The 55,573-nt window shown below is 33.9% G+C and carries 44 protein-coding genes and 1 rRNA gene (1 of these 45 only partly in view); 35 read left to right on the forward strand and 10 right to left on the reverse strand.

What is annotated here, in order from left to right; genetic code table 11:
- The 21 genes from ACWA1F_RS15780 to ACWA1F_RS15880 all read left to right on the forward strand — a co-directional run.
- On the forward strand, positions 1–2,276 hold the 3' portion of the coding sequence (locus ACWA1F_RS15780) for a ribonucleoside-diphosphate reductase subunit alpha (RefSeq protein WP_456894899.1). 118 nt of this gene lie to the left of the window's left edge; 2,276 of the gene's 2,394 nt are visible here — the last part of the coding sequence; its start codon lies off the left edge, out of view; its stop codon occupies positions 2,274–2,276.
- 449 nt (positions 2,277–2,725) lie between these two features.
- Positions 2,726–4,123: a DUF1800 domain-containing protein gene (locus ACWA1F_RS15785; RefSeq protein ID WP_456894901.1), complete on the forward strand. Its 1,398-nt coding sequence runs from the start codon at positions 2,726–2,728 to the stop codon at positions 4,121–4,123.
- A gap of 12 nt (positions 4,124–4,135) precedes the next feature.
- Positions 4,136–5,299: a DUF1501 domain-containing protein gene (locus tag ACWA1F_RS15790; RefSeq protein WP_456894903.1), complete on the forward strand. Its 1,164-nt coding sequence runs from the start codon at positions 4,136–4,138 to the stop codon at positions 5,297–5,299.
- Between the two features lie 190 nt (positions 5,300–5,489).
- A complete protein-coding gene (locus ACWA1F_RS15795; protein WP_456894905.1) occupies positions 5,490–5,696 on the forward strand; it encodes an addiction module protein in 207 nt (68 codons plus the stop codon).
- Entirely contained in the window at positions 5,696–5,998 is a 303-nt protein-coding gene (locus ACWA1F_RS15800; protein ID WP_456894907.1) for a type II toxin-antitoxin system RelE/ParE family toxin, read from the forward strand. The genes ACWA1F_RS15795 and ACWA1F_RS15800 overlap by 1 nt, the downstream gene beginning before the upstream one ends.
- Before the next feature lie 428 nt (positions 5,999–6,426).
- Complete coding sequence (locus ACWA1F_RS15805) at positions 6,427–7,254, forward strand: prephenate dehydratase (RefSeq protein ID WP_456894909.1); 828 nt, start codon at positions 6,427–6,429, stop codon at positions 7,252–7,254.
- An 88-nt stretch (positions 7,255–7,342) separates the two neighbouring features.
- Positions 7,343–8,488 carry a pyridoxal phosphate-dependent aminotransferase gene (locus ACWA1F_RS15810; RefSeq protein ID WP_456894911.1) on the forward strand — a complete coding sequence of 382 codons (1,146 nt, stop codon included), beginning with the start codon at positions 7,343–7,345 and terminating at the stop codon, positions 8,486–8,488.
- 114 nt (positions 8,489–8,602) lie between these two features.
- On the forward strand, positions 8,603–9,460 hold the full coding sequence (locus tag ACWA1F_RS15815) for a prephenate dehydrogenase (RefSeq protein WP_456894913.1): 858 nt from the start codon (positions 8,603–8,605) through the stop codon (positions 9,458–9,460).
- 12 nt (positions 9,461–9,472) lie between these two features.
- Entirely contained in the window at positions 9,473–10,555 is a 1,083-nt protein-coding gene (locus tag ACWA1F_RS15820) for a bifunctional 3-deoxy-7-phosphoheptulonate synthase/chorismate mutase type II (protein ID WP_053472520.1), read from the forward strand.
- A 498-nt stretch (positions 10,556–11,053) separates the two neighbouring features.
- On the forward strand, positions 11,054–12,031 hold the full coding sequence (rsgA, locus tag ACWA1F_RS15825; protein ID WP_456894915.1) for a ribosome small subunit-dependent GTPase A: 978 nt from the start codon (positions 11,054–11,056) through the stop codon (positions 12,029–12,031).
- A 102-nt stretch (positions 12,032–12,133) separates the two neighbouring features.
- Complete coding sequence (dtd, locus tag ACWA1F_RS15830; RefSeq protein ID WP_456894917.1) at positions 12,134–12,586, forward strand: D-aminoacyl-tRNA deacylase; 453 nt, start codon at positions 12,134–12,136, stop codon at positions 12,584–12,586.
- A 64-nt stretch (positions 12,587–12,650) separates the two neighbouring features.
- Complete coding sequence (locus ACWA1F_RS15835) at positions 12,651–14,558, forward strand: DUF3857 domain-containing protein (RefSeq protein WP_456894919.1); 1,908 nt, start codon at positions 12,651–12,653, stop codon at positions 14,556–14,558.
- Positions 14,559–14,592: 34 nt separating this feature from the next.
- Positions 14,593–16,605: a DUF3857 domain-containing protein gene (locus tag ACWA1F_RS15840; RefSeq protein ID WP_456894921.1), complete on the forward strand. Its 2,013-nt coding sequence runs from the start codon at positions 14,593–14,595 to the stop codon at positions 16,603–16,605.
- 4 nt (positions 16,606–16,609) lie between these two features.
- A complete protein-coding gene (locus tag ACWA1F_RS15845) occupies positions 16,610–18,526 on the forward strand; it encodes a DUF3857 domain-containing protein (protein WP_456894923.1) in 1,917 nt (638 codons plus the stop codon).
- Positions 18,527–18,528: 2 nt separating this feature from the next.
- Positions 18,529–20,517, forward strand: coding sequence for a DUF3857 domain-containing protein (locus tag ACWA1F_RS15850; RefSeq protein WP_456894925.1), 1,989 nt, complete (start codon positions 18,529–18,531; stop codon positions 20,515–20,517).
- Positions 20,518–20,521: 4 nt separating this feature from the next.
- A complete protein-coding gene (locus tag ACWA1F_RS15855) occupies positions 20,522–22,492 on the forward strand; it encodes a DUF3857 domain-containing protein (RefSeq protein WP_456894927.1) in 1,971 nt (656 codons plus the stop codon).
- A gap of 3 nt (positions 22,493–22,495) precedes the next feature.
- Positions 22,496–22,822 carry a nucleotide pyrophosphohydrolase gene (locus tag ACWA1F_RS15860; protein WP_012022600.1) on the forward strand — a complete coding sequence of 109 codons (327 nt, stop codon included), beginning with the start codon at positions 22,496–22,498 and terminating at the stop codon, positions 22,820–22,822.
- 134 nt (positions 22,823–22,956) lie between these two features.
- Positions 22,957–24,186, forward strand: coding sequence for a 3-phosphoshikimate 1-carboxyvinyltransferase (gene aroA, locus ACWA1F_RS15865; protein ID WP_456894930.1), 1,230 nt, complete (start codon positions 22,957–22,959; stop codon positions 24,184–24,186).
- Between the two features lie 384 nt (positions 24,187–24,570).
- Positions 24,571–25,620 (forward strand): tRNA preQ1(34) S-adenosylmethionine ribosyltransferase-isomerase QueA, encoded by a 1,050-nt coding sequence (gene queA, locus ACWA1F_RS15870; RefSeq protein ID WP_306153164.1) that lies wholly within the window; start codon positions 24,571–24,573, stop codon positions 25,618–25,620.
- Positions 25,621–25,925: 305 nt separating this feature from the next.
- Complete coding sequence (gene kynU / locus ACWA1F_RS15875) at positions 25,926–27,200, forward strand: kynureninase (protein ID WP_456894933.1); 1,275 nt, start codon at positions 25,926–25,928, stop codon at positions 27,198–27,200.
- 561 nt (positions 27,201–27,761) lie between these two features.
- Complete coding sequence (locus tag ACWA1F_RS15880; protein WP_306153160.1) at positions 27,762–28,208, forward strand: YMGG-like glycine zipper-containing protein; 447 nt, start codon at positions 27,762–27,764, stop codon at positions 28,206–28,208.
- A gap of 56 nt (positions 28,209–28,264) precedes the next feature.
- On the opposite strand, the gene ACWA1F_RS15885 is transcribed toward ACWA1F_RS15880, so the two are convergent.
- Both ACWA1F_RS15885 and ACWA1F_RS15890 read right to left on the reverse strand, forming a co-directional pair.
- Positions 28,265–30,061, reverse strand: coding sequence for a hypothetical protein (locus ACWA1F_RS15885; protein ID WP_456894935.1), 1,797 nt, complete (start codon positions 30,059–30,061; stop codon positions 28,265–28,267).
- A gap of 158 nt (positions 30,062–30,219) precedes the next feature.
- Positions 30,220–31,776, reverse strand: a complete 1,557-nt coding sequence (locus ACWA1F_RS15890) for a hypothetical protein (RefSeq protein WP_456894937.1) — start codon at positions 31,774–31,776, stop codon at positions 30,220–30,222.
- Positions 31,777–31,890: 114 nt separating this feature from the next.
- On the opposite strand from ACWA1F_RS15890, the gene ACWA1F_RS15895 reads away from it, so the two are divergent.
- Entirely contained in the window at positions 31,891–34,281 is a 2,391-nt protein-coding gene (locus tag ACWA1F_RS15895; protein WP_456894939.1) for a penicillin acylase family protein, read from the forward strand.
- Between the two features lie 116 nt (positions 34,282–34,397).
- Here ACWA1F_RS15895 and ACWA1F_RS15900 read toward each other — a convergent pair whose 3' ends face one another.
- The 4 genes from ACWA1F_RS15900 to ACWA1F_RS15915 form a co-directional block, all read right to left on the reverse strand.
- Positions 34,398–34,847, reverse strand: a complete 450-nt coding sequence (locus tag ACWA1F_RS15900; RefSeq protein ID WP_456894941.1) for a hypothetical protein — start codon at positions 34,845–34,847, stop codon at positions 34,398–34,400.
- Between the two features lie 146 nt (positions 34,848–34,993).
- Positions 34,994–36,430 (reverse strand): serine hydrolase, encoded by a 1,437-nt coding sequence (locus tag ACWA1F_RS15905; RefSeq protein ID WP_456894943.1) that lies wholly within the window; start codon positions 36,428–36,430, stop codon positions 34,994–34,996.
- A 353-nt stretch (positions 36,431–36,783) separates the two neighbouring features.
- Positions 36,784–38,322, reverse strand: coding sequence for a serine hydrolase (locus tag ACWA1F_RS15910; protein ID WP_456894945.1), 1,539 nt, complete (start codon positions 38,320–38,322; stop codon positions 36,784–36,786).
- 51 nt (positions 38,323–38,373) lie between these two features.
- Positions 38,374–39,168, reverse strand: a complete 795-nt coding sequence (locus ACWA1F_RS15915; protein WP_456894947.1) for a helix-turn-helix domain-containing protein — start codon at positions 39,166–39,168, stop codon at positions 38,374–38,376.
- Positions 39,169–39,367: 199 nt separating this feature from the next.
- Here ACWA1F_RS15915 and ACWA1F_RS15920 point away from each other — a divergent pair, with 199 nt between their 5' ends.
- Positions 39,368–40,816 carry a DUF1214 domain-containing protein gene (locus tag ACWA1F_RS15920; protein ID WP_456894949.1) on the forward strand — a complete coding sequence of 483 codons (1,449 nt, stop codon included), beginning with the start codon at positions 39,368–39,370 and terminating at the stop codon, positions 40,814–40,816.
- 43 nt (positions 40,817–40,859) lie between these two features.
- Here the strand turns inward: ACWA1F_RS15920 and ACWA1F_RS15925 are convergent, their stop codons facing one another.
- Positions 40,860–41,453: a GNAT family N-acetyltransferase gene (locus tag ACWA1F_RS15925; protein ID WP_456894951.1), complete on the reverse strand. Its 594-nt coding sequence runs from the start codon at positions 41,451–41,453 to the stop codon at positions 40,860–40,862.
- Positions 41,454–41,663: 210 nt separating this feature from the next.
- Between ACWA1F_RS15925 and ACWA1F_RS15930 the strand changes: the two genes are divergently transcribed.
- Positions 41,664–43,007: an FAD-dependent oxidoreductase gene (locus ACWA1F_RS15930; RefSeq protein ID WP_456894953.1), complete on the forward strand. Its 1,344-nt coding sequence runs from the start codon at positions 41,664–41,666 to the stop codon at positions 43,005–43,007.
- A 153-nt stretch (positions 43,008–43,160) separates the two neighbouring features.
- Here ACWA1F_RS15930 and ACWA1F_RS15935 read toward each other — a convergent pair whose 3' ends face one another.
- Positions 43,161–44,678, reverse strand: coding sequence for a helicase HerA-like domain-containing protein (locus tag ACWA1F_RS15935; RefSeq protein WP_456894955.1), 1,518 nt, complete (start codon positions 44,676–44,678; stop codon positions 43,161–43,163).
- Positions 44,679–45,059: 381 nt separating this feature from the next.
- On the opposite strand from ACWA1F_RS15935, the gene ACWA1F_RS15940 reads away from it, so the two are divergent.
- The 8 genes from ACWA1F_RS15940 to ACWA1F_RS15975 all read left to right on the forward strand — a co-directional run bounded on the left by ACWA1F_RS15940 (position 45,060) and on the right by ACWA1F_RS15975 (position 51,531).
- Positions 45,060–45,884: a MotA/TolQ/ExbB proton channel family protein gene (locus tag ACWA1F_RS15940; RefSeq protein ID WP_008464979.1), complete on the forward strand. Its 825-nt coding sequence runs from the start codon at positions 45,060–45,062 to the stop codon at positions 45,882–45,884.
- 45 nt (positions 45,885–45,929) lie between these two features.
- A complete protein-coding gene (locus tag ACWA1F_RS15945) occupies positions 45,930–46,541 on the forward strand; it encodes an ExbD/TolR family protein (RefSeq protein WP_456894957.1) in 612 nt (203 codons plus the stop codon).
- A 19-nt stretch (positions 46,542–46,560) separates the two neighbouring features.
- Complete coding sequence (locus ACWA1F_RS15950) at positions 46,561–47,118, forward strand: ExbD/TolR family protein (RefSeq protein WP_456894959.1); 558 nt, start codon at positions 46,561–46,563, stop codon at positions 47,116–47,118.
- Positions 47,119–47,157: 39 nt separating this feature from the next.
- Positions 47,158–47,958: an energy transducer TonB gene (locus ACWA1F_RS15955; protein WP_456894961.1), complete on the forward strand. Its 801-nt coding sequence runs from the start codon at positions 47,158–47,160 to the stop codon at positions 47,956–47,958.
- On the forward strand, positions 47,958–48,188 hold the full coding sequence (locus ACWA1F_RS15960) for a hypothetical protein (protein ID WP_125717677.1): 231 nt from the start codon (positions 47,958–47,960) through the stop codon (positions 48,186–48,188). The genes ACWA1F_RS15955 and ACWA1F_RS15960 overlap by 1 nt, the downstream gene beginning before the upstream one ends.
- Positions 48,189–48,190: 2 nt before the next feature.
- Entirely contained in the window at positions 48,191–49,114 is a 924-nt protein-coding gene (locus ACWA1F_RS15965) for a PstS family phosphate ABC transporter substrate-binding protein (RefSeq protein ID WP_456894964.1), read from the forward strand.
- Positions 49,115–49,130: 16 nt separating this feature from the next.
- Complete coding sequence (locus ACWA1F_RS15970; RefSeq protein WP_456894966.1) at positions 49,131–50,798, forward strand: tetratricopeptide repeat protein; 1,668 nt, start codon at positions 49,131–49,133, stop codon at positions 50,796–50,798.
- A gap of 100 nt (positions 50,799–50,898) precedes the next feature.
- Positions 50,899–51,531: a 7-carboxy-7-deazaguanine synthase QueE gene (locus tag ACWA1F_RS15975; RefSeq protein ID WP_456894968.1), complete on the forward strand. Its 633-nt coding sequence runs from the start codon at positions 50,899–50,901 to the stop codon at positions 51,529–51,531.
- 76 nt (positions 51,532–51,607) lie between these two features.
- Here ACWA1F_RS15975 and ACWA1F_RS15980 read toward each other — a convergent pair whose 3' ends face one another.
- Both ACWA1F_RS15980 and ACWA1F_RS15985 read right to left on the reverse strand, forming a co-directional pair.
- The gene (locus ACWA1F_RS15980; RefSeq protein ID WP_456894970.1) at positions 51,608–52,153 is read right to left on the reverse strand and encodes a YfiT family bacillithiol transferase; all 546 of its coding nucleotides are present in this window, start codon (positions 52,151–52,153) and stop codon (positions 51,608–51,610) included.
- Between the two features lie 4 nt (positions 52,154–52,157).
- Positions 52,158–52,877 carry a class I SAM-dependent methyltransferase gene (locus tag ACWA1F_RS15985; protein ID WP_456894972.1) on the reverse strand — a complete coding sequence of 240 codons (720 nt, stop codon included), beginning with the start codon at positions 52,875–52,877 and terminating at the stop codon, positions 52,158–52,160.
- A 72-nt stretch (positions 52,878–52,949) separates the two neighbouring features.
- Here ACWA1F_RS15985 and ACWA1F_RS15990 point away from each other — a divergent pair, with 72 nt between their 5' ends.
- The 3 genes from ACWA1F_RS15990 to ACWA1F_RS16000 all read left to right on the forward strand — a co-directional run.
- Positions 52,950–53,444, forward strand: coding sequence for a YkgJ family cysteine cluster protein (locus tag ACWA1F_RS15990; protein WP_125717666.1), 495 nt, complete (start codon positions 52,950–52,952; stop codon positions 53,442–53,444).
- A 100-nt stretch (positions 53,445–53,544) separates the two neighbouring features.
- On the forward strand, positions 53,545–54,780 hold the full coding sequence (locus ACWA1F_RS15995; RefSeq protein WP_456894974.1) for an ABC transporter permease: 1,236 nt from the start codon (positions 53,545–53,547) through the stop codon (positions 54,778–54,780).
- A 706-nt stretch (positions 54,781–55,486) separates the two neighbouring features.
- Positions 55,487–55,573 (forward strand): 16S ribosomal RNA (locus tag ACWA1F_RS16000); the annotation flags it as partial.

Below are 55,573 nucleotides of genomic sequence, written 5' to 3' on the forward strand. Positions count from 1 at the left end.
TGAGGGTTATCGAAGGATTGTATGATGGGGTTTCGACTTCTGAATTGGATAATCTTGCAGCAGAAACGGCGGCTTCTATGACAATTGCGCATCCAGATTATGCTCAATTGGCAGCTCGTGTAGCAATTTCTAACTTGCATTCAAATACCAAAAAATCTTTCTCAGAAACGATGAAAGATATGTATCACTACGTAAATCCAAGAAATGGACAAGATGCACCATTAATTGCTGATGACGTATACAAAGTGATTCAGGAAAATGCTGCTTTTTTAGATTCTCATATTATCTATACAAGAGATTTTAATTACGATTACTTTGGTTTCAAAACCTTAGAGCGTTCTTATCTTCTTAAAATAAACGGAAAAATCGTTGAGCGTCCGCAGCACATGTTAATGCGTGTATCTGTTGGTATTCACTTAGACGATTTAAAATCGGTTATTGAAACTTATGATTTAATGTCTAAAAAGTTCTTTACGCATGCAACGCCAACGTTGTTTAATGCAGGAACTCCAAAACCTCAAATGTCTTCTTGTTTCCTTTTGGCAATGCAAGATGATAGTATTGATGGAATTTACGATACATTAAAACAAACAGCTAAAATTTCGCAGTCAGCGGGAGGAATCGGACTTTCTATTCATAACGTTCGTGCGACTGGATCTTACATTCGCGGTACAAACGGAACTTCAAACGGAATTGTTCCGATGTTGAGAGTTTTTAACGATACGGCGCGTTACGTAGATCAAGGAGGCGGAAAACGTAAAGGAAGTTTTGCGATTTACATCGAAACTTGGCATGCTGATATTTTCGATTTCTTGGATTTAAAGAAAAATACAGGAAAAGAAGAAATGCGTGCAAGAGATTTATTCTTCGCAATGTGGACTTCAGATTTGTTTATGAAACGTGTTCAGGAAGATTCAACTTGGACTTTAATGTGTCCTAACGAATGTCCAGGTCTTTATGATGTTTATGGAGAAGAATTCGAAGCATTATACACAGATTACGAATTCCAAAATAAAGGAAGAAAAACAATCCGTGCTCGTGAATTGTGGGAGAAAATCCTAGAATCTCAGATCGAGACTGGAACGCCATATATGTTGTACAAAGATGCAGCAAACCGTAAATCGAACCATAAGAATTTAGGAACTATTCGTTCTTCTAACTTGTGTACAGAGATTATGGAGTTTACGTCTAAAGACGAAATCGCTGTTTGTAACTTAGCATCGATCTCATTGCCAATGTTTATTGATAATGGAAAATTTGATCACGACGCACTTTACAATGTTACAAAACGTGTAACTCGTAACTTGAATAAAGTAATTGACAGAAACTATTACCCTGTAAAAGAAGCAGAAAACTCAAACATGCGCCACCGTCCAGTTGGATTAGGAGTGCAAGGTTTGGCTGATGCTTTTATTATGTTGCGCATGCCTTTTACAAGTGACGAAGCAAAACAATTGAACCAAGAGATTTTTGAAACATTATACTTCGCGGCTGTAACGGCCTCTATGGAAATGGCAAAAGAAGAAGGTCCATATTCTACATTTGCAGGTTCGCCAATGTCACAAGGAGAATTCCAATACAACATGTGGGGAATGAAAGATGAGGAATTATCAGGACGTTGGGACTGGGCTTCTTTAAGAAAAGAAGTTATGGAACATGGAGTTCGTAACTCATTGTTAGTTGCACCAATGCCAACCGCTTCAACTTCTCAGATTCTTGGAAACAACGAAGCTTTCGAACCGTATACTTCAAACATTTATACACGTCGTGTATTGTCTGGAGAATTCATTGTAGTAAACAAACATTTACTAGAAGACTTGGTAAAACTAGGTTTATGGAACGAGACATTGAAACAGGAAATTATGCGTCATAACGGATCTATTCAAAATATTGATATTATTCCGCAAGACCTAAAAGATCTTTACAAAACAGTTTGGGAAATGTCAATGAAAGATATTATCGATATGTCTCGCCAAAGAGGTTATTTTATTGATCAGTCTCAATCATTGAACTTGTTCATGCAAGATGCTAACTATTCTAAACTTACGTCAATGCACTTCTATGCTTGGCAATCTGGTTTAAAAACAGGAATGTATTACTTAAGAACAAAAGCGGCTGTAGATGCGATTAAATTCACATTAAACAACGATAAAAAAGAGGAAACCGCACCAAGCTTAGTTGCAGAAACAGAAGCTATCTCTGTTGAAGATTATAAAGCAATGTTGTTAAAAGCACAAGCAGCAGATCCTGAGGATTGTGAAATGTGTGGGTCTTAATTTTTTTAGAAGAAAGAAAATAGAATAAAGAAGCAAGATTTATTCTTAAATTTATAAGCAGTTGTCATTTGATAACTGCTTTTTTTTAGGAGCTGTTTCCCGCTTTCCGTTGCAATCTTTTTATTTTTAAAGAAAAAATAAAAAGGATTTCCACTTCAATCGGGGCTAGATTCGTTTTCATAAGACAAATTTTAGAAGATAAATAAGAATATTATTCACAATCTTATCAGTTTCTCGTTCTTCGAGATGACAAATTATAACTTGAAATAAAAAAACTTTCTGTCTTAGTGACTTCGTGACTAAAACAACAATATCTCCAAAAATCCTCCGTTTAAAACTATTACCAAACACATTCAAATCTTAGCACCTTAGAACCTCAATGACTTAGCCTCTTCAAAAAATTAAACCTTTTAAAGAGAATCGAGTCTTATAGTAATAATTTCCAAATTATGAAAAAGAGCAGTCTTTGGTCCTTACGCTTGGGTTTCTCGGGAAAAGAAGCCGAAAAGATAGAAAAACTCGGATTAGAAAAATTTCTAAAGCATTCTTACGACTCAAAATTCGACAAAGAGCTTCCTGCTTTTCTGCAAGATGATCCCAAAACTTTAGCGGAATTAAAAGAACTTCGAGAATCGATAAAAAATGCCGATTCAGAATTCAAAAAGAAAACTTTAAAGAAAGAAGTCTACTCTAATCTTGAACTCAAGAAATGGTGGATTCAAAAAATGCGAACTGATGAATTTCCACTTCGTGAAAATATGGTCTGCTTTTGGCACAATCACTTCGTGTCGACTTCGCAGAAAGTAAAAGTCAATTACTGGATTTATCAGCACAATATGATTTTGCGGGAAAATGCTTTTGGCAATTTTAAAGAATTAACTAAACAGATTCTGAAATCAAACGCGATGGTAAGATATCTCGATAATGGCGATAATAAAAAAGGAAAAGTCAACGAGAATCTAAGTCGCGAATTACTGGAATTATTCACGATTGGAATTGGAAATTATTCCGAAGAAGATATTAAAAATGGCGCAAAAGCTTTAGCAGGTTTAAATGTTGGCGATAATGGTGCCGTTTATAGAAAAAATATCGAAGACAATAGCGATAAAACCTATTTCGGAAAAACTGGAAATTGGAAAGCTGATGATTTAGCCGATATCATTTTCGAACAGAAAAATATTCCGTATCTCATTACCCGTAAAATTCTAAAATGGTTTGTTTATGATAATCCGCCAGAAAAATTGGTAACTTATTATGGCGATTATCTCCGAAAAGTAAAGTTCGAAATTGAGCCTTTATTGACCAAGATTTTTACCGAAGAATATGCGAAAGAAAAGGCTGGAAGTAAAATTAAAAATCCGCTGGTTTATATTCTGCAATTGACAAATGAATTGCAAATGGAAGATTTCGATAATGGAATGGTCCAATACTTCCTGAAACAACAAGGAATGGATTTGTACAATCAAACCAATGTGAAAGGTTGGGACGGAGGAAATTCCTGGCTGACATCACAGATTTATTTGCAGCGAAATAATACTTCAGATCTACTTTGTAAAGGACGAACGATTACAGGGAAATTTCTAAATAAAATGAATGCAGAACCCGAAAAACCTGTTTTGGAAATTAATAAAGTAAAAGTCAAGGTTCAGTTTGATGACAGTGGAAACAATAAAACGATTATTTCTGAATTGTCAGATCGATTGCTTTTTAAAACAAACGAATCGATTCAAAAAGATATGGAAAACCTTTTGAAATATGACTTCGACCCAAAAGAGCCCAATGCAGATGCAGCGGTAATTCGGTTATTCAATTACATTACCAAACTGCCCGAATATCAATTAATTTAAAAGTTTGAAATCATGAACAGAAGAACTTTTTTAACCCTTACAGGAACTTTTACAGGCGGAATGCTCGTACTTCCCGATTTTCTACACGCTTTTGGAACACAGCAAAATGTAATTGTCGGCGAACAATGTGTTGTTTTTGTACAGTTGAATGGGGGAAATGACGGACTCAATACTTTTATTCCGTATGACGATCCGCTATATTATGATTTGCGAACCAAAATTGCTTTAAATAAAGATATTGTTGTTGGAAAGAATAAAGGAATGGCTTTTCATCCGTCGCTAAAAGATTTTGCCCAAATGCAGCAAAACGGAGATTTAACCGTGATTCAAAATGTGGGTTATCCAGAACCTGTTCGTTCGCATTTTAGAAGTCAGGAAATTTGGCAGACGGCTGTGGATTCTAATAAATATGTAAACGAAGGCTGGCTGGGACGATATTTAGATTTGCAATGCAACGGACATCAGCCAACGGCGGGCGTAAATCTAGACTCGATTGATAATTTGGCTTTGAAAGGAATTGAACCGAATTCAATTACGGTAAAAGATCCGAATCGTTTTAAAGTGAAAGGCGAGATGGAAGATTCAAAATTATCTGATAATCCGCAATTGGATTTTGTTCGAAAAATCGCCAATTCGGTTACTGAAGGTTCAGATGAAATTCAGAAAGCATTGTTGAAGTCAAAATCGGAAAGTAGTTATCCAAAAACAGAATTGTCCAAAAACTTAGAATGGATTGCGCGTTTGATAAAAGGAAATTTGAATTCAAAAGTATATTACACTTCTTTAAACGGATTTGATACGCACGACAATCAGTTGGCCATTCACGAAAGAAAATTGACAGATTTAAATGATTCAATATTTAGTTTCTATAAAGATTTAAAACAAGCCAATCTTCTTCAAAATGTAACAATCGTAGTTTTCTCAGAATTTGGACGCCGCGTAAAAGACAACGGCAACGGAACCGATCACGGAACCGCCGCGCCAATGTTCATCATCGGAGGAAATAATAAAGGAACTATTTTAGGCAAAAATCCAAACTTAGCAGACTTAGATAACGGCGATTTAAAATACGAAACAGATTTTAGGAGTGTCTATGCTTCATTATTAAAAGAAAAACTCGATTTTGATTACACGAAGATTGGGATTAAGAATAAAGCGGTTTCGGGATTGTTTTAAAGTTTTTTCGCCACGAATTCACGAATTTTTTTTTTTGAAAATCTAGTCGTTTAATTTGTGCAATTTGTATAAATAGCCACAACGATTTGCGCTAATTCGTGAATTCGTGGCGAAAAAAACTAATCCTAGATCATGATTATTTTTCGTTATTAAATTTGCGTAAATTTGTAATCAATAAATTTTATTAATCATGGAAATTAAAAACTTGTCTCAATACAGTAATGCTGAAAAAATAATTCTGGCCGAACAATTGTGGGATAGTGTGTCTAAAGAAGAATTGAGCATTTCCAGTGAAGTTGAAAAAGAACTTGATATTCGACTAAAAAATTTAGAAGAAGGTAAAACCGAATTGTATACATGGGATGAGATAAAAGCTCATTTGAAAACTATTAGATAGTGCATAAAATTCAGTTTACAAAAGAAGCTTTGTTTGATATCGAGGACATTGTGCTGTGGTACGAAGAGCAAAGAATTGGATTGTCATATGATTTTGAGTTGTGTCTCGAGGCTGGATTAGATACTCTTGTACGAAATCCAGATGCATTTCAAAAAAGATATAAAACAGTAAAAGTTCGTTTCATTTCAAGATTTCCATACGGAATACATTATAAATTTGAAAAGAATGAAATAATAGTAATAGGTGTTTTTCATACTTCCCGTTCACCTAAAAATTGGTCAAAGAGATTAGGTTTAAAATAAACATGAATCTTTTTTAATCTGTTTGAAATTAGAGAAATTGATTATAAAATCACAAAGATTTGCGCTAATTCGTGAATTCGTGGCGAAAAAAAATCTCAGAACCTTAGCAACTTACCATCTCAGTACCTTCAAAAAAAAGCCGATTTTTTTACATTATCATACAAATCATCCTAAATTTGTTAAGAAATCCCTTTTTGTTTCATAAAATGCAATCTTTTTTTTGGTGCACTAAAAATAATTTATACATTCGCAGAGAATTTAAACAATAAGACAAACAAAATGGCAAGTAACCGTTTTTATTTTAGCAACAACTTTTATTTCTTCTTTAGTAGAAGTCAGGATTGTGCTATGGTTATTTGAGATCGAATTTTAAGACAAATAAAACTAATATACAATCCTGATGCAAATCAGGATTTTTTTTTGACTATATGACAACGAAAATTGCAATACAAGGTATTAAAGGATCATTTCATCATCAGGTTGTAAAGGAGTATTTCTCTGAAAATGTGGATATTGATGAATGTTTGTCTTTTGAAGAATTGATCGACAGCCTTATTGCCGGAAAATCTGATCAAGCTGTAATGGCAATTGAAAACTCGATTGCAGGGCCGATTATCCCAAATTATGCTTTGATTGACAAGAATAATTTACACATAATTGGAGAGCATTATTTAAATATTCAGCAGAATTTAATGGCTTTAAAAGGTCAGAAAATTGAAGATATTAGAGAAGTTCATTCGCATCCAATGGCACTTTTACAGTGTATGGATTTCTTGAAACAATATCCAAATATCAAATTGGTTGAGGATAAAGATACAGCAGAAACGGCGAGAAGAATTCAGGAAAAAAAATTAACTGGAATTGCCGCGATTGCAAGTCAGACTGCTGCTGAAATGTACGATCTTGATATTATTGCACCAGCGATTCAAACGATTAAAAATAATATGACTCGTTTTGTAATCATCAAAAAGCAAAATTCATTTTTGCCAGAAAACGAAATTAACAGAGCTTCTGTCAAATTCGAATTGGATCATAAAAGAGGAAGCTTAGCAGCAGTTTTAAATGTAATGAGCGATTGCAAATTGAATTTAACGAAAATTCAGTCGCTTCCAAAAATCGAAACGCCTTGGAAATATTCGTTTTTCGTAGACGTAACATTCGAGAAATACGAAGATTATGCAAAAGCAAAAGCGTTATTAACGATAATGGCAGAATATTTTAAAGTGTTGGGAGAATATAGAAACACAAGGCCATAAAAAAGGAAATTCCAAAATTTAAAAATTCCAAATTCCAATTGTTTGGGATTAAAAAATAAAAAACTCTAAAAGAGAATAAATAAGAATCATGATAACAACAGCAAAACGATTAGACACAGTTGAAGAATACTACTTCTCATCAAAATTAAGAGAAGTGAGACAGCTGATGTCTGAAGGAAAACCGATCATCAATATGGGAATTGGAAGCCCAGATTTGAGTCCATCGAAAGCCGTAATTGAAGCAGTAGCTTCAGCAATTCAGGACGAGAATGGGCATGGTTATCAAAGCTATCAGGGATTGCCAGAAATGAGACAGGCGATGGCGGATTTCTATAAAGATCAGTTTGGTGTTGAAGTGAATCCGAATAATGAGATTTTACCATTGATGGGTTCAAAAGAAGGAATTATGCATATTTCGCTGGCTTTTTTAAATGAAGGCGATCACGTTTTAATTCCGAATCCAGGTTATCCGACTTATACTTCGGTAACCAATTTGGTAGGAGCGGTTCCAGTTTATTATGATTTGAAAGAAGCAAATCAATGGGAACCAGACTTTGAAGCTTTAGAAAAATTAGATCTTTCGAAAGTAAAATTAATGTGGCTGGGTTATCCGCACATGCCAACAGGAGCGAGAGGAAGTTTAGCGTTATTTGAAAAATTGGTTGCTTTTGCTAAAAAACACAACATTTTATTGATTAATGATAATCCATATAGTTTTGTTTTGAATGATAATCCGATGAGTTTATTGCAGGTTGAAGGTGCGAAAGATGTGGCTTTAGAATTAAATTCATTAAGTAAAACATTCAACATGGCAGGCTGGAGAGTCGGAATGGTTTTAGGAAATCCTGAAATTATCGATGCAGTCCTAAAAGTAAAAAGCAACATGGATAGCGGAATGTATTACGGAATTCAAAAAGGTGCAATCGCGGCATTGAAATGTGATAAATCTTGGTTTGAAGATAATAACAAAATTTACAGACGAAGAAGAGAATTAACTGAAAAGCTGGCAGAAAAATTAAACTGCAAAGTATATAAAGAAGGAGTTGGACTGTTCGTTTGGGCAAAACTTCCTGAAGGAATCGAATCAGCAGAAAAGTTCATTGACGAAATATTATATGAGAAACATATTTTCATCACACCGGGAACCATTTTCGGAAGCAACGGTGAAGGATATATTAGATTCTCATTGTGTGTAAAAGAGGAGAAAGTACAGGAAGCGATTGATCGATTTTAGTATTAAGATTTAAGAATCAAGAACCAAGATTTTTATCCAGATTGTCAGGCTGAGCGGAGTCGAAGCCTTTCTAGTTGGAATTTGGAATTTTAAAACTTGGAATTTTAAAGAATTATGAAAGTATACGTAATAGGAATAGGGTTAATAGGCGGTTCAATGGTGCTAGACATCAAAGGGCGTTATCCTGATGCGACTATTTTAGGAATCGATAGCAATGAACAGCATTTGCAGGAAGCAATTGAATTAGGCGTTATTGACGAAGCGGGAAGCTTTGAAGATTTACAAAAAGCAGATTTTGTAATCGTATCAGTTCCAGTAGATGTAGCGTTGACGGTTTTGCCTAAGGTTTTGGATGCAGTTGGGGATAAAACGATTGTTTTTGAAGTAGGATCGACTAAAAAACCAATTTGTGAAGCAGTTGTCAATCACCCAAAAAGAAGAAATTTTATTGCAACGCACCCAATTGCTGGAACAGAATTTTCTGGACCATCAGCAGCAATAAGAGGTTTGTTTCAAGGAAAAACAAACATTATTTGTGAAGTCGAAAAGACTGCTTTTAAATTACAGGAGAAAGCATTAAATCTTTTTACTTCAATCGGAATGAGAATTCGATATATGGATCCCGTTTCGCACGACAAACACATTGCCTACGTTTCGCATTTATCGCACATTAGTTCGTTTATGCTCGGAAAAACGGTAATGAATAAAGAAAAAGACGAACAGGATATTTTTGACATGGCGGGAAGTGGATTTGAAAGTACGGTTCGTCTAGCAAAAAGTTCACCCGCAATGTGGACACCAATTTTTAAACAAAACAAAGAATACGTTCTGGAAACCTTGGAAGGTTATATTGCAAATCTGACTCAATTTAGAGATTTGCTGGCAGACGACAATTACAACGCCATTTTTGAAGAAATGGAAGGTGTAAATAAAATTAGAGAAATATTAAACGGAATAACTATAAAAAAGTAAACACAATTAAAAATGGAAAATAAGAAAGAAATGAGAAAGTGGTTAGAAGATTTCAATTTAAATCACCCACTTGTGATAGCTGGACCTTGTAGTGCAGAAACTGAAGATCAAGTTTTGAAAATTGCTCATGAATTGAAAGATTCTAAAGTAAGCGTATTCAGAGCTGGAATCTGGAAACCAAGAACTCGCCCAGGAGGATTTGAAGGTGTTGGTGAAATCGGATTAAAATGGTTGCAAAAAGCTAAAGCAGAAACTGGTTTGTTAATGGGAACTGAAGTGGCAACTGCAGCTCACTGTAAACTTGCTTTAGAACACGATATCGACGTATTATGGGTTGGTGCTCGTACAACAGCAAACCCTTTCGCAGTTCAAGAAATTGCTGATACTTTGAAAGGAACGGATAAAATTGTTTTGGTGAAAAATCCTGTAAATCCAGATTTAGCTTTATGGTTAGGTGGTGTTGAGCGTTTACACATGGCAGGTATTGAGAAATTAGGTGTTATCCACAGAGGTTTCTCTACTTACGAAAAAACAAAATACAGAAACATTCCAGAATGGCAGATTGCTATCGAATTACAAAATAAATTCCCTGATTTGCCATTAATCATTGACCCATCTCACATTACTGGAGATCGTAAAATGATTTTCGAAGTAACTCAAGAGGCTTTAGATTTGAACTACGACGGTATGATCATCGAAACGCACTTCGACCCAGACAACGCTTGGTCTGATGCTGCACAGCAAGTAACTCCAGATGCTTTGAAACAAATCATTAAAGATTTGACTATCAGAAAAACGGATGATACTACAGATGAGTACAGCCAAAAAATGACAAAACTAAGAGCTAACATCGACGTTCTAGATGCTAATTTATTAGAGCTTTTAGGAAAACGTATGAAAGTGGCTGACGAAATTGGTCAAGTGAAAAAAGACGCTAACGTTGCCATTCTTCAAAATAACCGTTGGAACGAAATCTTAGGAAAAATGATTTTAGAAGGTGAGAAAAAAGGTCTTACTGAAGAGTTTGTTTTGAGAATGTTCAAAGCAATTCACCAAGAAAGTATCGGTCACCAAGAGAAAATTTTCAACGCATAATTTTTTCTAAAACCATATAAGTGATATAAGATAATTTTAGATTTTAAAAATCTTGATTTAAAGTTTTCTTATAGCATTCATTAAAAGTAGATTGTTTTTTAAGAATCCTCAACACTTTGAAAAAAGAGTTGGGGATTTTTTTAGGTTTAAACCATATAAGTATAGAAAGTTTTTTCTCTTTGCTATATAAACATAGCCCACGGTTTCAACCGTGGAAACGTAATGTAAATCCACAATCTTTGAAGAAACAAAATGGATATTTCCAATCTTTGTCCCCACGATTGAAACCGTGGGTTATGTTAATTAGAGTATGAAAAGAAATTTAAATTATTGTGCAGAGAAACCGTGGGTTATGTTTTAAAATTGGATCAATTAGAATATGAAACGTCTTTGTCTTATATTTCTTCAATGCCTTATATGGTTCAAAATATTCATTTATCTTTGCAAAAGATTTAAGGTTTAATCTGAAATCTAAAATCTGAAATCTAAAATTAAAGAATGACAGGAACCGTTTATAAATCTACAGGAAGCTGGTATACCGTAAAATCTGAAAAAGGGGATTTTGTGGAATGCCGTATGAAAGGGAAATTCAGAATTAAAGGAATCAAAAGTACCAACCCTATTGCTGTAGGCGATATAGTCGATTATGAATTGGATGAAACTTCAGATGCTGTAACGGGAACAATTCACAACATTCACGAAAGAAAAAATTATATTGTTCGTAAATCGGTTAACTTGTCCAAGCAGATTCATATTATTGCTTCCAATATTGACCAGGTTTTTTTACTGATTACAATTGATAATCCGCCGACAACGACTAGTTTTATTGACCGTTTTTTGGTTACAGCCGAAGCTTACGGAATCGAAGCAATTCTTGTTTTTAATAAAATCGACACTTTAACAGAACAGACTTTAGACGATCAGTTGTATTTACAGCACATCTATTCTGAAATTGGTTACAAATGTCTTCGCATTTCTTCGACAGAAAATAAAGGTGTTGACAAACTAAAAGAAATGATGATTGGCAAAGTAAGCATGTTTTCTGGACATTCAGGAGTGGGGAAATCGACTTTGGTCAATGCTTTAGAACCTACTCTTCATTTAAAAACTTCCGTAATTTCAGAGCAGAGCAAACAAGGACAGCATACCACTACTTTTGCCGAAATGTACGATTTGTCTTTTGATGCTCGAATTATCGATACACCAGGAATCAAAGGTTTTGGAATTGTAGATATGGAGCCTTCAGAAATCAGTGGTTATTTTCCAGAATTCTTCCGATTAAAAGATCAATGTAAGTTTAACAACTGTTTACACAAAGAAGAACCACATTGTGCTATAAAAGCGGCTTTAGAAAGAGACGAAATTGCTTGGTCGCGCTACAATAGTTACCTGAAAATCCTCGAAGGTGACGAAGAACATTATCGTACCGATACGTATGGCGAAGACCGTGCGGCAAGTGATGAAACCCGAAAATAAATTTAAAATTCCAATCTTTTAAATCCCAAATTCCAAACTATCGATGCAATGTATTGCGTCTAACAAGTAATTTATAATTCATAATTTGCAATTTATAATTTCATGAAAGTAGTCATCCAAAGAGTTTCTCAAGCTTCAGTAACTGTAGATCAAAAAATAACGGCCGAAATTCAAAAAGGGTTATTGGTTTTAGTCGGAATTGAAGATGCCGATACGCAGGAAGATATGGACTGGCTGGCTGGTAAAATTGTGAAAATGAGAATTTTTGGAGACGAAAATGATGTGATGAACTGCTCTGTTCAGGATATTGACGGCGATATTATTGTGGTAAGCCAATTTACGCTTCACGCTTCAACGAAAAAAGGAAATCGTCCTTCTTATATAAAAGCTTCAAAACCAGATTTTGCAATTCCGACTTACGAGAAGTTTGTTCAAGCAGTAGAAAAAGAGTTTGGAAGGAAAGTTCAAACCGGAATTTTTGGTGCCGATATGAAAGTCAGGCTACTAAACGACGGACCAGTTACAATTGTAATGGATAGCAAAAACAGGGAATAAAATATTATTAAACATTTGTTAAGGATTTCTGAAAAAAATATATATTTGACGAAAATCCCTATTAATGAAAAACCTTTTTTTTGCGTTATTTTTATTCTTAATTAACCTCACTGCGTTTGCTCAAAAGAGCACTTATCCTATATTTTCTATTCCCGATAGTTTAACACAAAATGCCAATGCTGTCCTTCGTTTGGACCAAATGGATATTGTGATTGCTTCGCAAAGAAGCATGGCTATAAAAACGCAAAGAATCGTTTCTGTTTTTAACGAAAAAGGGTTAAGAGATATCGATGCCTATAGCCATTATGATAAAACTACTTCAGTCAAAACTATTGAAGCTGTGGTTTATGATGCATTAGGAAATGAGATAAAAAAAATCAAAAGAAAAGACTTTAGAGATCAGAGTGCCGTAAGCGGAAGCACTCTTTTTTCGGACAATCGTATACTCTATTTAGACTACACACCAATTTCGTATCCTTTTACAATTGCTTTTACTTCTGAAGTCGAAACTTCAAATACTGCCTTTATACCAAAATGGTATTTTATTGGAGGCTATAATTTAAGTGTAGAAAAATGTATTTTGAATGTTACTTATCCAAAAGGATTAGGTTTTAAAAAGAAAGAGTTTCAATTTGATCTTTTTGATATAAAAAAAACAGCTGATACAGATACCAATTTAAGTTATCTAGCAACGAATATTCCTGCTCAAAAACAAGAAGATCTTAGTCCGTCTCCTTCAGATCTTTTCCCAAAAGTCATGATGGGATTAGAAAATTTCCACTTAGAAGGAGTTGATGGAAATGCAACTACTTGGGAGGCATTCGGAAAATGGTATAGCGATAAAATCTTAACCGGAACTACGGTCTTGCCAGAAGAAACAAAAGCAAAAATCAAAGCTTTGGTTGGAGATGAAAAAGATCCGATTAAGAAGGCAAAAATCATTTACGATTATGTGCAGAAAAAATCTCGATATGTTAATATTGCCGTTGGCATCGGTGGCTGGAAACCTATGCTAGCCAATGATGTAGATCGTTTAGGATATGGAGATTGTAAAGCATTATCCAATTATACCAAAGCACTTTTGCAGGCTGTAGATGTTCCTTCTTATAACACTATTTTATATGGCGATCGTTATAAAGAAGATATTCAATCTGATTTTGTTTCGATGCAGGGAAATCACATGATTCTTGCCATCCCAAATAAAGATAATTATGTCTGGCTAGAATGTACAAGTCAGGATGATCCGTTTGGGTATCAGGGCACATTTACCGATGATCGCGATGTTTTGGTTGTGAAACCTGATGGTGGAGAAATTGTACGAACTAAAATCTATGATGACAAAGGAAATATACAGGAAGGTAAAGGAGTGTACACAATCGATCAAGCTGGAAATTTTTCTGGAGTTTTAAAGATAGCTTCTCAAGGAAGTGTTTATGCTTCTAAATCTCAAGTAGAAACTATGCAGCCAAATGAGAAAGAGGAACATTATAAAAATTACTGGGATAATATTAATAACCTGAAATTAGGTAAAATTACTTTTACTAACGATAAAGAAAATATTCGTTTTACCGAAGATGTCCAGTTAAGCGCTGCAAATTATGGAGCACTTTCGGGCAACAAAATGATTTTTGTAGTTGATGCTTTTAATCAATATACGGGAAGCGTGAAACGAATTAGAAATCGCAAAAATCCATTTCAAATTCAGAGAGGTTATTTGGATACCGATGAAATTGAGATTAATCTTCCAGAAGGTTTTAGTATCGAATTTCTGCCTTCAAACTATGAATTAAAAGGAAAGTTTGGAGAATACAAAACTGAAATCATCAAAAAAGACAATAACAAATTGACATACAAGAGATCGATGTTCTTAAACAAAGGTAAATATTCGAATAAAGAATACGATGAATACCGCTTGTTTATGGAACAAGTTTCTAGAAATGATAACGCCAAAATAATATTGACAAAAAATTAAACCATTATAACCAAAAACAAACCAAAAATTACCAATGAAAATTATTAAACTATTTAGCCTGTCTGTGATTTTATTGATCGCTCCCAAAGCGATTTCACAGGAATTTAAACTCGGAAAGGTCTCTGTTGCAGAATTGGAACAGAAAGTACATCCAAAAGATACTGCAGCTGTTGCGGCAATTCTCTATAAAAAAGGAGTTTCCAGAATGGAGTATGATCAAAATGATGGTTTTTACATGGCAACCGATGTAGAGACCCGTATTAAGATTTATAAAAAAGAGGGTTACGAATGGGCGAATCAGCAAGTTTGGTACCGAAACACTACAAATTTAAAAGAAAGAGTATTTTTTGCAGATGCCGTGACCTATAATCTTGTGAACGGGAAAATAGAAAAAACCAAATTGAAAAGTGACGGTTCATTTGATGAAGTTATTTCGAAATACAGAGGGCAAAAAAAGATCACAATGCCAAACGTAAAAGAAGGTTCTGTAATCGAATTTCGTTACACTATAAAATGTCCAAATGCAGGTATAATTCGTGATTGGGATTTTCAGGCCTCGATTCCTGTAAACTATTCAGAGTTTAAAGTTGCTTATCCGGAATATTATGTTTTTAAACCAAGACAAAAAGGTTATATTTTTCCGAAAGTGACAACATCAAAAAATTCAAAATCTATTACGATTAATAGTAAAGAAAGAAGTGGTGGACGTGTTTCCAGCACTAATTTTTCTTCTGATAATATTGATTATATAGAAACAGAAACTATTTATGTGGCTCAGGATTTTCCAGCGATGAAAGATGAAAGTTTTGTTAATAATATTGACAACTATACATCAAGCGTTCAGCATGAATTGTCTTTAGTTCATTTTCCAAATAGCCCAATGAAGGAATATTCTACAGACTGGAATTCTGTTGTAAAAACAATTTACGAATATGACGATTTTGGTCCAGAGCTTAATAAAACAGGATATTTTGAAGAGGATTTGAAAAAACTGCTGACAGGAATTGATGGTCAGAATGAAAGAATTTGGGCAATTCTGAACTATGTAAAAGCAAATGTAAAGTGGAACAACTATACAGGTTATAGCTGTGATAATGGTGTGAAAAAAGCATATAAAGAAAAAACAGGAAATATTGCAGATATCAATTTAATGCTTACGGCGATGTTGCGTTCGTCAGGGTTAACTGCAAATCCAGTTTTAGTAAGCACACGTGATAACGGAATTGCATTATTTCCAAACAGAAATGCTTTTGACTATGTTGTTGCAGCAGTTGAAACTCCGAATGGATATATTTTGCTGGACGCAACTGACAAATACTCAACTCCAAATGTTCTTCCGTATAGAACACTAAACTGGTTTGGAAGACTGATAAGAAAAGACGGTTCTTCTGAGGAAATAGATTTAATGCCTAAAAAGGCATCGAATGATTTTGTTTTCCTGAATTATGATATTGATGCTAATGGGAAAATCACGGGAAAAACTAGAAGACAATGCACCGATTACAATGCAATGATCAGCAGAGCAAACTTCGAAAAATTGAAGGAGGAGGAATACCTTGAAAAATTAGAAAATAATAATAGAAAGATTGAAATAAGTGATTATTCAAGAACAAACGAAAAAGAGCTTTTGTCTCCAACAATTGAGACTTATTCATTTACAGGAAATGATTTGTGTGAAGTGATTGGGGGTAAAATTTATGTAAATCCGCTGTTATTCTTTACTCAGGATAAAAATCCATTCAAACAGGAAGTGCGTGAATACCCAGTAGATTTTGGTTATCCATTTTCAGATAAATTTAATATTTCTATCAAAATTCCAGAAGGCTATACTGTAGAAACTTTGCCAGCAGCAGTTGCTTACAATATGGAAAACAATTTGGGAAGCTTTAAGTTTAATATTGCCCAAAACGAGAATGTTTTACAAATAATGGTAACCAATCAAATCAATGAAGCAATTGTTTCGACAGAACAGTATGAAATGTTAAAAGAATACTACAAAGGTATGATTGCGAAGCAAACCGAAAAAATCGTTTTAAAACGTATTTAGTAAGATGAGAAATTTTATAATTTCTATCTTTTTGTTTTGTGCATTTCTGAAAGGAATTGCACAAAATGCTTCTTTAGGAAATGTTACAATAGCACAGCTGGAAGAAAAAAGGCATCCAAAAGATTCAACTTCGGCGGCGGCTATTTTGTATAGTAATATCGCTTTAAATCTTAATAATAACGGAAACTCTCAAAAGACGACCACTAAGAAAATTAAGATTTATAAAAGCGAAGGCTATTATTTATCAAATATTGCAATTTATTTTGCGGCCGGAAAATTAAGTTATGTGCATATAGTGAGTGCCTTTACTTATAATTTAGTTGATGGAAAAATTGTAAAGACAAAACTTAAACCTGAAAATGAGTTTATCGAAAAAACCAATACCAGTTACTGGATTAAAAAAATAGCTTTTCCAGAAGTAAAGGAAGGTTCTATTATTGAATTTCAGTACACCGAAGAAGGTGGTTTCTCTACTCTTTACAATTGGAATTTTCAAGAAAATATCCCAGTCAATTATTCTGAGCTTAAAACCATTTTTCCAGATGCTTTTGTGTTTAAAAAAAATCTGAAAGGTTTTTTTGCGCCCAAAATAACTTCGAAAGTGGCTAACACTTACAATTATATTGCTACAGAAACAAGTTATGTTTTTCAGAATCTGCCAGCAATGAAAGAAGAAGCTTTTGTAAATAATATTGACAATTACAGAACAGGAATTACTATTGAGTTAGAAAGAATTTCTGTTCCTGGACAGTTTTATAAGACATTGTCATCAGACTGGACAAGTGTTGCCAAAACTATTTATGATTTTGATTCCTTCGGGACGGAATTAAATAAATCGGGCTATTTTGAAGAAGATCTTAAAGTATTATTGGAAGGAAAAACAACAGCTAATGCAAAAATTACTGCGATTTTAGAATATGTGAAATCAAATGTAAAATGGAATCAGCATGCTGGCTATTCTTGCGAAAAAGGAGTTCGTAAAGCTTACAAAGAAAAAATAGGAAATAGCGCAGATATTAATTTAATGCTTACCGCAATGCTTCGAGAGGCGAAACTTAAAGCAAATCCTGTTTTGATTAGTACCCGTTCAAACGGAATTGCTTTTTTTCCGAATCTAAATGCTTTCAATTATGTGATTGCAGCTGTTGAATCAGGAGACGAAATGATACTGCTTGATGCGACAGATCCTTTCTCTGCTCCAAACGTACTTCCTTTAAGAGATTTAAATTGGATAGGAAGATTAATTCGTAAAGACGGAACTTCAGAAAGCATTGATTTGGCTCCTAAAAAGTTTGCAGCAGATAATGTTGCAATAGATTATACTATCGAAGCTGGAGGCAGAATAAAAGGAAAAGTAAGATGCCAGTACACAGAGCACAAAGCAATGGACTGCAGAAATAATTTTGAAAAAACGAAAGAAGACGCCTATCTCGACGATCTCGAAAATAAATATGGTAAAATCGAAATAAACGATTATAGCAGATCAAATGAAAAAGATGTTTTGTTGCCAGCTGTAGAAAGCTTTTCGTTTACAAGCACCAATTTTTGTGAATTAATAGGGGACAAAATATATATTAAGCCAATGCTCTTTTTTGCTAATACAAAAAATCCTTTTAAGCAGGAAACAAGAGAATATCCTGTCGATTTTGGATTTCCTTTTTTAGAAAAATACAATATTAGCATACGAATTCCTGAAGGTTATGCACTAGAAACAATTCCTGTTGGAGGAGTAGTCGCGATGGACGAAGATTTAGGAGTTTTTAGATATAACATTGCAGTCATTGATAATACGCTACAATTATTAGTGTCACATCAAATTAATTCGCCTATAGTGTCTAAAGAACAATACGTAATTCTAAAAGATTACTACAAAGAAATGATCGCAAAACAAACCGAAAAAATAGTTTTAAAACGTATTTAAGAATGTTGAGATTTCTCCTAATTTGTACTGCCCTTTTGGGAAGTACAATAACAATTCAAGCTCAAAAATATGAATTGGGCAAAGTAACAATTTCAGAATTAAATGAGAAAGTTCATCCTAAAGATAGCAGCGCGCCCGCTGCTATCCTGTTTAAAAAGGGAAGGACTTATTTTGGTTATAACAAGGATGTTGGATTTTATGCCAACCATGTCTGCGAGGTAAAAATCAAAATTTACAAGAAAGAAGGTTTGAGCTGGGCAGACCAGAAAGTGCGTTTCTATATTGGATACGAAAAGTTAAATGAAGACCGTTTAGAGTTCTCAGATGCGGTTACGTATAATTTAGAAAACGGAACCATTGTAAAAACGAAACTAAATAATCAAGGAGAATTTAAAACCAAAATCAATAAATACTGGAAAGAAAAGACCATTACATTGCCAAATGTAAAAGTGGGTTCTATTATTGAGTATAAATATGTTTTAAAATCGGAAAATCTTATAAAATTTCCAGATTTTGATATTCAGTTTGACATTCCTGTCGACTATTTTTATTACAAGACACAAATTCCAGAATTTTTTATTTATAAGCCTATTTTAATTGGAGGAATTCCGCTTACAACGGAATCTAAATTTACAAGTGCTAGTCAGAGTTTTGACAATGCTTACAGTCAGACCAGTTCCTTTAGCTACAAACAAATTGAAACCTTTTATGAAGGAAAAGATGTTCCTGCGTTAAAAGAGGAACCGTATATCAATAATCTTGAAAATTATCGAGGCAGTATTCAGCAGGAACTAGAAAGAGTTCGTATGCCAGATCAGCCTGTTAAAGATTACAGTTTGACATGGGAAGGCGTTGCACAAACGATTTTTAAAGACGAGAGTTTTGGCAAACAGCTTAATGAAGCCTCATTGTTTACAGACGATCTCAATAAATTATTGACAAACGTAGAAGATAAAAATGAAAGATTGAATCTGATTTTTACGTATGTTAAGAATCGAATGAACTGGAATGAAATTAATAGCTGTCATACAGAAAAAGGAGTTGTAAAAGCTTATAAAGATCAAACGGGGAATGTAGCCGAAATTAATTTTATTTTGATCAATATGCTTCGTGCGGCTGGTATAGAAGCAAATCCAGTTTTGGTAAGTACAATCCAGAACGGACTTCCCGTTTATCCCACAAGAACAGGATTTAATTATGTAATAGTTGCAGCAGATATTGATGGAAAAAGAATCCTTTTGGATGCAACGCATAAACTTACTTCTCCTAACATTTTACCATTAAATGTTTTAAACTGGAAAGGAAGATTGGTTAAGAAAGATGGCAGTTCGCAAGAAATAGAATTAGATCCTGCATCACAATCTAAAGAAATTTATACTCTTATGGTTAAAGTGGATCCTGACGGAAAAATGAATGGTCAGGCGAGGGTGCAGCGAACAGATTATGATGCGTACAGCTTTAGAGAAGAAAACAATGCTAAAACGGAGGATTCTTATCTGGAAAAATTTGAGAATAAATTGGGAGGATTAACGATTTCAAATTATAAAATAGAGAATCAGAAATCAAATTTAGATCAGTCGGTTATAGAAACTTTTACTTTTGCTTCAGACAGCCGTTCAGATATTATTAACGGTAAGATTTTTGTAAATCCGTTATTGTTTTTCACACAAACAAAAAATCCATTCAATCAGGAAAATAGAGTTATGCCAGTTTATTTTGGGTATAAAAATTTGGAAAGATTTACTTTTAATGTCGAAATTCCACAAGGTTATACAGTAGAATCTATGCCAAAACCGGTTAAAATCTCTTCAGAAGACAAAAAGATGTCGTTTATTTTAAATTTTTCAGTTTCAGAAAACAAAATTCAAATTATAAGCCAAAAAGAAATCAACAATAGTATTTTTGCAGCTGAGGATTACGGAATGATAAAAGAGTTTTTTCAGAAAATGATTGTAAGCCAAAATGAAAAAATTGTTCTAAAAAAAATATGATAAAATGAATTTTCGTCCGCTTGCCATTTTTCTTTTTCTGATTCTTTTTACTTCTGGAATTAACGCTCAAAATTTTGAATTGGGAAAAGTAACCATTCAGGAATTACAGGAAAAAGAAAACCCTAAAGATACTTTTGCGCCAGCGGCCATTTTATTTAAAAAAGGAAGAACCTATTTTACTTATACAGAAGAAAATGGTTTTATTGCCAATCATGTTTACGAATTCAGAATTAAAATTTATAAAAAAGAAGGATTAAGCTGGGCAACTCAAAAAGTATCTTATTACGTAGGATACGAGAACTTAAGAGACGATAAAGTCTCCTTTTCGGACGCTGTAACATACAATCTCGTAAATGGAGAAATTGTAAAAACAAAAATGAAAAGCGATGGCAATTTTAATAATAAAGTAAATCAATATTGGAACGTTGCCTCAATCACGCTTCCTAATGTAAAAGAAGGATCTGTTATAGAATTTAAATATGTTTTAAAATCTGAAAACTTGGTTCGTCTTCCTGATTTTGAATTTCAGTATGATATTCCAGTCAATTATTTTGAATACAAATCTGAAATTCCGGAATTCTTTATTTATAAAACGCTTATTGTTGGCAACATAAAACCAGAAATGAGCGGAGAGGTAGAGAATATTAAACAGATTTACGCTAGCAATTACAAGCAAATTCGAAGCTTATATACCGGAAAAGACGTTCCTGCATTAAAAGAAGAAAGCTTTATTGATAATATAGACAACTATAGAGGTTCAATTCAAAATGAACTAGAACTAAAAAGATTTCCAGATAAGCCAGTCGTAGATTATACTAAAACCTGGGAAGGACTGGCATCCACTACTTACAAAGACGCTGAATTTGGAAAAGAATTGGCTGAAAGAAGTTTTTTTGAAGAAGATTTAAAGAAACTTCTGCAAGACGCAAATTCTCCGAGGCAACGGCTAGACACCATTTTCAAATTTGTTCAGAATAGAATGAATTGGGATAAAAAGAAAGGCTATTATACCGTTAAAGGAGTCAAGAAAGCGTACCAAGAACAAACAGGGAATGTAGCTGAAATTAATTTAATGCTTATTGCAATGCTAAAGGCGGCTAAAATTGAGGCAAATCCAGTTTTAGTAAGTACTACCGAAAATGGAATTCCATTATTTCCTAACCGTACCGTTTTTAATTATGTGATTGCCGCAGCTGAAATTGATGGCGAACAGATTTTAATGGATGCATCCAGTAAGTTTACAATTCCAAACATTCTTCCATTAAACGTTTTAAACTGGAAAGGAAGACTAATTAAGAGCGATGGTTTTTCTAAAGAAATAGAATTGATTCCGACAAGTTTTTCAAAACGCATCAATACCATAAAAGTGTCATTGTCGCCAGAAACAGCTCAGCTTAACGGAACTTTATCTCTACAGAAAACAGATTATCTAGCACTTTCCTTTAGAGAAAATTATGGAGGTAAAGCCAATGAAAGCAACATCGAAAGATTGGAAAATGATTTTGGAGGAATTGAAATAGAAGATTATAAAATTGAAAATCAAAACAGCAATTTATCGAAACCTGTTTTTGAAAAAATCACATTTAGTTCAAATAAAGCCTATGACATAATTGGAGACAAAATAGTGCTCAATCCTCTGCTGTTTTTTACTTACGGAAGCAATCCTTTCAAATTAGAAAAAAGACAAATGCCAATTTACTTTGGCTATCCAGAACAAAGAAAATATAATCTATTTTTGAAAATACCAGATGGTTATAAGGTAGAATCGGTGCCAACTCCATTAAGAATTGTTATGGAAGATAAAGCAGCTTCGTACACGATGAACACGATGGCAGATGAAAATCAGATACAGATTATAGTAACTCAGGAAATCAGCAAAGCTATTTTTCCGACCGATGATTACGATATGATTAGAGATTTTTTTCAGAAAATAATCGAAATTCAAAACAATAAAATAATTCTAAAAAAGACATAGAAGATGGACTTGAAAAATGCACAACTTGACGTAGATACTTGGATAAAAGAACACGGTGTTCGTTATTTTAACGAATTGACCAATATGGCACAACTAACAGAAGAAGTTGGAGAAGTGGCAAGGATTATTGCCCGCCGTTACGGAGAACAATCTGAAAAAGAAAGCGATAAAAACAAAGATTTAGGAGAAGAATTGGCAGATGTTGTCTTCGTAGTTTTATGTTTGGCAAATCAGACCGGAATCGATTTACAAGCCGCTTTTGACAAAAAAATGGATCTAAAATCGGTTAGAGATAAAGATCGTCACAAAAACAATGATAAATTGAAATAATTGTGAAATATCACTCATAAGTTTTGAATTATGAGTTTTGAATTTTGAATTATGAATGGGGAGTGGTAAATTGCGGGGCTGAATTATGTTTCTAGTCATTCATAATTCATAATTCACAACTTACAATTAAAAAAATGAATTTAAAATTAAGCACGAATTCACCATTCACCATTGATGATTCGCAACTAAATATTACCGGTTCTAAAAGTGAAACGAACCGTTTATTGTTACTAAAAGCATTATTCCCAAATATTACTTTAGCCAATACATCAAACTCAGATGACAGCGAAGTAATGCAGAAAGCACTTGCCGGAAATGATGAAATTGTAGACATTCACCACGCAGGAACAGCAATGCGTTTCCTTACGGCTTATTTTTCGGTTAACGAAGGCAGAGAAGTAGTTCTGACAGGTTCGAGTAGAATGCAGGAACGTCCGATTAAAATTTTAGTTGAAGCTTTGGCACAATTGGGTGTTGAGATTTCATACGAAAAAAATGAAGGTTACCCGCCAATTAGAATTAAAGGAAAAAAAGTTACTGCTTCAAAAGTAACGCTGGCAGCAAATGTGAGCAGCCAATATATTTCGGCACTTTTATTAGTAGCTTCAAAATTAGATAATGGTTTAGAGCTAACTTTAGAAGGAGAAATTACTTCAATTCCGTATATCAAAATGACTTTAGCTTTGCTAGCGGATTTAGATATTCAGACTAGTTTTGAAGGAAACGTAATTAAAGTTTATCCAAAAACCTCAGTTGAAACCAAAGAGATGGTAGTCGAATCAGATTGGAGTTCTGCTTCTTATTTCTTCAGTCTTGTAGCTTTGTCAGATGCTGCAAAAATTACTTTAAGCAGTTACAAAGAAAATAGTCTTCAGGGAGATTCTGAATTGGTTTCGCTTTACGCGAAAATGGGCGTGAAAACAACTTTCCAAAATAATAAAATGACTTTGGAAAAAGTTTCTGGATTCAATTACCTAGATGTAAATTTTGAATTGAATAATACGCCAGATATCGCTCAGACTATTGTAGTAACGTGTTTAGGTCTAGGAATCGGATGCCATTTAACAGGTCTTCATACTTTAAAAATTAAAGAAACAGATCGTTTAGAAGCTCTAAGAAATGAGCTTACTAAATTGGGCGCTAATATTTCGGTGACTAATGATAGTTTGACTTTAGTTCGTTCAGAAAATATTAATCACGATATTCATATTGCAACTTATAATGATCACCGTATGGCAATGGCATTTGCGCCGCTTGCGATTAAAGTACCTATTATCATTGACGATGCAGAAGTGGTTTCAAAATCATACCCAGATTTCTGGAATGACTTAAAAGCATTAAATTTTCAAATTGAAGAAATTTAATTTTTTTTGAACCATATAAGTCATATAAGTTCATTTTAAATAAAAGCAGAATAAAGCTTAAAAAATGTAACCTCTGGTTGAAACCAGAGGTTTTTTTATGCGCATTGGAAAGTAAACCCGACAGGTTTTTAAAACCTGTCGGGTTTAAACGGGAATGTAAGCAGTCTTAAAATGAACTTATATGGCTTATATGGTTTAGATAAGTTAAAATTGACTTAAAGAATAGCTTTTTAAGTCAATCTGAAACCTCAGTAAATCAAGGACTTTTGAAAATAAAAGGCAAAACACTTGACAACGCCTATCTCACAATCGTATATTTGCAACCGATTTAAAATTTTAGATGAGCAAATCTAAAATCTACACGCTAAAATCTATAATTCAAATATGAAATTATCACACTTCAATTTCAACTTACCGAAAGAACTTTTGGCTGAATTCCCAGCAGAAAACAGAGATGAATCTCGCTTAATGGTAATTGACCGTAAAAAAAATACTATCGAACATAAAATGTTTAAAGACGTTATCAACTATTTTGATGACGGAGACGTTTTAATTCTTAACAATACAAAAGTTTTCCCTGCGCGTTTGTACGGAAACAAAGAAAAAACAGGAGCTAGAATTGAGGTTTTCTTATTAAGAGAATTAAATTCTGAGCAAAGACTTTGGGACGTTTTAGTAGACCCAGCTAGAAAAATCCGTATTGGTAACAAACTTTATTTTGGTGATGACGATTCGTTGGTTGCTGAGGTAATCGACAATACTACTTCTCGCGGTAGAACTTTACGTTTCTTATACGATGGATCTTACGAAGAATTCAGAAATAAATTGACAGAACTTGGAGAAACTCCAATTCCTAAATACATCAACAGAGAAGTAACTGCTGAGGATGCTGAAAGATACCAAACAATTTATGCAAAAGAAGAAGGAGCTGTAGCAGCACCAACTGCAGGTTTACACTTCTCTAAACACCTTTTGAAAAAATTAGAAATCAAAGGAGTGAACTTTGCAGAGGTAACTTTACACGTTGGTTTAGGAACTTTCAACCCAGTTGAGGTTGAAGATTTGTCTAAACACAAAATGGATTCTGAGGAATTGATCATTACTCAAAAAGCTTGTGATATCGTAAATGAAGGAAAAGCAAAGAAAAAACGTATTTGTGCTGTAGGAACAACTTCTATGCGTGCAATTGAAAGTTCTGTTTCTTCTGCAAACACTTTAAATCCATACGAAGGATGGACAAATAAATTTATTTTCCCTCCTCACGATTTCAGTATCGCAAACTGTATGATTACAAACTTCCACACACCAAAATCAACATTGTTAATGATGATTTCTGCTTTCTGTGGACACGATTTAATGAAAAAAGCATACGAAGAAGCGATCAAAGAAGGATACAAATTCTATTCTTACGGAGACGCAATGTTGATTTTATAATTAGCATTTATCATAAAAAAAGACCCGACAAGTTTTCAAGATTTGTCGGGTTTTTTCGTTTTATTTGTTTCACGTTCGTTGTGAAATTTAACCGCAAAGTCCGCAAGGATTTTTTTACTCGGTTTGTGTTTGCAAAATGAAAAAGAACGCAAAGCTTTGCGAACTTATTAACGTTTGTAACGTTCAGTTTGATAAAAAATCCTTGCGGACTTTGCGGTAAAAAACATAAAGCATTTCAACTTGAAACCTAAAACCTGAAACAAAACAAACAAAATTTGTTATTTTAGCACATAAAACAAAAAACAATGACTTTTCAAAATACACGCGAATTTGCACGAGAGCTTGATTTGCAAGACGCATTAAAACAGTATCAAAACGAATTTATTTTCCCTAAAGTAAATGATAAAAGAGTAATTTATTTTACAGGAAATTCATTAGGCTTACAGCCAAAACGTACCAAAGCCTACATAGACGAAGTTATGAACGACTGGGCAGAACTAGCTGTTGAAGGTCATTTTTATGCTGAAAAACCGTGGTGGGATTATCAGGAAAGATTTGCAGAACCATTGAGTAAAATTGTGGGTGCACTTCCGTCAGAAGTTACGGTTATGAATACTTTGACGGTAAATCTTCACTTGTTGATGGTTTCTTTTTATCAGCCAAAAGGGAAACGTTACAAAATTATCTGCGAAGAAAAAGCTTTTCCGTCAGATCAATATATGTTTCAGAGTCAGGTAAATTTTCATGGATACAAACCAGAAGATGCTATTGTAGAAATCAAACGTAGAGAAGGAGAACATAATATTCGTCTAGAAGACGTTTTAGCAAAAATTGAAGAAGTTGGCGATGAATTGGCTTTAGTCTTAATTGGTGGAGTAAATTATTATACAGGACAAGTTTTTGATATTAAAAACATAACGGCCGCTGGTCAAAAAGCAGGAGCAAAAGTGGGTTGGGATTTAGCGCACGCCGCTGGAAATATCAAACTAGAACTGCACGATTGGAATGTCGATTTTGCTGCTTGGTGCAGTTATAAATACATGAATTCAGGTCCAGGAAATGCTTCGGGCTGTTTCGTTCATGAAAAACATCATAATTCAGATCTTCCAAGATTTGCGGGATGGTGGGGACACAATAAAGAGCGCCGTTTTAAAATGGAACCTACTTTTGATCCCGTTCATGGAGCAGACGGATGGCAGATTAGTAATCTTCCCGTTCTTTCGCTGGCACCATATTTGGCTTCTGTAGAAATGTTTGCTGAAGTTGGAATGGATGCTTTAATCAAAAAGCGTGATCATATTACTTCTTATCTGGAATTTATTCTTCATGAAATTGATAAAGAAGTCGATAGTACTTTTGAAATTATCACGCCTACAAATCCAGAAGAAAGAGCTTCTCAGTTATCTGTATTTTTGCACGGAGAAGGAAGAGCTTTATTTGATTATTTAATGAAAAACGGAGTAATCACAGACTGGCGCGAACCAAATGTAATTCGTCTTGCACCAGTTCCACTGTATTGCTCTTATGAAGATATGTACGATTTCGGACAAATCCTGAAAAAAGGAATTTTAGGAAAGTAAGTTTTTTAAGTTGCAAAGTTACAGAGTTGCAAAGAGGCAAAGTTTTTTTGCCACTCCCGATAGCTATCGGGATAAAAGGACTTAAAGGGATTTTATTTTTATGCTTAAATCTTTTAAATCTGCCCGAAACAATTTATTAATATATTATCAATTGCCTCCAGCTTTAGCTGGAGGTTTTTTTATGTCACAAATCAGGCTTTAGCCCAAACAGTAAAGTTTGGCTAAAGCCTTTTCGGTATTTCTTAATTTTACCTCCAGCTAAAGCAGGAGGCAATTCAAATTAAAACTTTGCGACTTAGCGTCTTTGCGAGATTATTATCTACAAAAAAAACAAAAATCTGCGAGAAATAATTTCTCCCGCAGATTTAGCAGATTCAGCAGAAAAAAAATCCTTTTAATCTTTTCAATCTGTGGCATAAAAAGTCTAGGGATAAAACTTTGCATCTTTGTCACTTTACCACTCTGTTCCCTCAAATTTTATAATCTTTCAAAAAAATTCTGTAACAACTGTTATAGCAGATATTTCGTAATTTGTAATGTATAATTTTAAAAATTACAATCATGAAAGGCTTATATATATTATTGACCGTGATATTTTTAACTTCTTGCCAGCAACAAAGCAAAGAAGATATAAATAAAGCTAAACAAGCCAGCATTGATTCAATGAAAGTTGAGATTAACAAACAGCGTGTTATCGATTCGATGAAGACTGAAATGGCTAAAATAAATGCAGAAAAGATCGAGGCTCAGAAAGAAGCTCAGAAAGAGAAAGTTGTTGTCGTGCATCAGCAAGACGGAACAACAGCTGCACCAGCCGCAACAGCTAAAAAGAAAGGTTGGAGTGCAACCGCTAAAGGTGCCGTAATTGGTGCTGGAGTTGGTGCTGCAACTGGAGCAATTGTCAGTAAGAAAAAAGGCGAAGGTGCTATTATTGGCGGTTTGGCCGGAGCTGCGGTAGGAACTGGAACTGGAGCTGTTATTGACAGCAAGAATAAGAAGAAAGAATAGTATATTCTATAAATAAAAACAAACCCCAAATGTGACCACATTTGGGGTTTTCAATTTTAAACCAACTCTGAAACGGGAATTTTAATACCAACTAATTCTGATTTACAAGAATCGAGTTGATTTAGGTCACCTTTAAAGGGCATCGTCGATTCAAATAAATTTTTATAATACTCAATTCCATCCAACAGATTCGATTTAAAAGTATTCCATTTTTTAAGCTGAGCAACTGTAAGTTCTCCAGAAAGAGATTGAATTTCATTTCTAAAATACTCCACATACATTTTAAGCTCTTTTATAAATAAGTTTGGACGTTCTGTTCTAATAACCGATTTGCCTTGATAAATATGCTGGATCATATCTTTTAAAGAAACTTCCTGATCAAAATAAGCTAAGTTTGGTCCAGGGCAAATGACTACGCCTTGTGCCTGACCTTTTATTTTAATATCATTTTCCAGATAAGAAGCATTGGCCAACCCAACACACAAACATGATTTTTCGGTAATTTTAATTTTGCTTTTTTCGAATTCATCAGCAGATAAAGCATCTTTTTTTGCTTCTAATTCTTCCAGTTTTATATCCTGATATTTTTTTGAGGCCGTACAGATTCCGTGCGGATCGTATTCTTTGCTTAATGCTAAAAATTTCTTTGGGCACGAACTTCCTGCTTTATTTTCATGAATTCGCTTTTGCTTAAAAAATTCATTCGTGGTTCCTTTCAACGTATTAAACGGAACTCCCAAAGGCGAAATATTACTTAAGTAAAAATCATCTTCTTTGGCATTCATCAATAAATTACGGGTTTCTTGGTCTACAGAAGTAGCTTCGGGAACCAATAAAAATGGAGAGCCCCAGCCCACAGAATCGACGTTGTATTTGTCTAATAAAAACTCATGTTCTGCTGCTGTTCCAACTCCGCCTTGAACGGTAATTTTTAATTCTAAAGGGTTTTCAGGACAAGTCATATTTTTTGACTGTAGAGCCTTAATCATTAATTCATGGGCAGATTGTATCAATTGCTCTTTTTTCTCCTTGAATTCCTCTAGAATAGTGCCCAATAAAAGGCCGTCGGTGGCAAACGCATGTCCGCCGCAGTTTAATCCCGATTCAATTCGGTATTCAGAAACCCAAAGCCCTTTTTTGGCTAAAAAATTTCCTTGAATCATTGCCGATCTAAAATCGCTTACTTTTAGGATAATTTTTTTTCTCAGAAAATTATTTTCATCTGGGAAAAAATCTTTGAAGTTTTCGAAATAACCGAACAATCTCGGATTCATCCCTGCTGAAAGCACAACTGAAGATTCCAGATTACTATTGGCAAAACCTCTTAAAGCAGCATGAGCATCATTAAATTCGGTAGGAAGCTGTTCGTTTTTGATAAAATTATCTTTATCTAATTTCGTCATGATATTGACGTCAATCTCTCCAGGAAAAAGATGCGATTCAATATAATTCTGAATGTTTTCCTTAAAAGCAATTCCATCGTCCAGTAAATTCTGAAATCCTTTTTTAATATCAGAAGTATTAGGCAACATTGACATAAAGTTTTCTAAAGACGTTTTGCTTTCTGCCAATTCTGTTTTAAAATTTTCGAATTTCTCTTTTACAATTTTATCGACTAAATTTAAATAAGAGGTAATTCTTTCAGCACGATAATCGTGAAATTTTTGAGTGATTTCTTCGTATGGAATGTTGAATTTAGTGCTGTAAAAATTACGCATCTTTTCAATCAAATCATCATCGGCCAAAGCAACAACTGATGAAATTCCGTACTGCGCGACTCTTATTGGGCTGTCTATCGTATAGGCCAATCCCATTACCGGAATATGAAAAGTATGCAGATTTCTTTTTGTCATTTGTATTCGGATTAAAATAGAGACAAATGAAAAAAAATAATTCTTTTTAAAACCTGATAAATGTCAGGTTTGTGGGTTGGTAAAGTTTTTTTCGCCACTAATTCACGAATTATTTTTAATGAAATTCGTGAATTAGTGGCAGAAAATCTTTGCGTTTTTTATATCAAAATCTTCTTGAGAGATTCTGCAATGCTTCGCCACAGAAGATTATAAAACGATCTGTCTTGAAGTCGCTCGACTTCAATTTCTGCAGATTTTGCTCCGTCTTTGGAATCATTTTTTACCAGTAAATTGGCAATTGCAGATTTAAGCTTGGCTTCTTTTTCTGGATTTTTCTTTTTGTACAATTTTACTTTGAGATCATCATAATCTAAAGAAGCATTTCCTTTTGAGCCATTGTCGTTTCCGTAAAAATTAAAACGGTATTTGTTAAAAGTTCCTGTAAAAGTGGAGTTTATGTAAGGTTTGGTAAATCTTGTCATCGCCGTAACGTCAAAATTTGAAATAGTGCCTTGAATATGAAATCCGTCGCTTTTATCCAAAACATTAAAACTCCAATCGACATCAAGAGGAGAGTTTTTCATAAAAATACATTTGACTTTTATTTTGACATCGTCTGTTTTTTTTAAGCCAAAACCGCTTCGCAAATTAGTTGCTTGCAGATTGAATTTGTCGAAGGTTAAAACTCCAGGGCCTTTAGAAAAATCAAGCTCTTCTTCGTAAACCAGTTTCGATTTTAAAACTTGAAGTGTGTCAATTTGAAGCGGAAATTTTAGATTTCGCAGTAAATGATTGTACAGGTATTTTTTGCTTGGATCGTCTTTTATCATTTTTCCGCGATAAATATTAGCATCAAAATGATTAATTACTAGCGAATTTGCTTTAAGATAAAATTGGTCATTTTTAAAACCCCAATCCATTTTTTCAACCTGTGCCGAGTCAAATTTTAAACGGTAAATATCTTTTTCTTTGTCAAGATGTTTCAAAAAATCTCGTCGTTCCAATTGAGGAAGATTGGAGAAATTATTAATCTTTAAAAAATTCTTTTCGGTGCTTATTTTTCCAATATTGATGTGGTAAAAACCATTTGGTCTGTAAAATAAGCTGTCGCAAACCAAAGCATATTTTTTATATTGAATCGGAATTTTTTCTTTTAAAGTAGCGTCGGTAATTAAAATCCCTTCCAGTTTTAAAAGGATTTTTTTGATGCTAAAAATTGGTTTTTCTGTGTCGAGAGAAACAACATCGACCGTTCCATCGTTGAGGTAAATATTCGAAACCGCAATAATTTTTCGAAAAGGATCAATAATCTCTTTCTGAATACTTTTGCTGTTATTGATTAATTTTTCGCCTTTTTTGTATAAAATGATTCGCGGTTTATTGATAATTATGCTTTCCGCCTGAATGACATCGCGAAAAGCCAAATCCCAAATATTGAAATGCTTTATGGTGATGGATTCAATTTTAGAAAAAAGTCCGTTTTTGCTGTCTTTTGGTTCATTTTTCGGACTCACCAATAAAGTCTGCGCATTAATATTTCTGGAAAAAAGAGAGACTTCAATTTTTTCGTAATTAATATTATAAGCGGTTTTGTTTTTTTCGTGAATAATAATCGGAAGCTGTTTTTTGATCCAGTAATTCAGACCAATATTGGCAAGAATTACAATCACAAGGAGAGAAATTACTACAAGAGCTATTTTTTTATAGATTGACATTTATAGTATTAATTTTAAATACATAAATTTAGACTTTTAATAAGAGTGGCTCCTTATAAAATTTTATATAAAAGTTATATTATTACAAATTTCATCTTTTTACTTTTTTAGAATATGAGAATAATTAAAAAAATTCTGCTGGCATTGTTGGTGCTTATTGTAATTCTTGCGATTGGTTTATGCGCTTATATTTTTCATTTAAAACCAAAATATGAAGGATCGTTAGAATTGAAAAATCTCGAAAAAGAAACTACGGTTTATTTTGATGATTTTGGAGTGCCGCACATTTATGCCGATTCTGAAAAAGATGCCATGACGGTGCTTGGTTATGTGCATGCGCAAGAAAGATTATGGCAGATGGAATTGTTGCGCCGAATTGCTCCTGGTCGTTTGTCTGAACTTTTTGGAGGCGTTGCGCTTAAAAATGATAAATTCTTTGCTGGAATCGGAATTGAGGAAGCTTCCGTGAAAGCGATTGCCAAACTAGACAAAAACAGTGAAAGCTATAAACTGACTCAGGCTTATTTAGACGGAATTAATCAGTATTTGGAGGAAGGCGTTACGCCAATAGAATTTACTTTGGTTGGTGTCAAAAAACAAAAGTTTACAATAGAAGATGTATATAATATTTTCGGATACATGTCTTTCAGTTTTGCAATGGCGCAGAAAACCGATCCTTTATTGACAGAAATTAAAAATAAATACGGCGTTGAATATTTGAAAGATTTAGGAATTGAAGGAGAATTTAACAACACCAAAATTAAAATTTCTAAAGAAAAAACAGAAGAATATACCGAGATTTCAAAATCGATAACGGCAATGTTGGATCAATCTCCGATTCCGCCATTTGTTGGCAGTAACAGCTGGGTTGTTGGACCGCATAAATCGAAAACTGGAAAAGTGATTTTTGCCAATGATCCGCATATTGGGTTCTCGCAGCCTGCAACTTGGTACGAAGCACATTTAGTTACGCCAAAACAGGAATTATATGGCTGTTATTTGGCTGGAACTCCGTTTCCGCTTTTGGCTCACAATAGAGATTATGCTTATGGTTTGACAATGTTTGAAAATGACGATATCGATTTTTACCAAGAAAAAAATAAAGCAGGTGATGCTTCTCAATATCAAACACCAGAAGGTTTCAGCAAATACGAAATCAGAAAGAAAACAATTAAAGTAAAAGATTCTTCAGATGTTGTCTTGACGGTTAAAATTACGGGTCACGGTCCCGTTATGAACGATTTTTTGGAGCGTTTAGAAAAGAAAAACTCAATTGCAATGTCGTGGACATATACAAGAGAACCAATCCAAATTCTAGATGCGGCTTACGGTCTTTCACACGCAAAAAACACGGCCGATTTTAAAAAGGCTGTCAGCTTAATTGCAGCGCCAGGATTGAACGTAATGTATGGCGATGCTAAAGGAAATGTTGCTTGGTGGGCGAGCGGGAAATTGTATCGACATAATGAAGGTGTTAATACTCATCTGATTTTAGACGGTGCTAGCGGCAAAGATGATATCACTAAATTTTTAGATTTTGAAGAAAATCCATCTTCTGAAAATCCAAAATGGGGTTATGTTTATTCTGCCAATAATCAACCAGAGGCAATAGATAACGGTTATTTATATCCGGGGTATTATTTGCCAGAAGATCGTGCGAAAAGAATTTCTGGAATTCTGGATGCTAAATCTGATTGGGATAAAGAAGCCATCAGCAAAATGATTTACGATAATACTTCTGACGTGGCTGTTGAAACTTCTAAAAACTTAATTGCAAGTTTGGATGATAAATCGCTTTCTAATGCTGAAAAAGAAGTGATAAAGGCTTTAAAATCTTGGAAGGGAACTACCAATCTAGAAGATGTTGCACCGACGATTTACAACAAATGGATTTATCTGTATCTAAAAAATACATTTGAAGATGAAATGGGTAAAGATAATTTTGATTTGTTTTTAGGAATTTCTGTTGGAAAACAAGTTATTGCCAATCAGATAAAAAATGGAAATTCGGTTTGGTGGGATAATATCAAAACCAAAAATGTAAAAGAAACGAGAACAGCTGTTGTTTCGAAATCATTTCATGATGCGGTTGTTGCTTTGCAGAATCAGTTAGGAGAAAATATTTCAGAATGGAATTGGGGAAAAGTGCATACCGTAGAACACGAGCATCCGCTTGGTAAAGTAAAAGCCCTTCGCGGATTATTCAATGTTGGGCCTTTCAATTCGCCAGGTTCCAATGAAGTAATCAATAATTTATTCTTCGGATACAATGACGAAGGAAGATATTACACCAAAGGCGGACCTTCGACCAGAAGAATTGTCGATTTTGCTGATGTAGAAAACAGCTGGAGTATTCTGCCAACTGGACAATCTGGAAATCCGTTTAGTAAACATTACGACGATCAAGCTGAAATGTACAACGAAGGAAAGTTTAGAAAAATGAAATTGAATAAAGATGAGATTGTAAAAACATCTACAAAATTAGTTTTCAAACCGAAGAAGTAAGTTTTTGTGTCAGGTTTAAAGTTTCAAGTTATAATCTTTGTCAAAGTTCCAAACTTTGACAAAGATCTATACACAGAAAAAGCTCAACACCTCAGTAGCTTAGCATCTTAGAACCTCTATCGCAAAAGATATTTCCCCTTCACAATATCATCAGCAAAAATGTTCAAATTATTAATAAGCACTTTATTATTGGTCATTACATTTTTAGTTTGGTAAGCCGTGTCTTTTTCGTAAGCTTTCAATAAAGTTTCCAGTTCCACTTCGTCAAAAACCACAAAACTGTTGTAAATCGCATCTCTAAAATTTTTGTAATTGATGCTTTGGGTAATTTCCATTGCTTTTTGTTCGTTCCAGCCTTCTTTTGCAGAAGTTTCATTTATTTTAGATAAACAAAAATCAATCACATAGTTTTTGTAATGTGCAGCTTCGACAATTTTATCGATTATAATTTTGTTTTGCTGCGTTGGCATTGCGGCCGAAGTGTAATTGGTTTGTGAGATACTTTTAGAAGAAATAAAAAGAGAGAAACAAGCAATTAGAAAAGGATGCTTTTTGAAATTATTCATAGGTAAAATTATTTTGGGCAGGGCTAAAATAATATTTTTTAAAAATAAATTATCGAATTTGAGTGTTACAAGTTGTAACAAAAAACTCCAATAAAATAGACTTTAAATCTACTTTATTGGAGTCCAATTTTTTAAATATTCTGCTTTTATTTTTTAGAAAGCTCGTCTAAAACTTTTTTACCATTTTCGTTTGTCGGATCCAGTTCAACAGATTTTTTATAATTAGCAATTGCTAGTTTTTTATCTCCATCTGCCAAATAAGCTTCGCCCAAACTATCATAAACATTCCCAGATTTAGGGAAAGTTTCTACATTGATTTTAAAAATTTCAATAGCTTCTTTCTTTTTTCCATCTTGCAATAATTGATAGCCAACACGATTCATGTCGTTTTCTTTAATGTTGTAAGTTGGATCGTTTTTTAGTTTGTTATAAGATTCTATTCCAGCTTTAAAACCTTTGATAGAAAAGGTTTCGAATAGTTCGTACGCCAGTGATCTTTTTGGCTGCTCAAAAGGTTTATTGTTAAGTATATTGCTAATTGCATCTGTCATTTCGCCTAAAACAGTACCTCCTGTATTATTTAATAGAACGATAAGATTTTTGTGTTTAAAATTTCTCGAAATAATAGTGTTAAAACCATTGATTCCGCCACCGTGCCCAACAGTTTTTCCATTTACATCATCTTCTATAAACCAACCGTAACCATAAGATCCGTCCCCAGCTTTGATGTAAGGTTGAAATAATGATTCCATCGATTTTGCCGAAAGAAGCTTGTTTGTGTACAAAGCCTGATCCCAAAGGTATAAATCTTCCACAGTTGAGTATAAAGATCCCGCAGCATACGGAATACTCATATCAACGTAAGGCGCATTGCTAATCAATTTTCCTTTTCTTTCATAACCAGCAGCTCTGTTTTTTAAAATTACATCGCTGTGATCATAACCAGAATTCACCATTTTTAGAGGCGTGAAAATAATTTCCTGTAAATATTGTTCGTAGGTTTTGCCCGTAATTTTTTCGATAATATAGCCAAGCAAAAAGTATCCTGAATTGCTATAGCTGAATTTTTCTCCAGGCGTAAATTCCAAAGGCAGACTTGAAAATGTTTTGACAAACGCTTCGGGAGTGTACGGATTTCGAGCTTTGTCTTTAAAGAATCCCGGAGCATCAGTATAATTTGGAATTCCAGAAGAATGCGTCAATAATTGGTGAATCGTAATTTTGTCGCCATTTTCTTTTGGATAATCTGAAAGGTAAGTTGTGATAGGAACATCTAATTTTATTTTTTCTTCTTCGGCCAGTTTTACAATTAAAAGTGCCGTAAACTGTTTGCTGATAGAACCCAATCTAAACTTGGTATCAGGCTGGTTCGGAATATTCCATTCCATATTTGCAGAGCCCAAACCTTTTTTAAAAATTACTTTTCCATTTTCGGCTACCAAAGCAGAACCGTTAAATTGTCCGTATTCGCTGTATTTGTTTAAAAGCTGTTCAATTTTTTGCGCTTTATCTTGAGCAAAAACGCTGAATGCCGAAAGTTGAAAAGCTACAAAAAACGCTATAAGTTTGATTGATTTTTTCATAGTAAACGGGTTATGGTTTAAGATTAATGAATGATTTGTTTTTGATTGATGATTGAAACTTGCTAGCAGAAAGATATTCCGTTTTTTAAATCTTGATCACGATTTTTTAATGAAATATATTTATGTCCTAAAATCTTAGACGACTGTTTTGCAATTTAGTTTCAAGATTCTTTCATTTTTTTTAAAATATAAAAAAGCAGAGCACAGACCGCTTTAAAATTGGCCTATGCTCATAACTAACAAATATTTTCAAAAGTTTAAGCAGTTAGAATTTTGCTTATAAGTAATAACAGAAGGATAAATAATTTTAGCATATAATTCAGATTAAGGTTAATATCTGATTGAAATGGAAATTATTTTGTTTCGATATCAACTATTTTTCTGCCGTTTTGCCCAAGATAATGAACAACAATAGTTTCATAAATTTTATACCCATCATCTATATTTGTAAAAATGATTAAACCTTGTTTGGTTTTTGGAAGTAAAATAAAAATAGTCTGAACACCTTGGTCTGCGCCACCGTGCGAAAGAGCATAGTTTTCATTTCCTAGATCATAAATTTCAAAGCCTAAACCAAAATATTTATTCTTTTTGGTCTGAACCTGATGTGAGATCATATCGTCAAAAACTTTTTTACTTAAACCTTCACTATTCATTACGCTAGACAAAAAAATACCATAATCTCCAATCGTAGTCAATAAGTCGTCTGCGGCATTTACAGTTTTGTTTTTGGTGGGTTCGTAAGCATTTCCGTTTTTATCATAGTTTACGGCATATCTCGAAAGATCGATTTTATCATTCCAGATTAATTGCGAATCAGTCATTTTCAGTGGTTCAAAAACCAATTCTGAGGCTAATTGATCTAAAGTTTTATGGAATTTTTTTTCCAAAGCTCTTCTCAAATATTCAAAACCTTCCCCAGAATACTGATATTGAGTTCCTGGCTTGAACTTAAAATCCAGTTTTTTAGATTCGTTAAAAGACCTCCAATTCGGAAAACCCGTTTGGTGGCTCAGAATAATTCTAGTGGTTAATAATTTATGGTCTGGGTTGTTTTTAATATCCGGATCGATCCAATATTTATCAAGTGATTCGTCTAAATTCCATTTTCCTTGAGAAACTAATTTCAAAGCAATTATTGCAGTTATTGGTTTTGTCAAAGAAGCGACGTTCCAAATCGTATTATAAGACGCAGCGAAATCTCTTTTAAGATTGCCAAAAGTCTTAATTTGTTTTAGTTTTCCATCTGAAATAATCCCAATTCCCAAAGCAGGAATATTATTCTCTTTGAGCCATTTTTCAGTTTCCTGATCATTGTCAAAAAGAGCAGATATGCCTGCAGTAGAACTAGTCATTTGATGATTGTAACTTAGCGACCGTGCCAATTTCCAATCTTTATTTTTTAGGAGCCAAAGATGGGTGAATTTGGCAAAACTTCCTGCTTGTTCTGCATTTCCCGCTGAACTTTCGTAAAAACGATGTGTTCCCATTTGTATTGCGCCGTATAAAATGCCGTTTTTATACAAAGGATAAATTTCAGTGCTCCCGTCGATTAATTCTCTGCGATAATTATATTTTCTGGATGGAGAACAAATGCCGCTTTTGAAAGTTTTTAGAAATCGAGCTTTATCAGAAATACTGTCTTTGTCATGGTAGAACTCAAAATCTTCAGTATATAAATTTTCGAATTGTTTAACGTCGCAGGTATTAAATCCAATATCGAAAAGAAGACTGTCCTTTGACATAATGGTTTTATACAGTTTTGAACTTTTTTCTTCTTGAGAAAAAACGGTTTGTATCTGAAAAAGTAAAAATCCAACTAAAATGATTTTTAATTGAAAGGGAATGTGATTGATGATTTTCATTTTGATGATTGATTGATGATGATTCATTTTGCAATAGTAGTTCAATCAGAAGCACCAAAATTGTACAAAAGCGAAATTTTATCTTTTTTGCGAAAGAAAATACGAATCTGGATCGAACATCTTAGGAGTGGTTTTCGTCACATCCTTAAATTTTCTGATAAAATGCGATTGATCGAAGTATTTATTATAAAGAGCAATTTCCGTAAGGCTCATTTTTTCTAAATCGGTATTCAGCATTTGATCGATCGATTTTCTGAACTTTAAAATCTGAATGTATTTTTTGATGGTAAGTCCGGTTGAAGCTTTAAATTTTATTTGAAGAAGTCGTTGCGAAGAATTTAATAATTTTCCAATTTCAGAAACCGAAATTTCATCTTCTCTGAGTCTGATGATTTCGCAGATTCTTTCAATCACATTTTGATTGGAGTTGGAATCGGCTAAAGCTTCAAAATAAGCATTAATGGTATTCAAAAATGTCTCGATTTCTGATTGAATTTCAATTTGAAACGGCAATTCTGCAACATTAATTTTAATAATCGAGTCGATAAAATTGCTCAAATCATATTTCGGAAACATAGAAAGCGTCCAAGCATGAAGTTGGATTATTGTTACTTTCGTTCTTGGCTGAATATTGACCAAAACTTTATTCGTCATTTGCGAACAAAAATAGATTCCGCTGTTCATCTCATATTTGCTTTTACTCGTATGAACTTCAATAAAATTACCGTCTATAATAGCAAGATTAAAACAGCCGTTTGGCAGAACCAATTTATTTTCAATCACGCTTTCGCCGATGCTGTTATCCAAGCACCAGATCTTATTGACAAATCTTTCGGATTTTGCACTGACGTAATGTTCTGAATATAATTGCATTTGTGAGTTTAAGATTGATTTGCCAATTCGATTTCAAATTTAGGTTAAAAAAAATTATGCGGTAAAAATGAAGACGAATGAAAAATAGGTTTCATTTTATAATTTGAAACATCTTTGAAGTTAGAGAATAGCAATTCTACGTTTGCTAAATTTAAATTTGATTGGAATTTTATGTCTCATTCAAATTTAAACTAATGTTATGAAAAAAATAATGGTTTCCATAGCATTGCTGTTCTTCGTAACAGCTTGCAAAAAAGAAAACACAGTAGAAAGCAATTCGGGACAAAATACTGAATCTTCTCAGAAAACAGAATTTCATGCAGAAAATATTAAGGAAAAAATACAGTACAATCGTGCTGTACAAGCTGCAATTTGGGGAATGCCAGCCGTGAATTTTGAACTCATGTACAAAGAGATGGAAAAGATTAATGGTTCTTACAACCAAGTTTTGCTGTGGCCAGAATTATTAAACTGGAAAAATCAGACACTAACGCCAAATCCAGATGTAATTTATCTGATGCCTTTTTTTAATACAGAAAAAGGGCCAGTGGTTTTAGAAATTCCTCCTGCAGACAACGGAACTTTTAATGGAAGCGTAATGAACTGCTGGCAGGCGGCAATTGAAGACGTGGGGCCAGGCGGAATGGATAAAGGAAAAGGTGGTAAATATATTATTCTGCCGCCAGGTTATGATAAAAGTAAAATTCCATCAGGATACTTTGTTATGCAATCTGATACCTATCGCGGATATGCGCTTTTACGTTCGGTGCTTAAAAGCGGAAGCCCTGCAGATGTAAAAGCAGCCGTAGATTATGGAAAAAGAATTAAACTCTACCCTTATGCTCAAGCGTCAAGTTCGCCACAAACCGTATTCATAGACGCAAGTAAGGCAGAATTCAATTCGGCTATTCCGTATAACGATAATTTTTATCAAGCGCTTAACGATATTGTTCAAGAAGAACCATTTTTAGAAAGAGACAGAGCAATGATCGATGCCTTAAAAACAATCGGAATCGAGCGCGGAAAAACATTTGCTCCAGATGCAAGAATTAAAGAGATATTTAATTCTGCTTCAAAAGATGCGAGAGAATATTTATTGTCGATTTACGAAAATACAAAACCATTTTATGCTGGAACAAATTGGTTTTTCCCTGCAAGTGACGAGTATAAGTTGAGTGTAATGAAATCGTATGTAACTCCAGGAATTTATCCTGTTGATAATAGAGGAGTTTGTTATATGATGGCTTTTTTCAGTGCCAAACATATTGGAGAATCGCAATACTATCTTTTGGCTTTAAAAGACAAAGAAGGCAATTTCTTAAAAGGAAATTCTAACTATAAAGTAATCGTTCCAGCCAATGTTCCAGTAAAACAATATTGGTCAATTACCGTATACAATAGAGAAACTCATACTTTTATTAGAGATAAGAAATGGGCGGGTCGTTCTTCTCAAACACCTGGACTCAAAAAGAATACAGATGGAACCGTAACCTTATATTTCGGCCCTAAACCGCCAGCTGAAGGAGAAAGCAATTGGATTCCAACAGATCCAAAAGGCGATTTCGAATTACTCGCAAGATTCTATGGTCCTACAAAAGCTTTATACGATCAGTCTTGGAAATTGAATGATGTAGAAAAAGTAAATTAATACAGAAAATAGCCCAGTTTCAAAACTGGGCTATTTTTATTTCTTAAATAAACTCCGAAAAATACTCTTTTTTCGTTTTCTCCCATTCTTCGAAGATTATACTAAAATAAACATCATTTTTACTTTTCCCTTCAGAATCTACGTAGTTATTTCTAAAGATCCCCTCTTTTACAGCGCCCAATTTGGCAATAGCTTTTTGCGAACGCATATTTTCAAGATCGGCACTAAATTGTATTCTTCTAAATTGAATCTGTTTAAAACCAAAATTCAGCAATTCAAATTTGCAGGCTTTGTTTAAACCCGTTCCCTGAAACGCTTTTCCGTACCAAGTCCATCCAATTTCGCATTTCTGGCTTGCGTGGTTTAAATAGCCATAACGAGTGCTTCCAGCCACTTTGTTTGTAGCTTTATCAATTATTAAAAACGGATAACAAATTCCATCTGCTTTTTGCTTTAATGTACTTTTTATATAGTTTTCAAAGTCTTGATGGTTTCGAACATACATTCCCATATATTTCCACACTTCATCATCAAAAATGATTTCTTTAAGTTCTGTATTTCTTTCACTTTCGAAAGGAATTAAAAGGACTTTCTCATTTTCTAAAATAATGTCCGATTGTAGAATTTCGCTATTCATAATTTTTGTATTTAATAATGTAATCTGAAGCGAAATTAATTGTTTGATTTTTCTAAATAAATTAATAAAAATAACAATTTGTTATATTTTTAAAATGACTGGGATAATAAATGGTCTTTATCATCTCTATTTGTAAAGAATTTGTTTATTTATCTGAAGGCTTATCTATTTATTAGTTATTTTTACGACCCAATATTAGAATTTTCCTCGATGCAAACTTCATTAAAAATTGCTGTTGTTGGTTCTGGACTTGTAGGGTCGCTTCTAGCAATTTATCTTAAAAAAGCAGGCCATACAGTTCATGTATACGACCGCAGTCCCGATATTAGAAAAATAAATTTTTCTGGACGTTCTATTAATTTAGCAATGTCCAACCGCGGTTGGAAAGCTTTGGATGCAGTTGGTGTAGGAGATTCGGTTCGAGAAATCGCAATTCCGATGGATAAACGCGCCATTCATTTGGTCGATAAATTGAATTTTCAGAATTACGGACAAGAAGGCGAATCGATATATTCTATCTCAAGAGGAAAACTAAATAGAAGAATGATCGATCTTGCAGAAGAAGCAGGAGCTGAATTTCATTTTGAACAGAAAGTTTGGGATGTTACTTTGAGCGATGCCACACTTCATATTGGAGAAAGCGAAAGAGGCGAGTGGGAAGAAAGAAAATTTGATATGGTTTTTGGTGCCGATGGAGCTTTTTCTAGAATCCGCCACAGAATGCAGCGCCAAAGTATGTTCAATTACTCTCAGGAATTCCTTAATATGGGATATAAAGAATTGAACATACCGGCAAACCCAGACGGAACACATAAATTAGATAAAAACTCATTTCATATTTGGCCGAGAGGCGAGTACATGTTAATCGCGCTTCCTAATCTCGACGGAAGTTTTACCTGTACTTTATTTATGCCTTTTGAAGGAGAAAATTCATTTGAGTCATTAACCGACCGTAAAATGGTCGAAGACTTTTTTGAGAAAAACTTTCCAGATTCGATTGAAGTGATTCCAGAATTGGCCAATGATTTCTTTAAAAACCCAACAAGTACTCTGGTTACCATGAAATGCTTTCCGTGGACTTACGAAGATAAAATTGCTTTGATCGGAGACGCTTGTCACGCCATAGTTCCTTTTTACGGACAAGGTATGAATGCTGGTTTTGAAGATATTACCGTTTTGAGCGAAATGATTGAAAAGTACCAAGACGATTGGAAGAAAATATTTGCAGAATATCAAATTTCTAGAAAGCCAAATGCAGATGCAATTGCAGAGCTTTCTTATCGAAATTTCTTAGAAATGAGTACCAAAACAGCAGACGAAAAATTCTTGCTGCAAAAGAAAATAGAAAAAGTCTTTTCAGACAAACATCCAGACAAATGGATTCCGCTTTACAGCCGAGTTACTTTCAGCGATCGCCCGTATGCAGAAGCTTTAGCAATTGGCGATTATCAAAACGGAATTATGGAAGAAATTCTTCGAATGGAAAATATCGAAAACATTTGGGACGGTCCAGAAGTCGAAAACAAAATCCTCGCATTGTTGGAGAAAGCGTAATTTTTTTTGAACCATATAAGCGATATAAGTTTTTTTTTAAAATAAAAGACTTTAAAAGTATAAAATAGTAAGCCCGACACGTTTTAGAAACCTGTCGGGTTTTTGTTGTCAAAAGTTTTTAAATAAACTTATATAGCTTATATGGTTTAAAGCTTACTTTTTAAATATTTTAGTTAAAACGCCAAAAACTCCTCTTATAAAGGTAGCGCTGGTAACTACTTTTAATACAGATTTGGTAACTACTTCTGTAGTGCTCGGTCCTGATTTCGATGTTTTTGCAGGAGCTTGTTCTTCTTGTTGAGCAGCGGCTTGTGAAGCTTCTTCAATCTTTTTAGTTAGGATTTCATAAGCGCTTTCGCGGTCAATTTCTTCTGCGTATTTTTTAACTAGTTTCGACTTAATGTTTATTTCGTCAATTTCGTCGGCAGATAAAATATCCATTCTGCTCATTGGCGCACGCATCATCGTAGCAACAAGAGGAGTTGGAATCCCTTTTTCGTTAAGAGCCGTAACCAAAGCTTCTCCAATTCCCAGACTCGTCAACAATTCATCAGTCTTATAATAAGGAGAAGTAGGGTAGTTGTCGGCTGTTTTTTTAATCGCCTGACGATCATTTGCAGTAAAAGCCCTCAGCGCATGCTGAATCTTTAATCCCAATTGAGCCAAAACCCCGCTCGGTACATCCATCGGGTTTTGCGTAACAAAATAAAGTCCCACGCCTTTAGAACGGATTAATTTTACGATCGTTTCAATTTGCTCCAGAAGCGCTTTGCTGGCTTCATTAAAAATTAAATGCGCCTCGTCAATAAAGATTACCAATTCAGGCTGGCCTGCATCTCCCTTTTCGGGCATTTTTTGGTAAATCTCAGCCAAAAGACTTAGCATAAAAGTCGAGAACAATTTGGGTTTATCCTGAATATCCGTCAAGCGGATGATATTAACATAACCTTTTCCGTTTTCATCAATTCGCATTAAATCATCCGTTTCAAAAGAAAGTTCGCCAAAAAACAAATCACCACCCTGCTGTTCCAATTCAATAATTTTTCTAAGAATTGTTCCTGTAGTAGCAGTAGAAATTTTTCCGTAAGTAGCCGAAATTTCATCTTTGCCTTCCTCAGTAATATAATTGATTACTTTTTTAATGTCTTTCAAATCCAATAAAGGCATTTGCTTATCATCGCAATATTTGAAGATCACCGCTACGACTCCAGCCTGTGTGTCATTCAAATCTAAAATTCTTGAAAACAAAACAGGTCCAAACTCAGAAACCGTAGCACGCAGGCGCACACCATTCTGTTTAGACAGAGACATTAATTCAACAGGAAATGCGGCTACATTATAAGGTACGTTGATTTTAGCATGGCGCTCTGTAATAAAAGCCTCTTCTTTACCTTCTTTGGCGATACCACTAAAATCACCTTTAATATCCATCATTAATACAGGAATCCCAGCATTAGAAAGCTGTTCAGAAAATACCTGGATTGTTTTAGTTTTTCCTGTTCCGGTCGCACCAGCAATCAATCCGTGACGGTTTAAAGTTTTTAGCGGAATTTTGACATGCGCCTCCGCAACTGGCTCACCGTCAAGCATTGCGCCTCCAAGTATGATGCTGTCTCCCTTGGAAGAATACCCTGTATTTATATCTGCAATAAAATTCTCTTTTTTATTCATGTTTTTATTTGTAATTTAGATTGTTATATGAGTATTGCTTTGTTTTTGGGTGCTTTTTATGTGGTTTTTTTTAGTAAGAAAAAGCTTTTTTTGATTGAAAATTTAATAAAAAAAAAATTCGCAGCTTTTTAAGAAGATATCAATGGAATCTTTGAATATTTACTAAAACGTTGTAATTTTTCTAATTATCGTCCTTTTTTTTGTTTTATCTAAAAAATGGCATCAACAAATTAATGAGATATTTTTTAATTTGAAGTTAAATTTCGGTCAATTAAATTAAAAAAAGTTTTTTTATTTAAACTAAACATATAAATTTGCTCCTCTACAAGTTAAATATAACTAAAAAATAAAAATTATTTAAAACTATTAAAATTAAAAAAAATGGCAAACGTTAAAGTTAAAAAAGAAAGCACTTCAAATGGGGGAGGAATGATTACTGGAATCATTATTGTTGCGTGTATCTTAGTAGGGGTGTTTATTTGGAAAGTAATCATGGGGGACTCTGCGAACTTCGAAGGGGGTAATCCAGAAACTGGACATCCAATCAATACATTAGGACAAGTTTATAAAGGAGGTTTCATCGTACCTGTATTATTAGGTATGTTTTTAATGGTTGTTGTTTTTTCTATCGAAAGATTTATTGTTATCGGTAAAGCTGCAGGAAAAACTAACCTTGACAAATTCATGAAAAGCGTTCAAGGTAGTATTAAAGAAGGAAACATCGAAGCTGCTATCGCTTCATGTGACAAACAACAAGGTTCAGTTGCAAACGCAATTAAATCTGCTTTGGTAAAATACCAAGATGTTAAAAAAGAAGGATTCAACAGCGAAGAAGCTTCAGAAGTAATCCACAAAGAAATTGAAGAGGCAACTTCATTAGAAATGCCAATGTTAGAGAAAAACATGACTATTATCTCTACTTTAGTATCTTTAGGTACATTAGGAGGATTATTAGGAACTGTATCTGGTATGATTAAAGCGTTTGGTGCGTTAGCTTCTGCTGGTACTCCTGACCAAGCTGCTCTTGCAACAGGTATCTCTGAGGCACTTATCAACACTGCTACAGGTATCTCTACTTCTATCTTAGCAATTGTTTCTTACAACTTCTTTACTGCTAAAATTGACGATTTAACTTACTCTATCGATGAGGCTGGTACTACAATCGTGAATACTTACAGAAAATTCAGAGGAAGTTTAAGACAATAATTAATTTTTGATATTTAAGTATCAAAAAAATAAAATAAAAAGATAATGGCTAAAATAAAAATGAAAAAGAAGTCGACATCGACAGATATGACTGCGATGTGTGATGTAGCGTTCCTTTTGCTAACGTTCTTTATTTTGACCGCTACTGCTAAAGTGCCTGAGGCATTGCCTGTAGATATGCCTGCTTCTGTTGCTATAACTAAATTGCCAGATACTGATTTGGCTATTATTACAGTAGGAAAAGGGAAAGTATTTTTTGACATCAAAGGAAGAGAAGTTCGTAAAAGAACTCTTGAAGGTATGGGTGCAAAATATGGTATTGAATTTTCAGAAGAAGATAAAACCAAATTTGCATTGATGGATGACTTTGGTGTGCCAATTACAGGTTTAAAGCAAATCATTGATATGAAAGCGGCTGACAGAACCAAAGCTAACCAACCTGGAATACCTTTGGATTCGTTAGATAATCAATTAAAAGATTGGCTTCTAATTTCTAGAAGAGCTACAATTGACCTTGATGACAAAGAATTGCAGATTGCAATTAAAGGTGATGCTAAAGAGCAATATCCAAAAATCAAAAAGATTATGGATATTTTGCAAGATCAGAAAATCAATTCCTTTAACTTAGTTACAGGTACAAGAGGGAAAGACTTTTAATTAAAAAAAATACACTAAAATGGCTGAATTAAATACCGGCGACGGCGGTGGTGGTAAAGGTGGCAAAGTAAGAAGTAAAAAGCAGAATTCGAAAGTCGATTTAACGGCGATGGTGGATTTGGCATTCTTATTGATCACATTCTTTATGTTAACTACTTCGTTGTCAAAACCTCAATCCATGGATTTGTCATTGCCTAATAAAGAGCCAGATGATAAACCAGTCGATAATACCAAGGTAGACGAGAACCGTACCATGACAGTAATGTTGGGTGAGAATAATAAAATGGTTTACTATATGGGGTTATTGGCATCACCAAAAGTGGGGCCAAAAGACATTGCGTATGGTAAAGATGGTATCCGTAGAGAATTGTTAAAACAAAAGAAAAATGTTTTAGCTTATTCTACAGCTTTAGGGAAACCTAAAAACGGAATCATTGTGATCATTAAACCAACGAAAAAATCAAATTACCGTAATTTGGTTGACATCTTGGACGAAATGGCTATCACTGGAGTTGAAACATATGCGATTGTTCCTGAGTTTACACCAGAAGAAACAAAAGTGATAGATAAAAAATAAGAGCAATCTTAGATTTTATCGACTTAAAAATCAAGAAGTATGAAATTAGATATTATAAAAAATCAGTGGCTTGATATCGTATTCGAAGGACGTAATAAGATATATGGAGCATACGAGCTGAGAAAATCAAACAGAAAAACAACTGTGAAAGCACTTGTTATTGGTTCTCTTATCTTTAGTGCTGCAATTGCTGCTCCTCTTATAGCGAATCTGTTACCAGAGTCTACAGACGAGGAAGAGGTTAAAGAGGTTAAGATGGCTACGGTAAAATTACCTCCGAAAAAAGAGGAAATTAAACCAAATCAACCGCCACCACCACCACCACCACCAAAAGTGGATCAGGTTAAATTCGTTAAACCTGTGGTTGCAAAAGCGGAAGAAGTAACTGAGGATCCACCAAAAATTGTTGATTTAAAAGACAAAAAAGTTGGAGCTGAAACTATCAAAGGAGATCCAGATGCAGTTTTAACTGTTGATGAGCCAGTTGGTAAAGGACCAGTTCAAGAAGTAATTCAAGAAGATAACACTGTATACAACACAGCTGGTATCGAAGTAAAACCAGATTTCCCAGGAGGTATTGAGAAATTCTACAAATTCGTAGGAAACAACTACAAAACTCCAGAAGAAGAAGGTTTAAAAGGTAAAGTTTACGTTACGTTTGTAGTTGAAAAAGACGGGTCATTAACAGATATTAAAGTTTTAAGAGATATCGGTTATGGTACAGGAGCAGAAGCAATTCGTGTTCTTAAAAAATGTCCAAAATGGACTCCCGGCGAGCAAAATGGTAAAAAAGTTAGGGTATTATACTCTCTTCCTATTACTATTCAATCTGCAGAATAATGTTAAAAGATATGCTTAATAATATTCAGAAGAAATCGCTCAAAGAGCGATTTCTTCTTGTTTTAGGAATACTGTTTTTTTTAATATATCTTGTACTCGGTTTAATGATTATGTTTTGGGAAAAACTTCCGCTTAACATGGAGCCAAAATACAGATATGCTTTTGGTGGATTACTGATTGTATATTCTGCAATAAGATTTTTAAGATTAATTAATGCAAAAGATCAATAATTATGTTGAAATATAGTAAGGCTTTAGGTTTGGTTGTTTTTGTCTTTTTGTTTGCTATGTGCAACCAAAAAAGCAAAAGTGAAACTGAAAAAGAGACCATTTTGAAAGGATCACTTGATGTTGCGGTTGACGAAACAGTAAAGCAAATTGTAGACGATCAGGTTGCTGTTTTTGAAGGCACTTACTATGATGCAAAAATTATAGTAAAACCAAAATCTGAAGCTGAAGTAATTAATGATTTATTAAATCAAAAAGCTAAAGTTGCAATTACAACGCGAGATTTGACTAAAGAAGAAAGATCTCGTTTCGATAAAAGTAAGATTAATCCAAGGGTAACACCTTTTGCTCATGATGCTATTGCATTTATTTCTAACAAAAGCAATAATGATACATTAATTGCGTTGAAAAGTGTAATCGATTTTATGCAGGGCAAAGCAGATGCTAAAATTAAAGGACTTGTTTTTGATAATCCGAATTCAAGTACAGTACGTTACATGAAAGAGTTAGCAAAGGTTAATGAAATTCCTAAAAATGGAGTTTTTTCTTTTAAAACAAATAATGAAGTAATAAAATTTGTTTCTGAAAATGATGGAATGATTGGTATTATTGGTGTCAACTGGCTGTATCAACCAACTCCTGATATGACAGAAACGATCAAGAATATAAACGTTTTAAGTGTGCAGGGATTAAATGGCGGTGGTTATTATAGTCCGACACAAAATGACTTAGGAGAAGGGAAATATCCTTTGGCACGTGATTTGTTTATTATTAACTGTCAGGGGTATTCAGGGCTTGGAATGGGCTTTTCTTCATTTATTGCCGGCGATATCGGACAGCGCATAGTTTTAAAATCAGGATTACTGCCATTCAAGACTCCAGGTCGTAAACTGAAAATTAGAAGTGAAATTTTAAGAGATAAAGAATAAATTAATTACAATAAAGATGAATAAATTTAAAATTTTTAGTCTTGCATTAGTTGCCTCGGCTACCGCGGCACAAGCGCAAGATATCAACCAAGCAAAGAAGGCAATAGATGCTGAACAATTTGACAAAGCAAAAACGCTTCTTAAATCAATCATCAAAGCGAAACCTTCTGATGGGGAAGCAAATTTTGTTTTAGGGAATGTTTATTTAAATCAATCTGTTGTTGATTCAGCTAAAATCTATTATAATAATGGATTACAAGCTTCAGACAAGAAAAACTTAAACTATATTGGTTTAGGACAATTGGATCTTGATGCTAAAAATACTGCTGCAGCTCAAGCTAATTTTGCTTTGGCTACAAAAGACATGAGAAAAAAAGATGTAAATGAATTTATTTATATCGCTAGAGCTTACATGAATTCTGAGAATCCAGATTATAAAAGCGCTGTTGATGTTTTAAAACGTGCTTTACTAGTAGATCCTCAAAATGCTCAAGCACTTTTGGCTATTGGTGATGCTTATTATGGATCAAACAACCAAAATGATGCATACAAAGCTTACCGTGATGCTTTTACAGCTGACAATACTTTGTTAAGAGCAAAAATGCAATTAGGTGTTTTGTTAAAAGGTGCTAAATCTTATGACGAAGCTATTAAATCTTTCAATGAAGTTATCGCTTTAGACGCTAACTACGGACCAGTTTACAGAGAGCTTGCTGAAACTTATTACAAATGGGCAAGAAACAAACCTTCTACATCTAAAGTTAACTTGCAAAATGCAATTACAAACTATGAGAAGTACTTAAGTTTGACAGATTACTCTCTTGATTCTAAAATGCGTCATGCAGATTTCTTAATCTTGGTTAAAGATTACAAACAATTAGAAACCGTTGCAAACAAAATGATTGCTCAGGATAAAGTAAATCCTAGAATTTACAGATATTTAGGATATGCTGCTTACGAAAATGGAAATGTTGACGTAGCAATTAAATCTATCGAAGATTATATCAAATCTCCAGGAAATAAAGTTATTGGTAGAGATTACTACTACTTAGGATTATCTAAAATTAAAAAAGGAACTGCAGCTGATGGTACAGTAGATCAAGCAGCTTTTGATGCTGGTTTAGCAGATATCAAAAAAGCGGTTGAATTAGAGCCTTTAGTAGTTGAAGAATTTGCAGACTTTGGAAAAGCATTATTTGGTAAAAAACAATATACTCAAGCAGCGGCTATCTTTGAACTTGGTGCAGGTAACAAAGAATCTAAAAATTACTTAGACGACGCTGTTTACTACGGAATCTCTGTTTACTATGGTAATGCTGGTAAACCTGCAGAAAGCCGTGATAAAGCTGCTTTAGAAAATGCAATAGCTACTTTTGACAAAGTTTTAGAAGCTTCTCCATCTTACGATGAGGCTTACTTATACAAAGGAAGACTTAGCAGTGCATTGGATAAAGATGATATGATTATCAAAAACTATGAGGAATATGTAGCTAAGACTACTGCAAAAGGTGCAGAAGAAATGGCAAAACCTGCAACTGTTAAGAAAGTTGTAGAAGCTTACAATGCAATCGGTGCGGCATATGCTAATACTGATAAAGCTAAAGCTGTTGAATATTTCAATAAAACATTAGTTTTAGATCCAGCAAATTCATACGCTACACAATCTGTAAAATCTTTAAAATAATTTAGATTTTTAAAAATAATAGAAAACCGATAGTCCAAAAAACTATCGGTTTTTTTGTTCCGTATATTATTGACTATCTTTGCACTCTTAAAATATTAAAATGTTACCAAAAGAAATACAATTAGAAGTAAATAAAGGAGCTATGCTTCCTTTGATGGAAGAATTCTATACCATTCAAGGAGAAGGTTCACATACAGGAAGAGCTGCTTATTTTATTAGAATTGGTGGATGTGATGTAGGATGTCATTGGTGTGATGTAAAAGAAAGCTGGAATGCAGAACTTCATCCGCCGACAAGTGTAGATTTAATTGTTGAAAATGCAGCAAAATACGCTGATACAGTTGTTGTAACAGGAGGAGAACCTTTGTCTTGGGATATGACGATTCTAACAAACCGATTAAAAGAAAAGAATTTAAAAGTTCATATCGAAACTTCTGGCGCTTTTCCATTGTCAGGAACGTGGGATTGGATTTGCCTTTCGCCAAAAAAGAACAAACTACCGACACAAACCGTATATGATAATGCGCATGAATTAAAAGTGATTATTTACAATAGACACGATTTTATTTTTGCAGAAGAGCAGGCAGAATTAGTAAATGATAATGCAATTTTATTTCTTCAGCCAGAATGGAGTAAAAAAGAAGAAATGACGCCACTTATTGTAGATTATGTTATGAATAATCCAAAATGGAGAGTTTCATTACAGACACATAAATATCTCAATATTCCATAAAACAAAAAATCTCTTCAAGTGAAGAGATTTTTTGTTTTATATAAATATACAACTTGTGTAAAAAGTAAACAATCGATTATTTCCAGTTTTTATATTTTTTCAAGCTGGTAATATGAGCCAGATGATGATTTCCGTGCCAAGCATACATTCCTATAATTTTTTTGAGCTTGTTTTCAGAATTGTCTGAAGGATGTATAAACGTTTTTTCCAAATCAGATTCAGATAAATTTCTCATGATATACCCTAATCTGAAATGAAGTCCTTTCAATAATTCAAGCGTTGGCTGAATTGGCATTGTCAAATTATCATTTAATTCAGACCAAAGAACTTCGTCATAAGCTTTAATGACAGGATTGTTTTCTGTTAATGCCCATTTAATTCTAATGTAACAATTCATATGACTTTCGGCGCAATGATGAATAACTTGTCGTACCGTCCAGCCATTAGGGCGATAAGGCGTGTCCAATTGTTCGTCAGTTAAATGAATCGTTTCTTTTTCTAATTTTTCTGGAAGCGTTTCAATTTCCTTAATTTTTTCAGCAAGATATTCCGTGGAATAATTTTCAGGAGTAATAAATTTCCCGATAGGATATTTTAATTTCTCTAAATCTAGTTCTTTCATGGTTTTATGGTTTGTTTTTAATGGAAAGTCTGGCTAAATAATCATAATGTTCGCCTTCAAGAATAAGTTCGCAATTTAAACCATTGGCAATTGCCGCATTTTGAAGCGTATTATAATCCAAATACAACCAATCAAAAGGCTCTTCTTTTTCTCCTTTATAGCTAATGTTAAAAACAAGTTCCCCATAATAATCATTTTCAGACGGAATCCATTTTCCTCCGTCTTCATCTTCATCAAACATATAAATAATGTCAGAACTGTCAATCAGAATTTGCCCACCAGGATTTAAAAGCGATTTTAATTTCGTTAAATAGGTATTGCAGTTTTTTAGCTGGCCAAAAATCCCAGTTCCGTTCATTAGAAGTAAAATGGTATCGAATTTTTCTCCTTCAAAATCTAAGATATTTTGAACTTTTACATTTTTTATTCCGCGAAGGCGACAAGTTTCAATTGCTTTTTCTGAAATATCGATAGCGGTTACTTCTAAGTTACGTTCATTTTGAAGAGACAAAGCATGACTTCCGGCTCCGCATCCTACATCTAATATTTTTCCATTTGCCAACTGTAAAGCCTTTTGTTCAATTTTAGGCATTTCATTATAAGTGCGGAAAAGATATTCAACACTCATTTCATCTTCTTCAGAAATAGAAGTTTCAGTAATAATATCTTCAGGCGAATTTTTGGTGTAAAAATCAAATATCGCTTTCCCAAAAAGATCTTTCATTGTTTTAGTTCAAAGTTTAGGGTTTCAAGTTCAAAGTTGTTTAATTTTGCAGATCAACTTTAAATTTTAAACTTGAAACAGATTTTAAATAACTTAAGTAAGTTAGCCAAAGATAAGCATAACGAAAATAAAAAGTATTTCGATAAGCTTAAAAAGAAACAGCCAAAGAATTTAGATTACATTATGCAAGATTTGCACGATGCAGAATTTAAAAGAACAGACTGTTTGAAATGTGCCAATTGCTGTAAAACAACTGGCCCGCTGTTTACTTTGGCTGATATTGAACGAATCTCAAAACACTTTAGACAAAAGCCACAACAATTCATCGATCAGTATTTGCGTATTGACGAAGACAAAGATTATGTTTTGAAAAGTGTTCCCTGCACGTTTTTGGATAATGAAAACTACTGTATGATTTATGATGTTCGTCCAAAAGCCTGTCGAGAATTTCCGCATACAGATCGAAATAAGTTCTATCAGATTTCAAACCTAACGTTGAAAAACGTCGAAATTTGTCCGGCAGCATTTAATATAGTGGAAGAAATGAAAAAGAAACTGCCATTATAAAACAAAACTGGTAATTGTTTCTAAGAATATCCTGATTTCCTTTTTTAAGATGTATTTTTGAGAAAGGAATAATTAAACAACTCAAAAGAAAACTCATAATTTGAATTTAGAATATTTCATAGCCAAAAGACTTATTACTGCAAAAGATTACAAAAGCAGTATTTCTGCGCCTATTATAAAAATTGCCATTTCTGCAATCGCAATCGGAATAATTATGATGATTGTTTCTGTGGCAACGGGTATAGGCTTGCAGAAAAAAATTCGTGACAAAGTTTCGGCATTCAATGGTCAGATAATAATTTCGAATTATGATAACAACAATTCAGAAGTTACTACAGTTCCCATTTCGAAGAGACAAGATTTCTATCCTAATTTCAAATCAGTTCCAGAGGTAAGCCATATTCAGGCCGTAGCCAGTAAAGCGGGAATAATTAGAACCGAAAATGCTTTTGAAGGAATTATATTTAAAGGTGTAGGAGCAGATTACGATTGGAATAATATTAAAGAATATATTGTACAAGGGAAACTCCCAGATTTCTCAAAAGCATTAAACGAAGAAGTTATTATTTCAAAATTCCTTGCAGACCGTTTAAATTTGAAAGTCGGAGATCAATTCAATACTTTTTTTATAAAAGAAGAACAAGGCAAGCTTCCTAATATTCGTCGATTTAAAATAGCGGCCATATTCAATTCAGGATTCAGAGATTTTGATGCTACATATATTATTGGTGATATTCGACACATTCAAAGAATCAATAAGTGGAGAGAAGACCAAGTTGGAGCATTTGAGATTTTTGTAAAAGATTTTAGCACCATTAAAGAAGTAGGCAATAAAGTTTACGAAAAAACATCCTCTAATTTAGATACAGAAACCATAGTAGAAAAATACAGCTACATTTTTGATTGGCTTCAGCTATTTGATTTTAATATAGTGATCATTTTAGCCGTTATGATTCTAGTTGCCACAATTAATATGGTCGTGGCGCTCTTAGTTCTTATTTTGGAAAGAACCCAAATGATTGGAATTTTAAAATCGATGGGAGCAAATAACTGGTCAGTTCGAAAAATATTTTTGTATAATGCTTTTTACCTAATCCTGCGCGGATTATTTTGGGGAAATTTGATAGGAATTTCAATTTTACTAATCCAACAGCAATTTGGGGTTATTCAGCTCAATCCAGAAAACTATTATGTCAATCAAGCGCCCGTTTATCTAAATTGGATTTATATACTCCTGTTAAATCTGCTTACTATTGGTGTTTGTTTCTTAGTGTTATTAATTCCGTCCTATTTAATAACCAAAATTTCCCCAGTAAAAGCAATTCGCTTCGATTAATTAAAAGTGAAATCATATCCACAACCCGACAGTACTTCTAAAGTCTGTCGGGTTTATTTTTTACATACAATATGTATAGATTCCAATTTTCTGTAGAGGCACACCGCAGTGCGTCTCACGCCACGCATAGAAGAACTGTCCTGGCTTGCTGAGCACAGCGAAGCCTTTCAGGTTTGGAATTTGGAATTTTACTATTAATAAGGAGCTGATACCTGCTTTTCGCTGTATCTTTTGCTTTTTAAAGAAAAAAGCAAAAGGATGCCGCTCCAATCAGGGCTAGGGGAACTGTTTTCAGAGGAAACTCTAGCTTTATCTGGAATAGAAAAGACGTCTAAACATTAAAATCTCCATATAAAAACGGAAAAGAGAAAAAGGTGGAATTGCTAAAATGATAATCGTTCAAGGAAAAATCTTACGTAAATCTAAAAAAGTTTAAAATGTAAATATTGTGTTATCAGTGAGTTATAAAAAAGATTTAAAAAAGAGTAAAAAAACTCAATAAAAAAGCTTGCATAAGCGGAAAAAGGTTCTACTTTTGCACCCGCTTTGAAACACAAGCCAAGACAAAAAGAAATTACGTTCGTAGACATATTGAATTGACAGCCGTCCGAATCGAAAGATGAGGACAAAAAGAATAAGAGCAGTAGAGTCGGAAGATTCGAAAAAGAACCGATAGGAAAGCGTCGACTATATAATATTAAAATATACGATGAAGAGTTTGATCCTGGCTCAGGATGAACGCTAGCGGCAGGCTTAACACATGCAAGTCGAGGGGTATAGCACTTCGGTGCTA

The organism is Flavobacterium erigeronis (assembly GCF_054075165.1).

Coding starts and splice junctions, on each gene's coding strand:
- ACWA1F_RS15850 (WP_456894925.1), top strand. CDS start 18,529: ATGTTGAGATTTCTCCTAATTTGTACTGCCCTTTTGGGAAGTACAATA.
- ACWA1F_RS15820 (WP_053472520.1), top strand. CDS start 9,473: ATGGAAAATAAGAAAGAAATGAGAAAGTGGTTAGAAGATTTCAATTTA.
- kynU (WP_456894933.1), top strand. CDS start 25,926: ATGACTTTTCAAAATACACGCGAATTTGCACGAGAGCTTGATTTGCAA.
- ACWA1F_RS15965 (WP_456894964.1), top strand. CDS start 48,191: ATGTTGAAATATAGTAAGGCTTTAGGTTTGGTTGTTTTTGTCTTTTTG.
- ACWA1F_RS15955 (WP_456894961.1), top strand. CDS start 47,158: ATGAAATTAGATATTATAAAAAATCAGTGGCTTGATATCGTATTCGAA.
- ACWA1F_RS15810 (WP_456894911.1), top strand. CDS start 7,343: ATGATAACAACAGCAAAACGATTAGACACAGTTGAAGAATACTACTTC.
- ACWA1F_RS15805 (WP_456894909.1), top strand. CDS start 6,427: ATGACAACGAAAATTGCAATACAAGGTATTAAAGGATCATTTCATCAT.
- rsgA (WP_456894915.1), top strand. CDS start 11,054: ATGACAGGAACCGTTTATAAATCTACAGGAAGCTGGTATACCGTAAAA.
- ACWA1F_RS15795 (WP_456894905.1), top strand. CDS start 5,490: ATGGAAATTAAAAACTTGTCTCAATACAGTAATGCTGAAAAAATAATT.
- ACWA1F_RS15915 (WP_456894947.1), bottom strand. CDS start 39,168: ATGCAATTATATTCAGAACATTACGTCAGTGCAAAATCCGAAAGATTT.
- ACWA1F_RS15980 (WP_456894970.1), bottom strand. CDS start 52,153: ATGAAAGAACTAGATTTAGAGAAATTAAAATATCCTATCGGGAAATTT.
- ACWA1F_RS15785 (WP_456894901.1), top strand. CDS start 2,726: ATGAAAAAGAGCAGTCTTTGGTCCTTACGCTTGGGTTTCTCGGGAAAA.
- ACWA1F_RS15985 (WP_456894972.1), bottom strand. CDS start 52,877: ATGAAAGATCTTTTTGGGAAAGCGATATTTGATTTTTACACCAAAAAT.
- ACWA1F_RS15845 (WP_456894923.1), top strand. CDS start 16,610: ATGAGAAATTTTATAATTTCTATCTTTTTGTTTTGTGCATTTCTGAAA.
- ACWA1F_RS15885 (WP_456894935.1), bottom strand. CDS start 30,061: ATGACAAAAAGAAATCTGCATACTTTTCATATTCCGGTAATGGGATTG.
- ACWA1F_RS15935 (WP_456894955.1), bottom strand. CDS start 44,678: ATGAATAAAAAAGAGAATTTTATTGCAGATATAAATACAGGGTATTCT.
- ACWA1F_RS15910 (WP_456894945.1), bottom strand. CDS start 38,322: ATGAATCATCATCAATCAATCATCAAAATGAAAATCATCAATCACATT.
- ACWA1F_RS15815 (WP_456894913.1), top strand. CDS start 8,603: ATGAAAGTATACGTAATAGGAATAGGGTTAATAGGCGGTTCAATGGTG.
- ACWA1F_RS15925 (WP_456894951.1), bottom strand. CDS start 41,453: ATGAATAGCGAAATTCTACAATCGGACATTATTTTAGAAAATGAGAAA.
- ACWA1F_RS15880 (WP_306153160.1), top strand. CDS start 27,762: ATGAAAGGCTTATATATATTATTGACCGTGATATTTTTAACTTCTTGC.
- dtd (WP_456894917.1), top strand. CDS start 12,134: ATGAAAGTAGTCATCCAAAGAGTTTCTCAAGCTTCAGTAACTGTAGAT.
- ACWA1F_RS15905 (WP_456894943.1), bottom strand. CDS start 36,430: ATGAAAAAATCAATCAAACTTATAGCGTTTTTTGTAGCTTTTCAACTT.
- ACWA1F_RS15970 (WP_456894966.1), top strand. CDS start 49,131: ATGAATAAATTTAAAATTTTTAGTCTTGCATTAGTTGCCTCGGCTACC.
- queA (WP_306153164.1), top strand. CDS start 24,571: ATGAAATTATCACACTTCAATTTCAACTTACCGAAAGAACTTTTGGCT.
- aroA (WP_456894930.1), top strand. CDS start 22,957: ATGAATTTAAAATTAAGCACGAATTCACCATTCACCATTGATGATTCG.
- ACWA1F_RS15900 (WP_456894941.1), bottom strand. CDS start 34,847: ATGAATAATTTCAAAAAGCATCCTTTTCTAATTGCTTGTTTCTCTCTT.
- ACWA1F_RS15890 (WP_456894937.1), bottom strand. CDS start 31,776: ATGTCAATCTATAAAAAAATAGCTCTTGTAGTAATTTCTCTCCTTGTG.
- ACWA1F_RS15920 (WP_456894949.1), top strand. CDS start 39,368: ATGAAAAAAATAATGGTTTCCATAGCATTGCTGTTCTTCGTAACAGCT.
- ACWA1F_RS15895 (WP_456894939.1), top strand. CDS start 31,891: ATGAGAATAATTAAAAAAATTCTGCTGGCATTGTTGGTGCTTATTGTA.
- ACWA1F_RS15945 (WP_456894957.1), top strand. CDS start 45,930: ATGGCTAAAATAAAAATGAAAAAGAAGTCGACATCGACAGATATGACT.
- ACWA1F_RS15840 (WP_456894921.1), top strand. CDS start 14,593: ATGAAAATTATTAAACTATTTAGCCTGTCTGTGATTTTATTGATCGCT.
- ACWA1F_RS15790 (WP_456894903.1), top strand. CDS start 4,136: ATGAACAGAAGAACTTTTTTAACCCTTACAGGAACTTTTACAGGCGGA.
- ACWA1F_RS15975 (WP_456894968.1), top strand. CDS start 50,899: ATGTTACCAAAAGAAATACAATTAGAAGTAAATAAAGGAGCTATGCTT.
- ACWA1F_RS15950 (WP_456894959.1), top strand. CDS start 46,561: ATGGCTGAATTAAATACCGGCGACGGCGGTGGTGGTAAAGGTGGCAAA.
- ACWA1F_RS15860 (WP_012022600.1), top strand. CDS start 22,496: ATGGACTTGAAAAATGCACAACTTGACGTAGATACTTGGATAAAAGAA.
- ACWA1F_RS15835 (WP_456894919.1), top strand. CDS start 12,651: ATGAAAAACCTTTTTTTTGCGTTATTTTTATTCTTAATTAACCTCACT.
- ACWA1F_RS15930 (WP_456894953.1), top strand. CDS start 41,664: ATGCAAACTTCATTAAAAATTGCTGTTGTTGGTTCTGGACTTGTAGGG.
- ACWA1F_RS15855 (WP_456894927.1), top strand. CDS start 20,522: ATGAATTTTCGTCCGCTTGCCATTTTTCTTTTTCTGATTCTTTTTACT.
- ACWA1F_RS15960 (WP_125717677.1), top strand. CDS start 47,958: ATGTTAAAAGATATGCTTAATAATATTCAGAAGAAATCGCTCAAAGAG.
- ACWA1F_RS15940 (WP_008464979.1), top strand. CDS start 45,060: ATGGCAAACGTTAAAGTTAAAAAAGAAAGCACTTCAAATGGGGGAGGA.